Raw genomic sequence first — 57,671 nt, 5'->3', positions numbered from 1 at the left:
GCCCGAATAAAAAGCGGTATTATTATCACCCCAAAGTTTCATTTCATATACTTGTTCCATAGCATCTTTTGTAGGCCAAGGTTTTTTTGCTTTTTTAGTTTGATTATTCATTTAGCTATTACACGATTAATTAAGCATCAAAGGTAATAACGTTTTATGAAAGGTTTAAATAATTTACTTTTCTTTATTAAAATAATCACTTATTTCTTTTCCTGTTGATAATTCTAAAGATTCTTTATCTTTTTGAAATAAACGAGCTGATAAAGTTCCTTCTAAAACTATTGAATTTCCTGTTACTGCTAACCAACTTCCTTCTCTTAATCCTAAGACAGAAGTTTCGTTAAATACATGATATTCTTTTATTCTAGTTTCACGAGTTTCTCCCATATGTGTAGAACCTTCAATCGGATCTAAATAATGTGCATTGATATTAAAAGGAATAAACTCTAAGGTTTTAAAACTTGATGGATACACAATCGGCATATCATTTGTGTTCATCATAGTAACCCCACAAATATTACTTCCTGCACTAGTTCCTAAATACGGAATTCCATTTTCTACAACATTTTTTAAAGTGTCTATTATATTATTCTGATATAATTGATTGACTAATTCAAAAGTATTTCCGCCACCTGTAAAAATACCTTTAGCTTCTTGTAAAGCTTTTATAGGATTTTCAAACTCATGAATTCCTTTTACTTTTTTATCGAGCTTTGCAAAATATTTCCTAGCAATATCAGTGTATTCATCATAACTAATTCCGCCTGGTCTTGCATACGGAATAAATAAAATAGTATCTGAATTTTCAAAAAAATTAATAAGTGTTGATGTTATATATTCTAAATATCCACTTCCATGAATAGTTGATGTACTTGCTATTATAAGTTTTTTCATAACTCAAATTAACAAAATTTTACCATAACGTTAAAACATTTTTAAGACCTTTAGGTAGTTTCTTTGTAATATGAGGAAGTTATTATTATTTTTATTCAGTATTACATCACTTATTAGTATCGCTCAAAACAACCCTAAAATTGTTTCAGGATATATTTATTTAGATAGTTTAAAGGTTCAAGATGTTCATATTATAAATCCAAAATTAGATATCGGTTCGGTTTCCAATGAAAAAGGACGTTTTGAAATTCTTGCTTCAAAAGGAGATATTTTAATTATTTCTCATCTAAATTTTGAATATAAAGAACATTTAATTACTGATGAAAATTTAAAATCAAAAGAGATTATTATTCATTTAGATAGTAAAACATATCTACTAGAAGAAGTTGTTCTTAAAAAAAAGAAAGGTATTTTTGATGTCGATAAAGACATACTATTACATAATTTACCAATTGTAAATGCTAAAACATTAAATTTACCGTATGCAAATAGTCAAAAACCTAAAAGTGAAAAAACAATCGCCTTTAAGTCAGGTGTTGCTGTTAGTTTAACAGGTCTTATCGGAGCTTTGAATGGAACAGCTAAACAGAAAAAAAAATTACATAATTTAAAAATAGCAGATAGTAAGTTGTTAAAAATAAGAAAACACTTTACTGATGGTTTTTTTGTACATCAATTAAAAATTAAAAAAGAACATATTAATCCATTTTTAGAACATTGTATTTCAAAAGGAATTATTAATTTATATCATAAAGAAAAACTACTAGAACTAACCACTGTTTTGTTAAATAATAGTAAAAATTCACCATATCTTTTAGACAAAGAAAAAACTACTGTTGTAGGAATTCAAAAATAACTATATGAAAAAACAACTGCTTTTATTTTTTTTAGTTTTTGGAGTAATTACAATAAGTGTTTCCCAAGAACATCAAAAATTTTTATACGCAAATGTTAAAGATAATATTGGTAGTGTATATAATGCACACGTAATTAACTTAACTACAAAACAAGGAACTTTTACCAATGAAAACGGTGAATTTAGAATTTTAGCTAAAAAAAATGACTCCTTAAAAATATCTTTTGTTGGCTATAAATCAACAATTATTATTGTAGCATCAAATCACTTCGGAATGCAAAAAAACACGTTTAAGTTAATTAAAACAACCTATGAGTTATCCGAAGTAAATATTAAAAAACATAATTTATCAGGCTTTTTATCTACTGATAGTAAAAATATAAAAACCACAAATCAAATTAATGCGACAACATTAAATTTACCATACGCAGGCTCTAAACAACTAACACCTGCCGAAAGAACACTGCAAACGGCTATGGGAGGAAGTAATGCTTTTACATTTGGTCTTCTAAATAAAATCTCCTTAGATTATATTGTAAATAAAGCTTCTGGCAGAATAAAAAAGCTTAAAAAACTAAAAGCAATTGAAACATTAGAAGTAAAAGTTACTAAAATAAAAAACAATTATTCATCGGCTATTGTACAAGAATATCACATAAAAAAATCAGATATTTATAAGTTTATTTATTATTGTACTTCGGATGAAAAATTTGAAGAAACTTATAATTCAGGAGAAATAAATATCATTTTGTTTTTAAAAAAGAAAGCAGAAGTATTTAAAAAGTTAAACTTAAACGATTATAAATAGTAATTTGGCTTAATAATTCACCTTATAAAAAATCAACATGAAAAAAATAAGCGTCCTTTTATTTATACTTCCTCTACTCGCTTTTAGCGTTCATAAATATTATATTTCATTAACAGAAATAAATTATAAAGAAGAAACAAAATCTGTACAAATGATTACAAATGTTTTTATGGATGATATAGAAACTGCAATCAATAAAGATTATAATGTCGATTTACAATTAACTTCAGATAAAGAATTAAAAACAGTTGATTCTCTTTTTTTTAAGTATTTAGAAAAAAATTTTAAGGTTAAAATTAACGATAAATCAGTTGCATATAATTTTATAGGTAAAGAATACGATGGTGATATTGTATATTTCTATTTAGAGATAGAAAATATTTTAAATATAAAAACAATTGAAATAGAAAATAATATTTTAATCAAACATTTTCCTGAACAACAAAACTTAGTAAAAGCATCAATAAAAAAAGAGCGTAAAAGTTTATTTTTAGATATAAAAAACAATAAAGGATTACTTAAATTTTAACATTATTTTTATTATATTCCTCGATTATTATTACTCTTGAATTTTATCCAAAAATAACCTTAATATAATGACGAAAAATATTTTATTTATTTTCTCTCTTTTTTTCGCAGTAACCACTGCTTTTTCTCAAAAAACTAAAAAAGGACATACTAATCAAAATAAATTTAGACAGTTAAAAGAACTTTTAGCAACACCAAATGACAAACATACTGCATCGGGTGCTCCTGGAAAAAAATATACACAGCAAAAAGTTGACTATAATATGGATATTATTTTAAATGATGATAAACAAATAATTACAGGAAACGAAACAATTACTTATCATAATAATTCAGAAGACGAATTAACGTATTTATGGGTGCAATTAGACCAAAATGTACGTGCTTCAGATTCTAAATCTCCAGATATTACTTCAGGAAAAATTGAAGAAACATTAAGTAAGAAAAAATTTAATAAAAATTTTCCTGAAAAAATTTTTGATGGTGGTTTTAAAATAACAGCAGTTACCAATACCGATGGTTCTAAATTATCACACACCATTAACAGAACAATGATGCGTATTAATTTATCAAAACCTTTGGCTACTGGTGATACTTTTAAATTTAACATCAATTGGTGGTATAAAATTAATAATCACAGAACACTTGGCGGAAGATCTGGTTTTGAACATTTTGAAAAAGACGGAAATAATAATTACGTAATTGCACAATTTTATCCAAGAATGTGTGTGTACGATAATGTAGAAGGCTGGCAAAATATGCAATTTTGGGGAAGAAGTGAATTTGCTTTAGAATTTGGAGATTTCAATGTAAATATTACAGTTCCTGAAGACCATATGTTAGGGGCAACAGGTGTTTTACTAAACGAAAAAGAAGTTTTATCTAAAAAAGAATTAAAAAGATTAGCCAAAGCAAGAAAAACTTATGATAACCCTGTTATTATCAGAAATCAAAAAGAGGCTATCAAAAATGAAAAAAATCGTGCTAGAAAAACAAAAACTTGGAAATTTAAAGCTACAAATGTAAGAGATTACGCTTTTGCTACTTCAAGAAAATTTATTTGGGATGCCATGGCTGTTGATATCAACGGAAAAAATGTAATGGCATATTCTTTATATTCTAAAGAAGCAAATCCTTTATATGGCGAACATTCTACCAGAGCTGTTGCTCAAACATTAAAAACATATTCAAGATATACATTTGATTATCCTTATCATAAAGCAATTTCTGTGGATGGACAAATGGGAATGGAATATCCACAAATTTGCTTCAATCCTGGAAGACCAAATGCTGATGGAACTTATTCTGATAGAGTAAAATACAGAATGATTAAAGTAACAATTCATGAAGTTGGACATAATTTTTTTCCAATGATTGTTAATTCTGATGAACGCCAATGGACTTGGATGGATGAAGGTTTAAATTCATACATGGAAATGTTAGCAGAATTTGACTATGATAAAAATTTTCCTGTTACTAGAGGTTTTCCGAAGAATATTGTTAAATACATGAGTGGAGACCAATCTAAAATTGCGCCAATTATGTCTAGAGGAGATCACGTATATGAATTTGGAAACAATGCTTACGGAAAACCTGCAACTGCTTTATGGATTTTAAGAGAAACCATTATGGGACATGAATTATTTGATCATGCTTTTAAAACCTATGCAAAAAGATGGAAATTTAAACACCCTACTCCTGCTGATTTTTTTAGAACAATGGAAGATGCTTCTGCCGTTGATTTAGATTGGTTTTGGAGAGGTTGGTTTTATACTACCGATGTTACTGATATTGGTGTGAAAGCTGTTAAAAAGTTTTATACATCAAAAAACAATGATGGTTCTGTTAATTTTATTCAAGATACAAGTAAAGGTTTAAATTTTTCTAATCAACAAAATAAGTATCATTATGAAATTACTTATAATAAACCAGGTGGTTTAGTAATGCCTATAATTGTTGAATTTACTTATAAAGATGGAACTAAGGAAAAGAAAACATATCCTGCACAAATTTGGAGATATAATGACAAAGAAGTGACAAAAGTATTTTCTTCGGATAAAGAAATAAAAAGTCTTATAATAGACCCTGATTTAGAAACTGCTGATGTTGACACCTCTAATAATACTTGGCCTAAAACAACAAAAACTAAATTCGATAACTTTAAAGATAAAGTTAAAAATTAATATATAAAATAAAATATTACTAATAAATAAAGCAATATCAGTAATGATATTGCTTTTTTGATAAAAAAATCAATATTAAGAATTAAAGGTTTGTTAAAGTTTTAGTAAACTAGTTTTTCTAATACTCAAATTTCAGTAACTTACGAAATATTTTAAAAAACCAATTAATCAAGAAAATGAGAAAGTATTCTACACTACTATTTTCGGCACTTTTTATTTCTGCATCAATATTTGCACAAGAAACAATTAAAAAGGAGCCTCAAAAAGGTCACATTGATCAAAACAGATTTCGTCAATTAAAAAATGTACTTGCTACACCAAACGATCAACATACGGCATCGGGCGCACCTGGTCATCAATATACGCAACAAAAAGTTGATTATGTGATGGATTTACGTTTAGATGAAGCTTCTAACAAATTATATGGTAATGAAGTAATTACGTATCATAATAATTCTAAAGATAAATTAGAGTATTTATGGGTACAATTAGATCAGAATATGCGTGCACCTGATTCTAAAAGTCCACTTATAGAATCTAAAGGAGCTAGCGGTTTTCAAACTCCTCAAAAATTTATTTCAGAGAATTTAGACAAACCAAAAAATTTTGGTTTTAAAATAGAAGAAGTAAAAAATTCAAATGGTAATGATTTATCATACACAATTAATAGCACAATGATGCGTATTAATTTACCTAAGGCATTAGCTTCTGGAGATGTTTTCAAATTTAAAATAAAATGGAATTATTTAATTAATAATTCTGTAGAAGATGGTGGTCGTTCTGGTTTTGAATTATTTCCTGATGGAAACAAAAACTATACTATTGCTCAATTTTTCCCTCGTTTAGCTGTTTATGATAACGTAGAGGGTTGGCAAAATATGCAATTTTTTGGAAGAAGTGAATGGGCTTTAGAATTTGGTGATTACGATGTTAAATTAACTGTTCCTGCCGATCATATTTTAGATGCTACTGGTGAACTACAAAACGAAAAAGATGTTTTAACAAAAGAACAACGTAAGCGTTTCGAAAAAGCAAAAACATCTTACAAAAATCCTGTTTTTATTGTTACTCAAGAAGAAGCTGAAGCTAACGAAAAACAAAGTACTACAAAAACTAAAACATGGCACTTTAAAGCAAATAACGTTCGTGATTATGCATTTGCTTCTTCTAGAAAATATATCTGGGATGCCATGGCTGTAAATGTAAACGGAAAAAATATTATGGCTATTTCTTTATATCCTAAAGAAGGAAATCCATTATGGGAAGAGCACTCTACAAGAGTTGTTGCCAATACTTTAGAAGAATATTCTAAAATGACTTTTGATTATCCTTATTCTAAAGCAATTTCTGTTCATGCAAAAGATCAAGGAATGGAATATCCTATGATTTGTTTTAACTACGGACGTCCTAATGCTGATGGTACTTATTCTGATAGAGTTAAAAACGGAATGATTGGTGTAATTACTCATGAAGTTGGGCATAATTTCTTTCCTATGATTGTAAATTCTGATGAGCGTCAATGGACTTGGATGGATGAAGGTTTAAATTCTTTTGTTGAAATTTTAGCAGAATTAGATTACGATCCTAGTTTTAATACAGGTAATTTACCAAAAGATATTGTACGTTATATGAGTTTAGATCAAGAAAAACTAAGCCCTATCATGTCACATGGTGATTACGTGAAAAACTTTGGACCAAATGCTTATACAAAGCCAGCTGCTGGTTTATATATGTTGCGTCAAACTATTATGGGTCCTGAATTATTCGATTATGCTTTTAGAACTTACGCTAAAAGATGGATGTTTAAACACCCTACTCCTGCTGACTTCTTTAGAACAATGGAAGATGCTTCTGGTATGGATTTAGATTGGTTCTGGAGAGGTTGGTTCTACTCTACTGATTATTCTGATATTGGAGTTAAAGAAGTGAAAACACTTTACATAACAGACAAACAAAATGATAGAGTAAAAGGATTAATAAAAACAAATCCACGTGCAAAGGCTTATTTTGAATCGTTAGGTGAATTAATCTTTTTAACTGATAAAAAAGAAGATGCTAATACTAGTAAAATTAATAATTATATTAATTCTTTACCTGTAAATAAAAAAGCAAACTTAAAAGCATTACCTAAATATATGTATCAAGTTGAATTTGAAAAAATAGGAGGCTTACCAATGCCAATTATTGTTGAATTAACATATGCGGATGGTACTAAAAAACGTGAAACATTCCCTGCTCAAATTTGGATGAAAAATGATCAAAAAGTTTACAGAGTTTTTTCTTCAGATAAAGAAATAAAAAGCTTCGTAGTTGATCCTGATTTAGAAACTGCAGATATTGACACAACAAATAACAGCTGGCCTAAGAAAACAGCTAACAAATTTGATAACTTTAAAAATAAAAATTAATTTTTTATTTTTTTAAACAAAACGAAACCCGCTTTTAAAGCGGGTTTTATTTTTTATTGATAATAAATAATGTCTAATTTTATTTAAGCAGAAGTATCTGCAATTATTTTCCACGATCCTTTTATCTTTCTAAAAATAATCATGAATATACCATTTGCATCTCCTACTTTTCTTGTTAAATGGTACTCTCCCATTACAAAATAAGAACCACTATTTATTTTTGAAATATCGTTAATCTTAAACTTTAATGTTCCTGAATAATCTTTAGTTGGATATCCTCTTTTATAATTTGATAATGTTTTATTCCATCCATAAGTAAGCCCACTACTTCCGTAAAATTTTAAAGAATCATTTTTCCAATAACCTTGCATATATCCTTCAATATCATGATTTGACCAAGCTATTTCTTGAGCTTTCATTACGGCTAAAATTTCTTTTTTTTCCGTTTTTTCTGATACAACTTCTTCTAAAGGTTTTTGTTTACAAGAAACACTTATAAACAACAATAATATTATAAATACGAATACTTTTTTCATTTTAAAATAATGATTTAATAATTTCATTAATACTTATACCTTCTGCTTCTGCTTTGTAATTTTTAACAATTCTGTGTGATAATATCGGTACAGAAACTGCTTGAACATCTTCAATATCTGGAGAAAATTTTCCATTTACAGCAGCGTATGCTTTTGCAGCTAATATTAAATTCTGAGACGCTCTTGGTCCTGCTCCCCAATCAATATACTTTTTAATTAAAGTAGTTGCTTTTTCTGATTTCGGACGTGTTTTAGCTACCAAACCAACAGCATATTCAATTACATTATCAGCTACAGGAATTTTTCGAATCAATTGTTGCATTTCGATAATTTCTTGTGAAGACAGAATTGAGTTTACAGTCTGATTAATTGTTGAAGTTGTATTTTTTACTACCTGTACTTCTTCTTCAAATGTTGGATATTCTAAATGAATAGAAAACATAAACCTATCTAACTGCGCTTCTGGTAATGGATACGTACCTTCTTGTTCTATCGGATTTTGTGTTGCTAGCACAAAGAATGGTAAATCTAATTTATAATGATGACCAGAAATAGTTACCGATTTTTCTTGCATTGCTTCAAGTAAAGCTGCTTGAGTTTTAGGTGGTGTACGATTAATTTCATCGGCTAAAATAATATTAGAAAAAATAGGTCCTTTTATAAATTTAAACTGACGATTTTCATCTAAAATTTCGCTTCCTAAAATATCCGAAGGCATTAAATCTGGTGTAAATTGAATACGACTAAACTGTAATCCTAATACATCTGAAATAGTATTAACTAACAATGTTTTTGCCAAACCTGGTACACCTATTAAAAGAGAGTGACCTCCACAAAGAACGGATAATAATGTATAATCAACAGCTTCTTGCTGTCCTATAATTACTTTACCTATTTCTTGTTGTAATTGACTAAATTTCTTTACTAAATTGTTTACAGTGGCTACGTCTGACATATAATGAATTTTAAATTTACTTACTTCAAAAATAGTAATTTACAAACTATTATAAAATAAGATTCCCGCTAAACGCGGGAATCACAATATACTAAAATTATTAATGCTTATTTATTTTCTTTCTTCCAATCTTTTTTAAATACACAGTCTTTGTAATCGTTACCTAATTTAATATAGGTTTCTTCTATTTTTTCATTAGACCACTTAACGATTACTTCTTCTTTTTTCTTAGCTAAAGCAAACTCTTGTAATCTTACATAATCATCTACAAGATTTGCTTTATGTGTATCTGTTTTCTTTTTTAATAAGATTACTTTATACATTTTTTCACCTTCACGAGTTTCATCATAAAAAATATCAGATAAATCTCCTTGTTTAAGTTCACTAATTCTACCAAATAAATCTGGAGGCATTCTTGTTAATTCAAAAGTAGTTTCTTGTGTGTATGGATTTATAATTAAACCACCATTATTTTTAGTTTCATCTTCTTCTGAGAATTTTTTCACAGCCTCTTCAAAAGTTATTTTTCCATTTTTAATATCTTTTACAATATTTTCAATAACATCTTTTGTTTCTTTTAATTTATCATCTGCAATTTCTGGTTGCATTAATATGTGAGAAACATCACGTCCATTACCTCTAATTTTATTTAGTAAAATAATATGATATCCGAAAGGTGATTTAAAAGGTGCTGATATTTGACCTTCTTCCAATGAAAAAGCTACTTCTTTAAATTCTTTTACAAAATTTGTTTCTTTTGTAATAACCCCCATATTCCCACTATTTTGAGCTACACTTGGGTCATCTGAATTTATAATTGCTTTTAATTTAAAACTAGCACCTGCTTCAACTTGCTTTTTAATTTGATTAAGTTTATTGATAATACGGTCATTTTCTTCCTTTGTTGGCTCAGCATTTAATACTAATTGTGCTATTTCTACTTGAGCAGGAATTTCAGGTAATTCATTTTTATCTTTTAATCCTTTAAAATACACACGTATTTCTTCTGGAGTTACATCAACTTTTTCGGTAATTTTTAGTTGTTCTTTTTCGATAAGAATATTTTCTGTCTGTACTCTTGCTAACTCTTTCTTTAAATCTTCAATATCATTAAAACCATAAGCTTTAATTACTTTTTCTTCACTACCGTATTCTTTTGTAAAATACGTAATACTTCTTTGTACTTTGCTATCAATGTCTGGTTGAGATACAACAACACTATCAATAATACCATGATGTGCTAATAATTTTTGTTGCATTAACTCTTCTAACATTTCACAATTAGAAATTTGTATTTTTCCTTCACTCCTAACCTCAACTTCTTGTTTAAATTTATCGATATCAGAATCTAAAACAATGTTTTTACCGACTACTACAGCAACACCATCAATTTTAGTTTGTTGTGCATTTACAGCTACTAAACCTGATAAAAAAAAGGTTAATAATATACTAGTATTCTTTAAAGTTTTTATTTTGAATTGCATCATTTATCAACGTTTTTTCTATCTCTCTAATTAATTCTAATTTTCTTTTGTGTAAAATTATTTGTTTAATTCTACTACTTACAAATGTTAAAGGTGCCGTAGCATTTTTTGGCAACCTCTTTTTTACAGCCACCAAATATACTCCTAAACTATCTTCTTTTTGTATGTATTTGGAAATTTTTAACAAATCTTGCTTCGTTTCGAACTGAAAAGGCGGAATTATTTTTGGTAATGAAGAAAATGGAATCCAAGTTGTATCTTGTAATCTATATGACTTAAAATTTAATAAGTATCTTTCTAAATCTTCTCTATCTTCTTCTTTTGAAGATTTAAAATTTTTAATAGTTTCTTCTTTATCTAAGAAATCTTTACCAAAATAAATATATTCAAATTGTAAAATCTCTTCATTTAGCTTAAAGTTTTCTTTATTTTTTTGATAATATAAATCAACCTCTTCTTGTTCCACAATAGTATCTAATTGTTGTTTTATCAAACGCTCTTTATATCCATTTATATATAAACTTTTCTTATAATTATTTACTAAATTTTCTATTTCATCGCTGTTAACCTCTGAAATATTTTCTTCTGCCTTAGCTAATAACAGCTGTTTTTTTGCCCAAGAATAAATAAGTCCTCTTACAATAACGATACTATCTTTTGAACTAATACCTTTTGGCAATAACTCTTCAATATCTTTTTTATATAGATTTTTATTTAAAACAGTTGCAATAGGTCTGTGTTGTGTTATTTTTTCAGTTTTTAAACTGATAAAATCACAAGAAACAATAAGTATTGCTATTAATAAAAGGGCGGTTTTATTTATCATATGTTTCTTTAAACTTTTTTAATACACTCTTTTTTATTTTTATCTTATTCTTCTTTCTTAACTCAGAAATCCATTCTCTTTCTATTTCTTTTTGATAATCATTAATAACAAATCCTTTTACATCTTTAAATGGTTTATTCTGATATTTTAATTTGTTATCCTGATAAAAAGCAGTTAAACCTAAAGTATCTTTAGATGCTTTGTTCCATATTTTTTGTTGTAATAACTCGAATAATAGTAAACCTTCTTTATATTCTAATAAAGTATTTCTGTATACAGGTTCAGTATTTATTAAATCATCTTTAAAATATTTGATTATCTGACTATTTTTAAAGTTTTCATATAAACCAGTAATAGACTGATTAGATTTATATTTTATCGATTTAAAAAATACTTGTTGTGTTATTTTTTTATTATTGATAGAAAGTAAGACTTTATTTAATTTCTCTTCTTTTAATTGATGAATATCTGATGTTAAAAAAACAGCCAAAGCTTTTTTATGTTCTTTAATTCGATATTCTTTTTTCAATTTATTTAAAATAGCTGTCTTTGACAAACTAGCTCTATTTGTCTTTTTCACTTTATCGGTTAATTCATCTTTTAAATCATCAAAAGAACCGATTGGATAATTTTTTAATAACTTAACAATATGCCATCCATATTTCGTTTTAAAAGGTTTACTATAAGCACCTATTTCTGGTAATTCTCTTACTTTATTTTCAAAAATGGCAACCATTTTTCCAGTACCAAACCTTAGTAATTTACCCCCAGAAAAGGCTGTTCCTTTATCTTCAGAATATTTTTTAGCCACTGTTTCAAAAGAAATCCCCGATGCTATTTTTTGATATAACTCATTTATTTTCAGCTCACCTTTTGGATTATCTTTTACTAAAATATGAGCAACTTCAAAATCTCCTTTAGCGACTCTTTTTCCTGTAACTTGTAAAATATGATATCCAAATTTTGTTTTAAAAGGCTTTGAAACTTTACTTAAATCAGTAGCATAAGCGGCATCTTCAAACGGATATACCATTGAAAAAGCTGAAAAATAGCCTAAATTACCACCATTAACCTTTACTGAAGGATCTTCAGAAACTTCCTTTGCTATTTTTTCAAAAGAAGCTCCGTTTAAAATAGTCTTTCGAATAGCATTTATCTTATTATATAAAGGCAAGGTATCAAATTGAATTCCTTTTTTAGGGAATTTAATTAAAATATGACTTGCCTTTACTTCTGTTTTTTTACGAAGATAAGCTTGTTCTACTAATTCATTTAAATACACTGTATTCTGTAAATAAGGCGCTATTAATTTATTTTTATAACCCGCTAATTCATTTTTATAATTTTTTAATGTATCTAATTTTAAATCGTATGCTTCTTTTACTTTTAACTTATAATCAATAAATAATTCTAAATAGTTATCTATATCTTTAGATTTATCATCAATTAAAACGCCTAAGTTTTTCTCGTAAACTTGCTTAAATTCAGACACCATTACAGGTGAATTATTAATACGAAATAACTCCGTATCTTTTTGAGCAAAAGAATTAATACTCGTTATCACTAAAACAATAAATACTAAAAATATTTTTTTCATCTATAGAGAAATTATTCCTTTAATTACATCTGCTTTTTTGTAATAGGCAATTACTTCGTCAGCGCTTTTAACGTTTAAAAAAATAGAAAGACTATTATATTTTCCTGTTTTTGATTTTTTAGTTTCAATAACAGCACCTGCATTATTAAACAATTCTTTTACTTCTTCTACTTGATTCCCATCTGTTGGTACAATAAATTTATATAAATATTTACTCGGAAACGTTGTTGTATCTTCTAGTTGTCCTTTCAATTTAATATAAAATGCTTCTCTCTCTGACATAATACGTACTATTATTTTTTCTAAAATTAATTTTAATCATCATTTAAAAATGATGAAACACAAAATTACACTATTTATTACATTTATAAATTGAAACTTATATTTTTGCACTATGCAACAAAAAATAGTTTTAATAGGAGGTCCTGGTACTGGTAAGTCTTCAATTTTAAATGAGTTTATAAACCTCGGTTATAATTGTATGCCTGAAATTTCGAGAGAAGTAATACTAAAGGCTCAAAGAGAAGGTATAGATCAATTGTTTTTAGAACAACCTTTGCTCTTTAGCGAAATGTTATTAGAAGGAAGAGAACAACAATATTTAACTGCTCAAAAAAACAATAATGATATTGTTTTTTTTGATAGAGGAATCCCTGATATACATGCATACATGAATTATTTAGGCAATGAATATCCACCTATTTATATAGAAAAGAGTAAGCAATATATATATACCAAAGTATTTATGTGCTCACCGTGGGAAAGTATTTACGAATCGGATAATGAGCGTTATGAAACATTTGAGCAATCAGTAAAAATAGATAAATTTTTAAAAGAAACTTATATGGAAATTGGTTACGAAATTATAGAAATTCCTTTTGGAAGCGTAAAAGAACGCTGTGATTTTATTTTACAATCATTATAAAAAATGTCTGATAAATCGATAGAAATATTAGCTCACTATTGGAAACACCGTTCTTTTAGATCACCTCAACAAGAAATTATAACGGCTGTTTTAGACGGAAAAGACACCATCGCTTTATTACCAACAGGTGGTGGAAAATCTATCTGTTTTCAAATTCCTGCACTAATTAACGAAGGAGTTTGTATTGTTATTTCGCCATTAATTGCGTTAATGCAAGACCAAGTTGATAGCCTTATCAATAAAGGAATAAAAGCAACTGTAATTTCTTCAGGAAGTTCTCAGGACGAAATAATTACGCTTTTTGATAATATCCGATTCGGAAAAACAAAATTTTTATACATTTCTCCAGAACGTTTACAGTCTCGTTTTATTCAAGAAAAAATAAAACAACTAAAAGTTAATTTAATTGCTATTGATGAAGCGCATTGTATTTCTGAATGGGGGCATGATTTCCGTCCTTCTTATCAAAATATTTCAATTTTAAAAGAGTTACAACCCAAAGTTCCTTTTATCGCTTTAACAGCAACGGCAACTAAAAAGGTAATTAACGATATTATTGTTTCCCTAAAACTTGATACTCCTAAGATATTCAAAAAATCTTTTTATCGAAAAAATTTAGCTTATCAAATTTTTGAAACAGATGATAAACTAAATAAATTAAATCAGATTTTCACAAAAACAAAAGCTCCTGCAATTGTTTATGTCAATTCTAGAGCGAAAACAAAAGATATTACTAGTTATTTAAGTGCCAATGGATTTAAAAGTTGTTTTTATCATGGAGGATTAACATTTCAAGAGAAAGAACTTGCTTTTGATAGTTGGATGAGCGAAAAAACACCCATCATAGTCGCAACCAATGCCTTTGGTATGGGGATAGACAAGCCTAATGTAAGGGTAGTTATTCATTTAAACCTTCCTAGTTCGATTGAAAATTATATTCAAGAAGCTGGACGTGGCGGACGAGATGGAAATAAAGCTTTTTCTGTTGTTTTAGTCAATAAAAATGATATCAAAAAAAGCGAAGACTCTTTAGAAACCTCTCTTCCTATTATTTCTGATATAAAATTAGTACATCGAAAATTATATCAGCATTTTCAAATTACAATAGGTGAATTTATTGAAACAGCTTTCGATTTTAATTTTTTAGAGTTCTGTACAAAGTATAAACTCCCTTCTACTAAAACATATAATGTATTACAGATATTAAATAGTAATGGTATTATAGAATTAAATGCTAATTTTCAGCAAAAATCAACCATTCATTTTATTGTTTTAAGTAAACAGGTTGTACTTTATTCTCAACAAAATCCATCAGTAAAAAACTTTATACAAACAGTTTTACGCTTATATGGAGGTGTTTTTGAAAACCCTGTTAAAATTGATGAGTTTTATATTGCCAAAAAAACAGGCATTACTTCATGGCAAGTTGTTGAGGAATTAGAACGAATGCAAGAAAAAAATATACTCGAATATCATAAAGCAACCAATAATTCTGAATTGTTTTTACTGCATCCACGAGAAGATGATAAAACTATCAATAGAGTTTCAAAAAACATTAACCTCTATTTAACTCAGAAAAAGCAAAAACATAAAGATTTAATTCATTTTATAGAAAATAATGACGTTTGTAGAAGTGTTCAGTTACTAGCTTATTTTAATGAAGATGCTACTAAAAAATGTGGAATTTGTGATGTTTGCTTACAATACAAAAAAACTTTTTATATAAATCCAGAACATATAATTAAGCTATTAGATAAGGAAAAAAGACTAAGTGTTTCTGAAATCTGTACACGACTACATGAAAAAGAAGCAAACATTTTAATACTTTTGCGAACGCTATTATCAGAAGAAAAAATAAGCGTTACTAACAACAAATACTTTTTACTATAAATGAGAGATTTACGCATCGTTTTTATGGGAACACCCGATTTTGCGGTTACCATTTTAAAGCACCTTATCGAAAATGATTATAATGTAGTTGGCGTAATTACTGCCGTAGATAAACCTGCCGGTAGAGGTCGTAAATTAAACCAATCGGCGGTAAAAAAATACGCGCTTTCTCAAGAACTACCAATTCTTCAACCGACAAACTTAAAAAATGAAGATTTTCAAGCTGATTTAAAAAAGTGGAATGCCAATTTACAAATTGTAGTTGCTTTTAGAATGTTGCCAAAAATAGTTTGGGCAATGCCTGAATATGGTACTTTTAATTTACACGCATCTTTATTACCTGATTACCGTGGAGCTGCTCCAATAAACTGGGCGCTTATCAATGGTGAAAAAACAACAGGGGTTACTACTTTTTTTATTGATGATAAAATAGATACAGGTGAAGTTATTTTACAAAAAACAGTACCTATTAAAGAAGATGAAATTGTTGGTGAGTTACACGATAGATTAATGAACTTAGGAGCTGTCTTAGTCGCTGAAACGTTAGATTTAATTGCTACTGGGAATGTACCCACAACAAAACAACCTGAACTAGAAGAAAAATCTGCACCTAAATTATATCCTGATAATTGCAAAATAGATTGGTCTAGGTCTTTAAATCATATTTATAATCATATTCGTGGTTTAAACCCATATCCTGCCGCTTGGACGACTATAAATAATGGTGAAACTGAAATTTCAGCAAAAATATACGGTACAACAAAAGAATTTGCTGAGCATGATTTAGCTAACGGAACGATTGTTACTTCTAAAAAAGAATTAAAAATCGCCGTAAAAGATGGGTACCTTATTATTGAGCAAATTAAAATTTCAGGTAAAAAATTAATGGATGCTAAAAGTTTATTAAATGGTTTTCAATTTGATACAGAAGCTAAAGCCCTGTAACCCTTTATTCATCAGCTTTAACCAAATTCGATAAAAAACAAGGTAGGTTATTAACAATTTCAAGAATGTTATTAACAATTTGTTGTTTTTTTAGACTGAAAACTTGCACGGAACCGCATTCCTACTATATTTGTTGAGCTATTAAGCGAAAAAACAAAAATTAATTTTTAAAATATTAAAATTATGAACAAATCAGATTTAATCGATGCAATGGCTGCTGATGCAGGAATTTCTAAAGCTTCTGCTAAACTTGCATTAGACTCTTTAACTTCTAACGTTACTACTTCTTTAAAAGAAGGAAACAAAGTAGCATTAGTTGGATGGGGAACTTGGTCTGTTTCTGAAAGAGCTGCTAGAACTGGTAGAAACCCTCAAACAGGAAAAGAAATTCAAATTGCTGCTAAAAATGTAGTAAAGTTTAAAGCAGGTGCTGGTTTAAGCGATTCTGTAAACAACTAAGATTTATAAAATATACTTTATATTTCAAACAGCATTTAGGCAACTAAATGCTGTTTTTGTTTTATATAATAATATGTATTAAATGAAAAATATAATATTACTATTACTAATCGGTATAAATTTAATTAGCTGTAAAAAACCAATTAATGGAAATCAATTAGAAAATAGAGATGGAATACATTTTGAAATAAACAAAAAAACTCCTTATACAGGTGAAGCTATTGTTAAATATTATGAAAGTGGAGAAAATGAACTTAAAGAAATATTTAAAAATGGAAAAAGACATGGAGAAAGTATAAGGTACTATAAAAATGGAGAAATTTACAGAAAATTAAGTTGGTTAAATGGACAACAAACTGGAAAAGATATTTGGTATTATGAAAATGGTCAAATATCAACTCAATCTAATTTAATCAATGGTATATCTAATGGAGATTTAACCAATTACTATAAAAGCGGTGAACTTGAATTTAAAGGAAACCTAATAGCTGGAAAGCCTAATGGAGATGGTATTCGACTTTATAAAAATGGAAATACTAAATATAAAATAAAGTGGAAAAATGGAAAAGAAGATGGTGAAGCGATTTGGTATTATGAAAATGGAAAGATAAAATTAAAAAAAAACTATAAAGAAGGAAAACTAAACGGAGAGATAATTAACTATTACGATAATGGAGAAATAAAATCTAAAGAAAACTATAGTAATGGAAAAGTACTCAAAACTAATAAATATTAGTTATTTATTACAACTTACTAATATCATATTTTTATACACTACTTATTACACACAAAAATAATTAGAATAAAAAAATGCAAATAACTACTTATTTGTTTATTTTTTTTAAATTGAAAAATTAAAACTAAAAAAATGCTAAAAACATCAAAATCATTCATTATCGCCTCTTGGGTGGCACTAATTTCTGGTATATCAGGTTATTTAATTGGATTATCAAAATCTGAAATGGCTTTTAATGAGAAAGGATATTATTTTACTGTATTAATGTTCAGTCTTTTTGCAGTTATTTCACTTCAAAAAAGTGTTAGAGATAAAATAGAAGGACATCCTATAACAGAGATATATTATGGAGTTTGTTGGTTTGGAACTATTTTATCGATTACTTTACTAATAATAGGACTTTACAATGCTAGTTTATTACCTAGCGAAAAAGGGTTTTATGCATTTGCCTTTTTACTTAGTATTTTTGGAGCAATTACTGTTCAAAAAAACACTAGAGATAATTTAATTTTGGATAAAGAAGATAAATAAAAAAATCCGCTGAAGTTTTCAGCGGATTTTTTTTATTTAATTTTGATATTACTCTTCATCTCTTATTTCATCATCAAAATCATTTTTAATTCTTTTACTTCCTTCATATAATTCATACTTTACAAAACGACAATCTAAATCGGCATTTTTAAGTGGTATTCTTTTTGAAGTTCGTAAACCAACGTGTTTTAAAGCTTGTGTATCAGAAGTAATTAACCACGCCATCGAACCTGGATAATTATGCTTTAAGGTATCCCCTATTTTTTTATAAAACTCTTCAACATCAATATTTAAACGTTCACCATAAGGCGGGTTAAATAAAATAGTTGTGTTACCAAATACCTCTTTCTTTGAATTAAAAAAGTTTACATGGTGTATCCCTATAAATTCTTCTAAATTGGCATTAACAACATTCTGTTTAGCCTTGGTAACTGCCGAAGGAGCTTTATCAAATCCCATTATTTTAAAATGAGAACTTGTAATTTTTTTCAACAAAGCATCTTGAATTACAAAATATAAATCTTCATCGTAATCTTTCCAGTTTTCAAAAGCAAAATGCTTACGATTAATGTTTGCTGGTATATTATTAGCAATCATTGCTGCTTCAATTAATATAGTACCAGAACCACACATAGGGTCAATAAAATTCTCTTCTCCTTTATAACCAGATAATAATACTAATCCTGCTGCTAAAACCTCATTAATTGGGGCAATATTGGTAGCACTTCTGTATCCTCTTTTGTGTAATGAATCACCAGAAGAATCTAAAGAAATAGTTAGCCATTCATTATGAATATGTATATGAACTTTAACATCAGGATGTTTTAAATCTACATTCGGACGTTTTTTATACTTACTCATAAAGTAATCAGCAATTGCATCTTTAGATTTTAAGCTAATATAATGCGAATTTGTTGTGAAATTTTTAGAATTCACAACAGCTCCAATAGCAAAAGTACCATCTACATCTAAATAGCGATCCCATTTTATACGCTGTATAGCTTCGTATAAATCTTCTTCATCAAAAACTTTACTTTTTTTAATTGGTTTTAAAATACGAATAGCTGTACGTAAAGCAATATTTGCTTTGTACATAAAACCAGTGTCTCCTTTAAAGGAAACATTACGTATTCCTTCCTTAACGTCCTGAGCACCAAGTTTTCTTAGTTCATCTCCTAGTACGCCTTCTAAACCTGCCATCGTAATGGCAGTCATTTTAAAATCTTTCTCCATATAACTGTAAAATTTCGATACAAAAGTACAGCTAATTTTGGGTTGATAGGAATCTTTTCTTGTTTCAATCTAAAAAACGTAAGATTTATGTATTTTTGCAGACCTTATACATATGAAAACAACAGACTGGTTTACTTCTTGGTTCGATACATCTTACTATCACACATTATATAAGCACAGAAACGATGCAGATGCACAGTTTTTTATGCGTAATATAACGTCTTTTTTACAACTCCCTAAAACAAGCCACATAGCTGACTTACCCTGCGGAAAAGGACGGCATTCGGTTTATTTAAACTCCTTAAACTACAAAGTTACAGGAGGTGATTTAAGTAAGAATAGTATTACACACGCAAAACAATTTGAAAATGAAAATCTTCATTTTGAAGTTTGGGATATGCGAGATCCTATAAAAGAAAAATATGACGCTATTTTTAACTTATTTACAAGTTTTGGTTATTTTGATGATGATAACGAAGATATTGCCATTTTAAAAAGCATTAAAAATGGCTTAAAAGAAGATGGTGTATTCGTTTTAGACTTTTTAAATGTTGAAAAAGTAAAAAATTCGTTAGTTACATCAGAAATTAAAACTGTAGATAATATTGAATTCAATATTAAAAGAGAAATTAAAGATGGTTTTATATTAAAACATATCTCTTTTATTGCTGATCAAAAACAACACAATTACACCGAACAAGTAAAGTTTTTAACTTTAGATAAAATGCAAATCTACTTTAAAAAAGCTGGCTTAAATTTAAAACATGTTTTTGGTGATTACGGTTTAAATGAGTTTGATAAAAATACTTCTGATAGATTAATTTTAATTGGAGAATGAGTTATATATTATTAATAATAGCAGTTTTAATAGGTTCTTTACTAGTTTTAATATGGAAACCGAATAACAAGCACGTACGTTTATTACTAGCCTTTAGTGGTGCTTATTTACTTTCGGTAACTATTTTACATTTACTTCCTGAAGTTTATACACATACGCATAACGCTAAAAAAATAGGAATTTTAATTTTAGTCGGAATTATTATTCAATCGGTATTAGAATCGTTTTCTAAAGGAGCTGAACACGGACATATTCATGTACATTCTGATAAATCAGATTTTCCTTGGTTGTTATTTATTAGTTTATGTATTCATGCTTTTTCGGAAGGATTACCAATACATCATGCTGGTGATAACTTACTTGGAGCGATTATTGTTCATAAAATTCCAATTGCGATTGTTTTAACAACCTTTTTATTGCAAACAAATTATAATAAAAAAACAATTATTTTATTTTTAAGTGTTTTTGCTATTATGAGTCCGTTAGGAGTTTTAGTTTCTGATAAAATACCTTTTTTTAACGAGTATCATACAGAAATTACAGCTTTAATTATTGGTGTTTTTCTTCATATATCAACAATAATACTTTTTGAAAGCTCTGAAAATCATAAATTTAATTTAAAAAAATTTACTGCCATTCTTTTAGGAATTATTCTGACTATTTTTTCGCTTTAATATTTTTTGAAAAAAAAAGACCTCACAGGTTTTAAAAACATGTGAGGTCTGGTTATAATTAATATTTTCTAATGAAACCAGATCGTTAATGATTTTATCTTAGCTAAATCAGGAATTTGCTCAATAGTTACTTTTTGAGTACTAAAATCTTTTAAACCTAAATCTTCTTTATCAAGTGAAACTGTTGCATTTAAATCATCAATAAATAAAGTTACTGATAAAAATGAAGATTCTACTTTAGAAATAGTATTGTTTGCATTAATTTCTTGAAATAAAGAATTTATATTTAAACCAGAAGCTGTTTTAAAACGCTCATCAAAAATTTCGATACTTTTTATTGTTGATAAAGAATCTAATTGTTCTTTAGGTACAATTGTTAATAAATGCTTTCCTCCTTTTTCATAAATTAAATATTTATCATCTTCTTGAAAATAGTTACTTCCTTTAGCTCCTTCGCTTAATACTTTTACAATCGAATCATTTTTAAAAACTCTATCAACCTCTTGCATGGTTGTAGCTGTAGATAATTTACCTATTTTCCCTTTAGAAATATCGTATTTATTGTTTCCACACTGTATAAATACCACTGAAATTAAAGCGATTATTAAAGGTTTAATTATATTTTTCATTGATTTACTGGTTTGGTTACTAGTTTTTGTTGGTTATTTATATTAAAAACGACTTTGCAGTCTATTTGTTTTATTTTAATTCCTTTTTTAAAAGCCCTAACATTTATAATACATATTATTTGGTAATATACTATTTTTGAAATCGGGTTTTACATCGTTTAAAATTTTTTTTTTGATAAATCACGTAAAAGTAACAAAAATCATCCATAAAATTTTAATGTTGACTATCTTTGCATCCTTATGTTGAAAAAAGAAGTACAAGAGTTAATTGATAAAGGACAAATGCTTCCATTAATGGAGGAATTTTATACTATTCAAGGAGAAGGATCGCACACAGGTACTGCGGCTTATTTTATTAGAATTGGAGGTTGTGATGTCGGATGTCATTGGTGTGACGTTAAAGAAAGTTGGGATGCAAATTTACATCCACCAACCAAAACAGACATTATTGTTTCCAATGCTAAACAATATGCTAAAACAGTAGTAATTACAGGTGGTGAACCTTTAATGTGGAGTTTAGATTATATTACATCTGAACTGCAAGATAAAGGAATGAAAACACACATCGAAACATCAGGAGCATATGCTTTTTCTGGAGTTTGGGATTGGTTTTGCTTATCTCCTAAAAAAACAAAACTACCTACAAAGGAGTGTTATAAAGAGGCAGATGAATTAAAAATGATTATTCATAACAAGAATGATTTTAAGTTTGCAGAAGAGCAAGCTGAAAAAGTTGGCAAGAAATGTCAATTATTTTTACAACCTGAATGGAGTAAAAAAGAAGAAATGACTCCGTTAATTATTGATTATGTAATGAAAAACCCAAAATGGCGAATTTCTTTACAAACTCATAAATTTTTGAATATACCTTAAAATAAAAATATCATAAAAAAGCAACCTAAATTTAGGTTGCTTTTTTTATTATTAAGAGCCTGCTGTTTAAATTTTACCCAAAAAGAGTTTTATAGCTGAAAAATAGAATCCGTCAAACTGAATTTATTTCAGTTTCGCATTCTTATTTGCCGTAGTTCTTCATTTTATGTGATTCTGAAATAAATTCAGAATGACGGTTAATGTTAAAAAAAACACTTTAGTTAAAATTTAAACAGGCTCTAAAAATTTAATACTTTACAGTTCCATTTTTATTATCAAAAATAATAATGATATTTTTAAATTAATTAAAAAACAAAAACTCGCCTTTTCAGCGAGTTTTTATAATAAAAAGTAATTTATTATTATTCTTTATACACCCCCATATTTGCGTATTTATCCATACGCTGGGCAATTAATTCGGCTTCTGTTAAATCTTTTAATTCATCAAAAGCACTTACTATTTGTGCTTGTACTGCTTTATAAGCTCCTTCTTTATCAGCATGTGCACCTCCAACTGGCTCTTCAATAATTCCGTCGATTAATTCTAATCGCTTCATATCTTCACCTGTTAATTTCAATACTTCGGCTGCTTTTTCTTTATATTCCCAGCTACGCCATAAAATAGAAGAACATGATTCTGGTGAAATTACCGTATACCAAGTGTTTTCCATCATATATACTTTATTTCCTACACCAATACCTACAGCACCTCCTGAAGCACCTTCACCGATAACGATTGTTATAATAGGTGTTTTAAGGCGGGTCATTTCAAGAATATTACGAGCAATCGCTTCTCCTTGTCCTCTTTCTTCAGCTTCTAAACCTGGATAAGCACCTGGAGTATCTACTAAAGTTACGACAGGAATGCCAAATTTCTCTGCCATTTTCATCAAACGCAATGCCTTACGATATCCTTCAGGGTTTGCCATTCCGAAATTACGGTACTGACGTGTTTTAGTATTATATCCTTTTTGTTGACCGATAAACATAAACGATTGATCGCCTATTTTACCTAAACCACCAATCATAGCTTTGTCATCTTTTACGCTACGATCACCATGTAACTCCATAAAAGTGTCTCCACAAATAGCCTTGATATAATCTAAGGTATATGGACGGTTTGGATGACGTGATAATTGTACACGTTGCCAAGGTGTTATATTTTTGTATATCTCTTTTTTAGCCTTTTCTAATTTTATTTCAATATTCCTAGAGGTCTCTGTAACATCTACATCACTTTCTTCTCCTATAGCAAAACATTTCGCCAACTGATCTTCTAGTTCTTTTATTGGCAATTCAAAATCTAAATATTCCATTATATATAGTTTGATTATATTTTTTTAATTCTTTGTAAAAGCAAACATACTAAAAAATTACAATCTTTAGCTTTCTACCTTTTCTTAAAATATTAATTTTTCTTAAATTTATCTTTGATAGACCTCATATTTTTGATAACTCCGTTTAATAAAACAACTCCTAAAATAATAAATGCACCATAATAAAACTCTGTACTCATTTGTTCTTTTTCGCCAAATATGATTAACGCAAAAACAATAGCATAAATAGGCTCTAAATTAATAGTTAGCATTACTGTATAAGGCGTTAAGTACTTCATTATATCTACCGAAGCAATAAAAGCGTACCCAGTACAAACACTACTTAATAAAATTAAATACAACCAATCATTCGTTGGTAGTTGAAAAAAAGCTACTGAAAATTTTTGTGTAAATAATAAATATAATGTTACCGCTAATGCACCAAATAATAATTGATAAAAAGAAATAGTATTTGCATCGTATTTTTTAATATAAAGACCATTTAAAACAGCAAATAATGCTGATAAAAATGCAGATATTAATGCGTAAATTATCCCTAAAGTATATTCACTTTGAAAATTAAAAATAATATACAAGCCTCCAATAACTAATAGTCCTAATAAAATTTCAATAATTTGAATTTTTCTTCTAAAAAACAGCGGTTCAATCAGCGATGTAAAAAAAGCACCTGTACTCATAGTTACTAAAGCCACGGAAATATTTGATACTTTTATTGCCATAAAAAAAGTAACCCAATGTGCGGCAATTATTACTCCTGAAAAAGCAAATTTTAAAAGCCCTTTACGATCGACCTTAAAAGATATTTTACGAATTATAAAATAAACAGCAATAAATACCACTGCTATTGTCATACGATACCAAGTTAAAGGAATTGCATCAAGAGAGATTAAAGCACCTAATATTGCTGAAAACCCCCATATAAAAACAATAAAGTGTAATTGTAGGTAATGTTTTAGTTTACTTTCTTGCATTAAAATATAAATAAAGTGAATATGTACCAAACACAACATTTGGTATCCACACATTTAATAAGGCATTTGCGCCAGCTACTGCACCTAATACTTCTGCTACTTTTAAAAAGAATACATATATAAACATTAAAGAGATACCTAAGGCTAAATTAACACCTATTCCTCCTCTTGTTTTTTTGTATGCTAAAGCAACTGCTATTAATGTCAAAATATAACATGCTATTGGTAAACTGGTACGTTTATATAGTTCTACCAAATAAATATTTAAATTTTTAATACCTCTTTTTTTTGAAATGGAAATAAATTCAATTAATTCAGGAGATTTCATCTCTTGAGCCATGATATTTTTATAATTAAAGTCTTTGGGAGTAAAAGCAAAAGTTGTATCTAATTTATTTCCATAAAAAATACTATCATTTCCTTTAAATACTTTCCTTCTCTTCCAATTAACTAATTCAAATATACTGTCTTTTTCTTTCCACGAAATATTATCAGCAGTTAATTGATCTTTTAATTGAATTCCATCATAAATTTCTGTCGAAAAATTATATCCTCTGTTTCTCTTTAAATCAAAATTTTGAAGATAGATATATGTACTATCATTTAGTTGTAAACTAAATTCCCTTACAGAAGTATCTGAATATTTTTTCTTCTTTAAATATTCTCTTTCAAAAGCTTTTCTTGTTTTACTACTAGATGGCACGAAAAAGTGATTCATTAGCAATGCAACAATGCAAACGATTGTTGAACCTATAAAATAAGGGTATAGAAAACGTGTAAACGATACTTGAGAACCATTAATAGCTACAATTTCTGTATTATTTGCTAATTTTGATGTAAATAATATTACAGCAATAAATAATGCCAATGGCATAAATGTATTAGCGTAATATATTATAAAATTAATATAATAATCATTTACGATTTCTACAAAAGTTAACGTTTCGTGTCGTAAAAATTTATCTATTTTCTCCGCAATATCAATAGCTACCGCAATAGGTATTAATATTAATAAGGTAAACAGAAATGTTGCCAAAAAACGCTTTAATATGTACCAATCAAGTATTTTCAAAAAAAATATTTTTATAAACGATTATCCATTTGCTTAACCATCTTATCTTTCCACTGTACAAAATCTCCAGCTAAAATATGTTTTCTAGCTTCTCTTGTTAACCATAAATAGAAGCCTAAATTATGGATAGATGCTATTTGCTTTCCTAACATTTCTTTTGCAGCAAAAAGGTGTCTTAAATAAGCTTTAGAATACATGGTATCTACATAAGTAATTCCCATATCATCTATTGGAGAAAAATCATTTTCCCATTTCTTATTTTTAATATTGATAGATCCGTAAGCTGTAAACAACATACCATTACGTGCATTACGAGTTGGCATTACACAGTCAAACATATCAATACCTAATGCTATGTTTTCTAAAATATTAATTGGCGTACCAACTCCCATTAAATAACGAGGTTTATCTTCTGGTAAAATAGCTGTAACAACTTCTGTCATAGCATATAATTCATCAGCTGGTTCACCCACTGAAAGCCCTCCAATAGCATTTCCTTGTGCACCAACTGATGCAATATATTCTGCTGATTGTTTTCTTAAATCTTTATAAGTACTTCCTTGTACAATAGGGAAAAACGTTTGTTCATATCCGTATTTAAAAGGTAATTTTTCTAGATGATTTACGCAACGTGTTAACCAACGGTGGGTCATATGCATCGAGCGTTTTGCGTAATTATAATCACACGGATACGGTGTACATTCATCAAAAGCCATAATAATATCGGCTCCAATGGTACGTTGAGTTTCCATTACGTTTTCAGGAGTAAAAAAGTGCATTGAACCATCAATATGACTTTTAAACTTTACTCCTTGTTCGTTTATTTTTCTTCTTCCTGAAAGTGAATATACTTGATATCCTCCACTATCAGTTAAAATATTACGATCCCAATTCATAAACTTATGTAAACCACCTGCGGCTTCTAAAGTTTTTAATTTTGGTCGTAGATATAAATGATAGGTATTTCCTAAAATTATATCAGGGTTTATTTCATCTTTAAGTTCAGATTGATGCACACCTTTTACTGTACCAACAGTACCTACTGGCATAAAAATTGGTGTTTCAATAGTTCCGTGATCTGTAGTAATAACTCCTGCTCGGGCTTTACTTTTTGGGTCTGTTATTTTTAAGTCGAATTGCATAAGGCACAAAGATACGTTTATTTAATAATTGGAAAAGTAAAAAAAATAATTATTTACTTTTGTTCAGTTGACAAGATTATTCTCAATTTCAAACAGAATTTATTTCAATAAATTTGCTCTAAAAAATGAATCAAAACAAAGAATTATTTTGTCTTGATTCATCACTAAGAACATCGCGAATTAGTATGCAAATCTGAAATAAATTCAAATTGACGTGTTCTACTCTTTTTTATTATGAAAAAATATTTTTATTTACGTCTTCTTGCCACTTTACCTTTTGCACTTGCTTTTGCATTTCGTAGAGTTTTAGGAGAATTCTTTCTAAAAGCAGCACTTTTTTTGTTAACTGCCTCTTTTTTCTTTGTTTGCTTTACTTTCTTCGTTTGTTTAGCTTGACCTGTTTCTTTTACTTGTCTTGCTTGTTTTGGCTTATTTTTTTGAACTTGAGATGCTTCTTCTGTTTTAGAAGAACTTGAAATCATTTCATTGATTTCTTTCATTTCATCTTCTGTTAATTCTCGCCAATCACCAGGTTTTAAATTTCCTAAAGAAACATTCATTATACGATAACGCTTTAACTTAGTTACTTCATAATCTAAATATTCACACATTCTACGTATTTGACGATTTAAACCTTGAGTTAAGGTAATTTTAAATATAAAATCTGTTATTTTTTCAACCTTACATTTTTGAGTTACCGTTCCTAACATCGGAATTCCGTTACCCATTTTATCGATGAATTCTTCGTCTATTTTTTTATCAACAGTAACAATATATTCCTTTTCATGGTTGTTTCCTGCACGTAAAATTTTATTTACGATATCACCATCATCTGTTAAAAATATTAATCCTTCCGATGGTTTATCTAAACGACCGATAGGAAATAATCTTTCAGGATGTCCTACAAATTTTACAATATTATCTTTTTCTCTACTATCCGTAGTACAAACAATACCTACTGGTTTATTTAAAGCGATATAAAGTGTACTTTTTTTTGGTTCTAATAAACGTCCATCTACTCGTACTACGTCTCCTTTTGAAACTCGATTACCTAATTTAGCTACATTTTTATTAATTGTAACTCTACCTGAATTAATAAATTTCTCAGCATCTCTACGAGAACAAATACCTGTACTGCTGATAAATTTATTAAGATTTACTGAAACTCTATTGTTATCTTCCATTATTGCAAAGAAAAAGAAAATCCCCAAGTTTTAGCTTGAGGATAGTTATTAATTATTTTATTTTTTTAAAACATAATCATTTTCTGAGTACATCTAGCTAAACTTGGGCGTCTACTATAGTCAAAACCAAGTGTTATCATATGACTTCCATAATTAAAATCTTGTGTTTTGTTTAAATCAACACTAAAACCATAAGAGAGATATAAGTTATTCTTTTTTAAACCGACTAACGGAGCAATTGCATGAGGCTTAAAGGATTGATCATTTAAAGAAGTATAACTTAAACCAGCCCAAATATATCCTTCATCAATACCTTTTCTAACTTTTACGTTTAAATCTGTTCTAGATCTTTTATCTTGTTCATAATATTCTACAAAAATAGATGGTTCAATTTCAATTCTATCGCTAATTCTAGCAAATACAAATGATGAATAAACCGTATATCTACCTAAACCTTCTGGTTCATTTGTTGAAAAATTTTCTATTTTTTTATCTAAAATATTATTTGCATTCACACTAATACTAAAATGCTCATAACGATAAAGCATACCTATATCAAAGTTAGAACTCGCTTCTGATCTATTTGGAACATTACTATTTGAATTATCATTTGAAGTATCAATACCAAATTGAACAAAATTATAAGTTAAACCGAATGACAAAAAACTATCATGAAAATTACTTAATGTTAAATGGCTTGCTAAAGATAATTTAACTCCTTTTTGGGTTGTTTCTCCATTTTTATCATTAAAAAGAGTAATACCACCTCCAAAACGTTCTGCTAAACGAGCTTCAGCAACTAATGATTGTGTATCTGGAGAGTCTTTAACTCCAATCCATTGACTTACACCATTTAGTCTAACTTTTAATTCTGACCCTATACCCGCATAACTTGGCGATATTAAAAATGGATTGTCAGCCATATGACTAATATACTGAGGTAAATTAATTTCTTGAGCGACTAATTTTAGACTAAAAATTAGGATGCTTATTGTTATAAATATTTTTCTCATTTTTATCTGTATAAAGTAAAGTGCCCCATTAATTTTTTCTCTTCTCCTGATAGTTCATTATAATAAATAGTGTACCAGTAATCTCCGGCAGGTAATGGATTACCATCGTAATTACCATCCCATCCTTGTACAAAACCATTATAGTTTGCAATTTTACGAGCATACCTATCATAAATATGTACTCTTATATTATGATAATTTTCAACATCTAAAGGATACCAGTAATCATTAATTCCATCACCATCTGGTGTAAATAAGTTTAACACTTTTATAGATACATAAGTTCCTCTAATATTTAAGGTTACTTCACAACCTCTAGCATCTCTTGCAGTAATTTTATAATCTTTTGTTTGTAAGATAGTAAATTCTTTCTCTGATCCAAAATCACTACCATCAATACTATACTCATAAGGTTCTAAACCAAAATCAGCATTAATTGTAATTTTATTTTTCTCAGAATCATCAATGGTCATTGATAATTCTTTAATATCTAAAATCTCAGGAATATAATTTTCTGGATTATCATTTGAATCTTCAGAACACAATGTTGCAATATGAGTAGCTCTCACTACATAACCATCTCCTGCTGCTACATTGATAAATTCACCTGAAGTATTTGTTATTACTGCAACATTATTATCGTCATATAAAGTATAACTTACTTCATTTGTAAACTTCTCATCAACAATTGCTTTAATAAAATTACCTGTTTCACATGTATACTCAAAATCTACAGTTAACTGTAAATCAATAGGAGTACTTGTTGTTAATTGGCTTAATAATTCTGAAGGACAATCACTACCAGTACCTCTAACACCTATAACATATGTAGTACCTCCGTTTATAAATTCAGAACTACCTAATGTTATTTGATTTTGATTATATGGTATTGGTAATTCTAAATTATTAATACTAATATAATAAGGTGCTGTTCCCCCTTGAACATTAACTGTAATTGTTGGTGTTGGATCATTTAAACAAACCTGTTCTACTACATTAACTAAACTTATTTCCAATGGGTCTGGCTCTACTATTTCAACTTCAAAAGGAGTTAAAATCGTACACCCTTTAACATCTCTAATAGTTACTTGATATATACCTGCATAAAGGTTTTCGAATACACCATTATCTGTAAATTTATTTTCTGGATATAATGGATTTGCTGGTACTGAAACCAAATTATATTCATAATCTCCATTACCACCTATACCTAATGCTGTAATAATACCTGTGTTAGTTCCAAAACAACTTACTTGTTGAGTAACAACAGTAGTACCATCTAATAAATCTGGTTCTTTTATATCATAAGGATCTGTTATAACATAACATATAACACCAAATCTATTAGTACTTCTTACATTAATTTGATAACTACCTACATTTAAATTAGAAAATGTATTTGAAGCTTGCCATGGAATTGTTATTGGTGTACCAGTTTCATTTGTTCCTTCTAATTGATATTCATAATTATTAAAACCGCCAACTACATCGGCTGATAAAACTCCGTTACTATCATCTTTACAAGTAATAAACCCTGAAATTACATTTAATGTTGCTTCTAATGTTTCATAAGTAGCTACTGTAACTGTTGTTTTATCTGAAATACAACCTTTATCATCTTTTACATAAAAAGAATGTGGTCCTGCTGTTATATTATTAAATATGTTTACTGGACTAAAATTAATACCATCGGCACTAAACTCATAAGGTCCTGTTCCTCCTGCTCCTGAAACAGCAACTGTTGCAGTAGGTACACTACAAGTAATATCTGTAGTAATATTTGCTGATGCTATTACTTCAATAGGGTCTACAATAGTAATTGGATATACAGGACTTACACAACTGTATCTATTATCTACAACTCTTATTGTATAATTTCCTGCTGATAAGTTATCAAAAACATTTGATAATTGTGATACTTCTAACCCGTTACTAACGTATGTTAAAATATAGCTGTAATTATTTGCTGCTGTATCTTGTAATTGACCACCTGTTACATTTGTTACAGTAATACTTGCACCAAAATCACCTTCACACTGGTTTAAAACAGGAGGTGCAATAGTCGCAACTAATGGTGTTCCTCCATCTAATGTAAAGCTTTCTGTATGTGTACAATTATTAACATCTTTAACAGTAACATCATATATTCCTGCATCTAATCCTTTTATTATTGAATTGGCGCTATATGCTTGTTTTACATCACCTGTTGTTGTATTTATTAATTGATATGTATAACTACCCCAACCACTTGTTCCTTGTAAAACTACCTCACCTGAATTAGGGTCAACACAAGATATATAAGAAAGTGCTGTTGTTACACCTAAAACTCCTGGTGATTCCAACACCTTAAATGGTGCTGATGATACATCACAAAATGGACTATCTGTCATCTTTACGGTTACGTAATAATCACCAGATTCTAATCCTGTTAATGGCTCAATTACGTTACCCGTACCACTGCCAGTAATAGTTGTTGTTAAACCACCTACATTAAATATTTCATAAGTATAATTTCCGTTATATTCTTCTATTGAACTAAATATTAATTCAGCACTTCCAGAAGGTGTTCCGAAACAAGATACATTATTAATATTGTTAACATTTAATACAAATGTTGGTACTTCGTTTACAATATATTCTGTTGAGAATACACAACCTGTTGCTGGATTTGCTATTGTAATTACATATTTATCAACTGGTAAATTTGTAAATGTTGCTAAATCTGTACCTAAAATAACTGTTTCCGTTTGTATAACTGTTGTAGCAGTACCTGTTATTGTATAAATTAGGTTTGCTATATTTTCAGTTGTTTTTACAGTTATATTTTCTCCTGTATCACAATCTATTTCTTTTGATACTAAAATATCAGCAGCGGTTACTTTTTCAAATGGTAGAATTGTTCTTGTTGTTGTATCAGAACATCCTGCGTCATCAAATACTGTTATTGTTACTGTACCTCCTGCTTCATTAAGTACTGTATAATTAAATGATGAACCTTCTTGTTTTATATCATCTGAAAGATCTGTTGGTGTTCCGTTATCATATACAAATATTGCTTTTTCAAAACTTGGTACATCAGTTGGAGTAACAATTCCACCTTCAATTTTTGATTTATCAATAGTTATTGTAGCTAAATTTGTATCATTACCAACAGTACAATCAAATTCTGTTACAATTATTGCTGGTTCAATATTTATTATTGATTTTTCTGATATAGTTACAGTTTCAGATGTTGAACAACTATTATTTCCTGTTGCTGTTATTGTATAAGTTGCTGCTGGTAAATCAATAAATAAATCAGAAGTAATACTGCCTACAGTATTTGGGTCAGGACTTATAGTGTAACTTAATGGATTAATACCATTATTAGTTTGCGACATTTGTATAACACCTGTAGCATCACCATTACAAATATTATTTATTGTAGCTACTGCAGTAAATTCAGGTTCTATTTTTGATGAAATAGTTACTGGTATCATTATAGAACATTCAGGTGTTGCTCCTGTATCAAAAACAGTAACCTCATAACTACCAATTGTTGTTGGATTAAAAGTTAAAGTTTTAGTTGTCAATAGAGTTCTTGTTACTACTGCACTAGGTCCTGTTATTTGATAATCATAAGTTCCTGAACCTGATAATAAATCTAATACAACACTTGCATCTGGATTTATTGAACAATCTAATTTTTTAGTTTCATTAACTGTAAAAATTAAATCTGGTGAAATAATTACATTCGAAGTTACATCTGGAATCCCAATACACAAATTAGCATCTACCACACTTACAGTATATGTTTCTGTTGGTAAATTTGTAAATGTATGAGAAGTAGCGATAAACACTCCTGTATTTTCTACTTCAACTCCTGCACTATTTGTTAATATGTATTTATAAGTTCCTGAACCTCCTGATGCAGTAACCGTTATAGTTCCTCCTGTTGATAAATCACAAGCTGTGTCATTTTTAGCAACACTAAAAGTTACCTGTGTAGGATTATTAATAAGTATTACTGTTGAAACAGCTTCACATCCACTAATATCACGTACACGTACCGTATAACTTCCCGAAGATAAATTGTTAAATACATCATTATTTCCGTTGGTTGCAAAATCGTAACCAGTAACTATTCCTGATGTATTTTCTAATTGATACTTATTATCACCCCAACCTCCTATTGCTGTAGCGGTAATTGTTGCATTTGCTTCATTAATACAACTAACTTGTGTACTAACTATTCCTGTTACACTTAAAGCAATTGCTGATTCACTAATTGTGAAGTTAGCTGTTTGAGCTGTACAAGATGGTGTATTAAGTCCCATATCAATTGTTACATAATAATCTGCTGCAACTAAGTTTGATATTAGTGTTGGTATTCCTCCTGTACCTATTCCATTAGCTACTGCTACTGGATTGCCAACCATAAATACTTCATAAGTATAACCTAATGTATATATTAGGCTATTAGAACTAAAGTCTAAAACAGCACTTCCATCATTTCCTCCTTTACAACTTATATCTACAATATTTGTAACACCTATACTATAAACTGGCTCTGGATTTACTGTATGATAAGTAATTAATTCACATCCTGTTGTTGGGTGAACTATTGTTATTTGATAATCACCTGTTGGTAAATTATCAAAATCTCCTGATGTTCCGTTTTGTGTTACTACTGCGTAACTGTTACCGTTAATTCCTTCAATTTTAATATCCGCAGATATTCCTGAAACAGTATCAAATGTTACCGTTATATCTTCACCTGTAGTACAAGTTATGGCTTTATCTAAACTTATATTAGGGTTTGTTAAGCCATCAAGTGCAGCTATTGTTGCAGTTGTTGTTCCTGAACATCCTTTATCATCAGAAACGGTAATAGTAACTATTCCTCCTGATATGTTATCAGTATTAAATACAAAACTATTTGAAACGATTGGAGTTTCTGCTGTTCCGCCTGTTGGCGTAAATACAAATTCTACACTTGTATAAGTTCCACTTCCACCTAGTATTGATGATTTATCAATTATTACTATGGCATTATTTGTTTTATTCGTTCCTGTGCTACATGCAAATTCTGTTACAGAAATAGCTGCTGATGGATCTACTATATTGTTTTCTTTAATTGTTACAGGAATATCTGCTGTACATATATTAATTCCTGTTGCTGTTACAATATAATCATCCGCAGGTAAATTTATAAAATCTGTCCCTACTGGTGTAGCTGTAAATGTACCAGCTACGTTATTTATAACATAAGTTAATGGTGTAATTCCGTTAGCTACTGCTGTTACCTGAACTACTCCTGTTAAACTATTCTTACAGATATCATCAACAATAGCTATTGCTGTAAAATCTGGTTCTATTCTTGGTTGAATTTCAATTGTATTTGAAATTCCACATGTTGATGTTGGTAATGCATCAGTATCTGTAACTGTTACTGTATAAGTTTGTGGTGTTGTATTTCCACTTGGAATTGAAATCGTAAATGGATTTGATGTAACAACAACTCCTGTTGATAATAATCCATCAACTGAACCTACAACATTATAGGTATAGTTCGATGTTCCATTTGTCCATGAAGACAATGTTACTCTTACAAGCCCATCCGGTGCTACTGAACAATCTACTTTCTTTGTTTCATTTAAAGAAAAATTAACATCTGGATTTATAGTTACTGTATTTGTACTTGGTACTAATGGAATTCCAACACATAAATTAGCATCAAGAACACTTATTGTATATGTTTCTGCTGGTAAATCTGTAAATGTATGAGCAGTTGCTACAAACACTCCTGTATTTTCAACTTCAACTCCTGTACTATTTGTTAATATGTATTTATAAGTTCCTGAACCTCCTGATGCAGTAACCGTTATAGTTCCTCCTGTTGATAAATCACAAGCTGTATCATCTTCTGTGATACTAAAAGTTACTTGTGTAGGATTATCAACAACAATTACTGTTGAAGGAGCTTCACACCCACTACCATCACGTACACGTACAGTATAATTTCCTGCAGGTAAATTATTAAATACATCATTATTTCCGTTGGTTACAAAATCGTAACCAGTAACGATTCCTGATGTGTTTTCTAATTGATATATCGTATTACCCCAACCACCTATTACTGTTGCAGTAATTGTTGCATTTGCTTCGTTTATACAATTAACTTCTGTAGTAACTAATCCTGTTACACTTAAAGGTATTAAAGCTTCATTAATTGTGAAGTTAGCTGTTTTAGTAGTACAAGCTGTACCCGTTGCACTTGTAGCTGTCAATATAACTTCAACATAATAGCTTCCTGCGGATAAATTATTAATTGTTTGTTCACCAGTTACACCAGTTACTAATCCACCTATTGCAGTATCTGAACTATCATATAATTGATAATCATAAGTACTTGCGTAAATAGCACTTGTTGTCGAAAAATTAAATGTTATTTGTCCATTATTATCAGAATTACAAGTTTCATTTACTGGATTATATGCTATTAAGTCGTATACTGGTGCATCTCCAACAGTGTGTGTTTTTGTTATAGAACAGTTCGTTACTGTATTCAAAACTTTAACTGTATAAATACCTGGTACAAGAAAGCTAGTAAAATTACCATCATTATTATTTTCTAACTCTGTACCCATGCTATCAAGTAAACTATATATTACTACAGGTGTTGTTGTAAGAGGTATAAAAGTCACATTTGCTGTAATTCGTTCTCCTCTATTACAAGTTATTGCATCGGCTATATTTATCTGAATATCATCTAATTGAATATATTCATTAATAGTTGCGTTTACTACATTTGAAGAACAACCTTCATCATCAAAAACTTGTATTTCTACCGTTCCTCCTGATGTATTTGTTGTTGTAAAAGTTAAACTATTACTGTCTTGTATTTCTTGTGTTCCTGTTACAGGTGTATATGTAAAAATAACTTGTGAATAATTACCTGTTCCACCTGTTATTAAATCAACACCACTATTTGGTAAAGTTACTGTTGCTATATTTTCGACATTTGTACCTAAATCACATTCAAATTGTGTTACCGTTGGTGTTGTTGCAACAATTGGTTCTAAATCAATTATAGTAAGTGAAGGATATGTAAATGTACAGCCATTAGCAATTCCTGTTGCTACAATTTCATATTCTCCTGCGGCTAGTGTACTAATTACTAATCCTGGAAGAGCTACGGCTGGTGTTCCTGCTGTAATATTTCTTATTGTAAAACTTAATGGATCTGCTCCGTTAACAATAGGTGATATTGTTATTTCTCCATTTGTAGCACTATCACAAATATTATTTTTAGTGATATTCGCTGTAAAAATTGGTGTAATTGTGTTTGATACTGTAAATGTTTTTTCTAATGAACAACTATTTAGTGTATCAAAAATTTCAATAGTATGATTTCCTGTATTTAAATTGGCAGGTAAAGTAAGAGTAGTTCCTGCAAAAGCTATTGCAGGTAAATTACTATCTAAACTATATTCATAATTTCCTGTACCAGAACCTGTATTCACAGTTATTGTTGCTGTTGCATTATTTGCAGGCATACAGTCTGGTATTGTTATATTAGTAATATCAAAAGTAATATCAGGATATACTGTAAAATTATATGTATTCTCACAACCATTAGCATCTCTTACTGTTAATGTTTGATTTACTCCATCAGGAATACCATTCATAGTATATATTGCTGTAGTTATTGGAGCTGTAAAATTAGTTCCATCTAATGAATACTTGTAAGGAGCTAAACCTCCTGTTGTATTTATATCAATAATATTTACAGCATCACAACTATTTACAGTAACTGAATTAATAGTTGGATTATCACTTACATTTATTGTTTCATTTAAAACAAAAGAACATCCGTTACTATCTGTAACTGTTACAGCAACATCTACAGTAGCTGTAACTGGTGATGGATATGCAACACTTACAATTCCACTATTATTATCAACTGTTGCAGTTGCACCTACTGCAGTAACAGTGTAAGTATATTTAGGAACTGTGTTATTAGGGAACCCACCATTTATATTTTCTATACGTATTTGACCTCCTGTATTACAAGTAATATCTCTCAATATATTTAAATTTCCTGTAAAAGGAGTTCCTTTTAATATTTCTACATCCTTACTACCCCATTTACAAATATTAGGAAATGTACCATTTAAAGCATCTTCAATAACAATAAAATATAATCCTGAAGACAATCCTTGCAATAAAGGTTCTGGAGTAGCTACTGTATTTAATGTAAAAGGATATACTGCTGTACTTGGTATTGTACCGTTAATTCCTGCTAATGGAACATCAGTAAAACCATCATATAATTGCCAGTTTAACTCTTTTCCATCTAAAATAGTATCTGTATCTTCTATTAAAAATGATAACTCACCATTATCAATAGCACCAGGACATGATTGATTTGTGGCTGTTGGTGTTATAGTAACATCAAAACCTGTATTTGTAGGTTCAGTTGCTTGATCTTGTGCTTCTGCAATACAAGTTGTACTTGTATCTCTTACATAAAAATCATATTCGATTCCTGGAATTATATTTGTAAATATTTTTCTTCTATAATCAGAACCTACAGCATTTGTATTCGTTCCTGATAAAACAGGATCTTCAGATGCATACCATGTTAAGAAACCAGGAACTGTTGATGGATTTAGAGGATCTGGTGTTAAAGAAAACTCAAAAGGACCAACTCCATCAATTGCTTCAACTGTTACTGTATATCCTGTTGAACAATTACCAGGAACAATCTGAATTACTACCTTTAATCCGTTTACACTATAAGGCATTACAAAAATACCATTGTTTAACTGACATCGTACAGTACCATCTGTGTTTAAAATTCTAATTGCTGGTCTATATAATGTACCAGGAGTTAAACCCCTTACATTGTATAAATTATCTCCAGGAGTTGGATGTGGCGCTACACTTACTGAAGTAGAAAGTGTATTCATATTTGTCCAACCTGTATTAGTATTACTATCTAATGTATATTCTACAGTATAAGGTGCATAACTTGCTAAATTTAACGAACCAAAATTAAAATCTAAACCAGTATTAGTTGCTGTTATATCTTCACAATTTTCAGGTAAAATAGGTTCAATATTTAACACTATTGGAGGTAATTCAATTAAATCAAATATTTTAGTATCTGTACAACCAAGACTATCAGTTATTTCAACTTCATAATCTGTTCCTGCAGGGATACTATTAAAACTAAAATTAGGTAATGTATAATTATTTAACGTTGTTATTATTGTTCCTAAATTATCTTTTAATGTTATGGTATGCTCAATTTCTCCAGTACCTGCTGTTATAACACCATCTACACTTCCTAAATCACCATTACACTGAGGGTTGTTAGGTGTTAATATTATTTTAACATCTGGTACATCATTTATAACAATGTTTGGTAAACTAATTGAACAAGCATTTGCACCTCCATTTTTATCTTGAACAGTAACCGTATAAGTTGCAGCTGTTGTTATGGCTATTTCATTACCAGTAATAGTTGTACCTGCTGATGGGTTTATCGTATATTGATAATTACCATCTCCACCATTTGGTGTAATTACTATTTTTCCTGGATCACAACTAATATTTGTTGGTGTTACAAAAGCGGTTAATTCTGGGTTTATAGTTATAGTATCTGTTACAACACACATTGATTTGTCACGCACACTAATACTGTGTGGTGAAGGTGTATCTGATAAACCAGTAATAGTATATTCTAAAGGCGTAATTGATGTTGGCGTTAATGATTGCCATCCACCATTATTTGTATTAATTTGATAATCTCCATTTCCATTTGTTACGGTTACAACGATAGTTCCATTAGTACCATCATAACAATATTCTGGTGTTAAATTAAAAGTAATATTTTCCTTCGGATTAACAATAACTTCAACAGCATCTGATGAACAGCCTAATCCGTTTTTATCCGTAGCAATAATAGTATATGTTCCTACTCCAATACCTGTTAATGTACTTCCTAAAGAAGTATTAGTATTATCAAAAAGTTCGTAAGTATAAGGTGCAATTCCTGTTCCGCCAATAGCTTGTATTGTTGCTCCTACTTCAGTACCTGTTGCATTACATGTAATTTCTTGTATTACTGATGCTTTTACAGTTACTTTAACTGGTTGATTTAATGTTTCTGTTGATACAGCTACATCACAAAGTGGTGCTATTGCATTTTGCCTAACCCTTATATCATAACTTCCATCTGCTAAAGCTGGTATTATAAATGTATTTGTTGATGCAGTGTTCCAGTTAGTTCCATTATCTGTAGAATACTGATATGGTAATGTTGCATTTACAGCTTCAATAGTAATAGTACCATCTGATGCTCCAAAACATAAAGGATTCGTTGTATTAGTCACTGTTGCTCCAAAGGCTTTATCTGTATCTAAAGTTACAGTGATATCAGTCGTACAGCTACTTCCATAAGCTACCGTTATTACATGTGGTGTTAATTGTGAAACATTATTAAAAACTCCAGTATTATTATCTGTTGTTGCATTACCATCTAATGTGTAAGTGTAACTAGCATCAAGAGGAGTTATTGTTATATTCCCTGTTCCATCACAATTATATGTAACTGCACTTACTAATACTGGTGTTGTTGGTAAACCTTTTATTTCTACTTGATTTAAAGCGATATCACAATCATTCGCATCTAATACTTTTGTATCATAAATTCCTGCGGCTAATCCTGTTACTGTAGTTCCTGTTATAGGTGTAAAATCAGTAATTGGTGCACTAGCTAATTTGTAATAAAAAGTATAACCTGGTGTTCCATCTGTAGGGTTTGTAAAGTTTATTCCTCCTTGAATAGTACCTCCTGATGCATTACACATAAAATCTACAGGTGTTGCCGTACCTCCTACTAAAGCAGATGGTACTTTTATTATTTCTGTAGCAACTGGTGTTTGTGAACATCCATTAGCATCTTCTATACTGATAGTATATGTATCATCTGCTAATCCTGTAAATTCATAGTTTAATAAACTACCTGTTTGTACTACTGGTGCAGATACTAAACCTGTTACAGTTACTGTATAATCTGCTGTTCCATTTGCGACTACAACTTTTATTGTTCCTGTTTCTCCAGAACATTCTGGTTGTGTAGCTGTTGTTGTTATTGTTGGATCAACTATTCGTGTTACTATTTTTGTTGTTTTAGATTCACAAAAATCAGTTCCTAGAGTTCCTGTTCCTTTATGATCTCTTACATAAATATCCCAAGTTCCTGCAGCAATAGTTGTTGGTTTTGTTACACTAAAACCTGTTGCTGCTGCTCCACTAGTTACTACAGCATATACGTAATCTCCATCTCCACCTGTTGCAGTTATTGTTAAATCTCCAGACTTACAGCTTTCGTTTGTTGTTATTGCTGATACTTCTAATTCTGGTAAAATAGTTGCCGATTTCGTTAATTCACAAGCAAATTTATCAGTTACTGTAATATTATAAGCTGTATCTGATAACCCTGTAAATGTGTACTCATTTGGAGTTACAGGATTTGGCATATAAACAGTTACCCCATTATCTCTACTAAATGTATATTCTCCATTTCCACCTGTTACTATTACTTTAATAGTTCCGTCATTAGCACCACTATAACAAAGTTCTGGTGTTAATTCAAAAGCTATATCTTCTTTAACAGCTACTGTTATAGGAAATGGAACTGATGTACATAATTTAGAATCTGTTGCAATTATAGTATAATCTCCTGCAGATAAATCTGTAAATACATCACCTTGAGATACTCCTGCATCATTAAATAATTCAAAAGTATAAACTGCCCCATTTCCACCACTTGCTAATGGTGTTATCGTTGCCCCTGTTGCTGGAGTACACGTAATTTCTTTGGTTACTTTTGTTAACGGATCTACAATTACTGCTGATGGATTTGTTAATGTTTTATTTAATATTACATCACAACTTGCTGTTGTAGCTCCTAAAGGACGGACTTTAATTTCATGATTTACACCTCCGTTAAATCCTGATATTGTAAATGGATTACTTGTTGTTGCTACCCAAATTATACCATTAAAGTATTCAAAAGTAGCTGGTGTTATTGATGGAAAAGAAACCGTTACCTCTATCTCTCCATTTGATTCTCCTATACACACAGGATTTGTTTCATCCGTTATTGCTGCTGTAAATTTCTGATCTGCTTTAACCTCTTCATTAATAGTTACAAAACAATTACTTCCATAAGCTACAGATACCGTATGAGTTCCTACTGATACATTTTCAAAAACTCCTGTTGTATTTGTTTCTACACCTAAAGTATAACTATATATTATTGGCAATACTGCTGCTGGCGTTGCTGTTACTGTTATATTTCCTGTTCCATCACAATTATAAGTTACTCCACTTGCTAATGTTGGTTCAGTTGGTAAACCTTTTATTTCTACCTGATTTAAAGCTCTAACACAATCTTCTGCATCAGTCACTTGTGTATCATAAGTACCTGCTGCTATATTAGATACTGATGTTTCTCCAGCTAACAATGGTGTATAAACGGTATCAGATGTTAATTTATAAGAATATATATAATCTGTTGTTCCACCTATTACTTCTGAAAAAGTAATTGTTCCTGATATAGTTCCTGAAGTACTACATGCAAAATCAGTTGCTACTGCTTTACCATTCTCTAAAGCTGCTGGTACACTTATATTTTCTATAATATTTATTGATGGACAATCATTAGCGTCAATAATTACAATAGTATGATTACCATCATTTAAACCACTTATTGATTGCTGATTACCTATTATATCTTGTGGTGTTCCTCCATCTAAAGTATATTTAAAAGGAGCTATTCCATTTGATATGTCTAAATCAATTGTTCCTGTTTCACCAAAACATTTAGGTTGTGTAACTGTAACAGCTACTGTTGGATTATCTATTTTAGTAATTTTAACAGCTATTTCTGATACTTGGCAGAAATCAGTTCCTCCATTTTTATCTCTTACATAAACATCATAAGTACCTGCTGCTACATCTATAGGATTTGTAGTACTAAAATCACCATTTGCAACTGTATTTCCTGTAGGGATTACAGCAAATATATAATTTGTATCTCCTCCTTCAGGAGTTATAGTTATTTGACCTGTTTTACAGGTTTCATTAACAGACGTAGTTGTTAATTTTAATTGAGGATAGATTAAATGTGATGTTTGTGGTGATACACAACCTGAACTATCTTTTACGTCTATTGTATACGTTTTTGATGTTGTTGTTGGTGGATTTAAACCATTTGTTTCATCAAAAGTAAACGTAGTTGCATCAACATCAGTAGGAGTTTCCCAAGTAATTCCTCCATCAATACTAAATTGATATTTTCCGTTTCCATCTGTTACATTTACTACAATTTCTGCATTTGAACCATTGTAACAATTATTTGTAATTGAAGCAGTATGAACTACATCTTCAGCTGCTTTAACTTCTACTTCAACAGGTGTACAAACTACTCTGTTAATTTCTATTTTTACATCATCAATAAAATTACCATAACTATCACCCCCAGTTGAAGAAACTGCTTCAAAAGCAATTACAGTAGTTGTTTGCCCTGCAGGTACAATATATGGCGTTGCGCCTGAAGAATATTGTCCCCAAGCAGTATTATCATCAGACATTGTTGCTTTAATAGTTCCTGTAGCAAGACTTCCTCCTATTTTTACTGTAGCAACATCAACACCTGACCTACCTCTATGTACTACCGACCAAGATATTACATCTCCTGGTTTTGTACAAAATTCTTGATATAAAGCACCTACTTTATTTGCATTTAATTCAGCAAAAGATGTACCTTCATAAGGAGGTACTCCTTGAAAACTATTATACCAAATTTCGATTTCATTGTTTTCAGGTTCTGTTGTATCCCAGCCTGGAATTTGAGATTCATCACGTATTAAATAACCATTTCCTGTTGCTGATTTTTCAGGGTGATCTTCAAATCCTCCATTTTCAAATGGATTTACAGTACAACCACATTGGTCACAACGTCTACTATCAAGTAGTAATATTTTATAATTTGTAGCACTTGGTGCTATATTTGTGTATATATATTGATCACTGACAGAGTTTTGCCAAGTAATACCATTATCTATACTAAACTTGTACGGAGGTACTCCACCATCTGCAACTACTGTTATTGTAGCTTTTTCAGTACAAGTTGCTTCAGTTGTTACAGTTGCCGATGTTAATTCTAATACTGGAGGTTCTCCTATTTTTATAATACCTAAATCAACAGGGCAAGTAACTTGATTTGGAGCAATACCTGTAACTTCTCTAATAAGCACGTGATAATCTCCTTTTGGTAAACCTACAATTCTATATGGATTATCTCCTGTTTCTTCCCATGTAGTTCCATTATCTGTAGAATATTCATAACGTCCATCATAAAAATTCTTTGCATCAATAGTTATTGCACCATTATCTGAACCATAACAATCACTATCTTCTTTACTTATAAAAGTCGCTTCAAATTGAGTTCCGTTAACTGTTACATTAATATCTGTTGTACATGAACTTCCATAATCTACTATGAAATTATGAGCGCCATCAGGTACATTATAAAATATATTATTACCTGTTTGTTCTAATGCTCCTAACTTATAAATATAATTTGCGTTAAATGGTGTTATAGTTACAGTTGCTGTAGTATCACAATTTAAAGCTATTGAACTTCCTAAAGTTGGTGCTGTTGGTAAATTAGGTATAGTAATACCTGGTAAAGTAAACTCACAATTATTCTTATCTTTAATTACTAAAGTATAAGCTATATTTGTTAAGCCTATTTTTATTGGATCTGTTGTAAAATCACCATTAATACCATATGTGTACGGAGGTGTTCCTCCTCTTGTTTTTGTTATATCAAAAGTTATAGTTCCATCTTGAGCACATGTATAATCTTGTGTTTGTGATGCTTCTGCGTATAATGCTTCTGTTTCGGTAATTTCAATATCTGGAATTTCATATAAACATTGAGCACTTCCTTTAGTAGCACGTATGTAAACAGTATATAAAGTACTTGGTGTTGTTGCATCTAAATTATTAAAAACTCCTGAAGCAAACCAGTCTGTATTATTAATACTATATTCTATTGCATAGCCAAAATCATCAACTACTTGAGCATTTGTGATTCCTTTATCATTACAATTTACAGGTGTTTCTGTATGTGTAAATGTTAATGGAGCTTCTATAATAATTTCAACTTCATTTGAAAAACTAGGGCAATCGTTTGAATCTATTATTACAAAGACATATTTACCTTCACTTCCGTTAGGAACAGAATAAGTATTATTTGTTGTAAAAAGAGGATTTGTTGAAGAATAAGCAGCTATCGGTATACTTGCTACATCGGCATATAATGGCGTACCATCTTTTGACCAAACAGCATATGTATATGTTTCACCAGCAGCGGTATCAATAGTTCCTCCAGCTCCTGTTAACGTAATAACTCCTGCAGAACTACCATTTAAACAAGTAATATTTTTAGTTATTGATGCAGTTACAAAAAGAGGATCTGGCTCAACAACATTAGTTATTGATTCTTCAGAACAATCTGCAGTAGTTGCTTTAACAACATATAAACCATCATCTGTTACATCAAAAGAAAAATCTTTATCCGTTGTTGAAGGCAATGTAGCTACAGTTAATCCTGTAGCACTATTAATTAATGTATATGTAAAAGGACCTGGTGCATCACCATTTAATTGTCCTATTATTTTTGCAACACCACCTTCACACTCCATATTTATTATTGGAGCGACTGTTAAACCTAAAGCTTGTTTTTGAATATTTATGTTAGAAAAAGGAAAACTACATGCTGCAGATGTTGAACCTTTTAACCTGATAATTAAATCATAATCTCCTGGTTCGGTTAAGTTTGTAAAACTATTTAAATCTTGAAAAGGAGCATTATACCCTGCAGGACCTGTTAAACTATATTCATAACCTGCTGGCACACTATTTACAGTAATACTACCATTAATATTACAAACAATATTTTCCTTATCAATAATAGGTGTTAAGCTCCCTGTAAACACATTAAAATAATAGGTAGAAGGGCATTGACCATCATATAAAACCTCAATTTTATATTGACCAGCTGTTGCAAAACTCATAGAAAAAGGAGTAGTAGGTACTATTTCATCCCAAGAACAATCAGTAGCTATATTAGGACAATTATTTTTTAACGGTAAATCTGTTGGCTTGGTTAAATCACAGGGCTTCGTTTCATCTAATTGGAACCATCTTACAGTAGTTGCAGTTGCTCCTGTAAATGGTAAATTTATATCTCTAGAATCTCCTGCTCCACATAAATATATTTCAACTAAATCAGATACCGGATTAAGACAGTTTACAACTTGATCTGCAAAATCAATTAAAGGGTTTGGTACTGTATTATAATCTACAACATTTATAGTTTCTGTAGAGTTATCACAACCTGAAGTAGATACTTTTTTTACTATATAAGTTCCTATTTGGGTTGCTGTATATGTTTGTGTGTTTGCTATTTCAGTACCTGGATTATTTGTATTTTCCCATGAATAAGTATCAAAACCATCACCTGCTGTAAGAACAACATTACCTCCACAAAGAACTTCTGTACGTTCAAATGCACAGCTACTTATATTTATTAAAAAATTTGAAGTACCTGGTATACCTAAACCACAAGGTTCAATACCAGAAAGACTTGGGTTATCATTTATTTGATTATAACCAGGCGTATAACCAATATCTGTTGGATCTAATCTAGATAAATCTCTTTCATAACTCGAAAATGCTTGATTTTCTACATTATTAGCACAAGAAGCTAATAAATCACTACAATCATTAGTTACTTCAACTTTCATTCTTATAGAATATTCAGCACCACCCATTTTCATTAAATCATCTGGTACAGAAAACTCTAATTTACCTCTAAAACCATTACCTGCTGCAGGTGGATCATAAGTATAAGTTATACTAGCGTCTGAGACAATAATATCTGCTGGTGATAATGTTACATTTTTAGGTAATTCATCTATAATTTTTGTCTGCTTTGCATTATCAGTACCTACACTTTTAAAAGTTAACTTATAAAATAATTCACTTCCTAAAGGTATTAAGTCAGTACTAAGTATAGGGACACCTGCAGCAGTTTCTACCGTTTTCACTAACTTAACTTCTGGTTCAATAACCTCAATAGACATAGCATTTAAAAAAGGATAATAAATATCCCCTGTAGAAGTAAATCTAACATCAGCTGAAGTTTGATTATTATCAATAATACTATTACCTGTATTATCTAATTTAATTTGATCTACATCAAAACCAAATGTATTTTCACTTGCAGGTTCTCTTGATAATAAACTACCTGCATAATAAGAATCATAAACAGTTATACTTCCATCAAAAAAATCACCTTGAATATTTAGATTATTATAAACCTCTATATAAGAACCTGTTTTATCCTTAAATTCATAAATATCACCAGGTATATTTCTATCTCCCTCTAAAGCTCCCAAAATTAATTCTGCTTTAACATTACCTGTTGGAATTGTTTGAAAACCTGAATAAGTTAATTCTACTTCATTGTAAGCAACTTCAGCATATCCATCAAAAATTGAAATATTTTTCTTTGTTTCAGTATCATTTTTATAAACAATAACCATTGTCCAACCTGCTGAACCACCACTAGCTGGCTGCCCTTCACTTGCTGTTATGTTTGCTGCAGTATAAGTACCATTTGGATTTGCTTCTGCTTGTACCAAGGCGGTTACATCTTTAAAACAAGTATATAAGCTATTCGTATTACTTATAACTTCTCTATTATTATTAGTGGCACTAATATCAATATAATTAGTAGAAGAAGGTAATTTAAACTTCATATCACGATAAACCTCTCTACCTCCAGTATATACAGCTGACCAATATAAACCGGCATATACAACACGTGAACAATTAGGTAAGTTTAAGGTTGCAGTACTTGACGAAAAAGTATCATCAACTCCATTATTATCAACATCAACATAACCATCTACGTCAATATAGTACATATTATTTCCGTTATTACCTTTATCTCCATTATAAGGATCTTCTGGCTCTGATAAAACCCAATTTGGTCCATTTACCCACTCACGTATATTTAAAATATTATTAGCAATAAAAGTCATGTTACCACGTACATTTATAGACTCACGCTGTTCAAAACTATTTGGTTTTCTTTCAGAATTTGATTTATCAATCCATTTATCTTTTTGTTCTGCTAAATTTGGAGTAACTGTATCTAAAGTTTGTGAAAACGAAATTGTTATCACAAATAAACTGGCTAATAAAAGTATTTTTTTCATCATGTTATGAAAATTAATTATTTTATATGGACTATTGTTTTACGATCGTAAAACGCACCTTTTAAATTACTATTATATAAACTAATAACCTCTTCTCGGTTGTTAGTTTTGGCTATATACACATGCATATAACCTGTATTAGGATTTATAAAATATCCTGCTTCAATATCATCATTTCTTAATTCATCAACATTTCTATCTGCTAATGATTTTTTAGAATTCACATAAACTTGTAAATAATACCCTGGCTCAACACCTTGCATATTAGACATAGTTCTTACCCTTGCTGCAGGCTGTCTTTTAGGCTCTTTATAAGAGTCACCTGGTTTACCTATCGTTAATTTAACAACATATACAGGATCTTTACCTCCTTTTTTCATTTTTATTGATGATTGATCATTTTTATCATCATTTTCAAATAAACGTGTTTTATCATTAAAATCATCTACTTTATCTTCAGCATCTGATTTCTTAGCATATCTATCAATATATACATAATACCATTTATCGGTAGGATCATAAATATATTTAGCTTTTATATCTAATTTTTTCCATTTATCTATCAATACCTCTACATTTTCTTTATTGGTATATCTATCTGAAACCACATAATACATAGTACCACCACCGCCACCACTAGGTTTTTCAATTGTGCTTTCACGCCAAGGAGCTGTTGACCTCCTTTTTAAAGAAGTATCTTTTTCATCACCTTTAATTTCTATAGGTGTAAATACTTTTACAGGTGTTGTCTTTCTTATTTTTAATACAGGTTTGTTATTTAACAAACGTAATATATTGTCTACTTTTTTATTTAATATATCTATTGAATCTTGAGCTCTTTGCACTTCATCAGATAAATCATTATGTTCTTCATCTTTATATACTGGTTTCTTTTTAGTAGCTCTTTTTGGAAGTGTAATTTTTACTTTACCTGTTCTTCTTTTTGGTCTTTCTCTTTTATAAGATTTTTTATCAATGATATAAATCAAACCAACTTCATTTGTTGCTGAAAATTTACTTTTCTCATAACTAAATCCAATAGCTAGTTTATCAGAAATATTCACACCTAAACCTGCTGAAATCCCATATACATTATCATAACCAGCTTTTACCCAACCAGCTTTAGGTAAATCTAATATAACACTACCTGCCCCTCCAAAACCTTCTTCACCAGCTTTTCGACCAATAACTAATGTTCTTAAATCAGCGGCTTCAAAAATACCTGAAGCATAGGTAAACTCATGAGAATACATCGCATGAGCTGAAAAAGTTTTATCACCAAAAGAAGTAGCCATTTCGCTACTTTTTAAATTAAAATCTACTAGATTCTCAAAAAACACTCCAACATCAAACTTACCAAATGACAAAGTAACTGCCGGTTGTAACATTACAATAGGTATATCTTGAAAATTTGCAACCTGCGGGTCTGGAATAAGAGTGTTTTCTTTTAATCCATTAGCGCTTCTTCTACTGTACAAGAAATTAAATCCAAAAGTTAAATCCATATTTTGATTTAACTGTAATCGCTGAGCATAATTAGCAATAGCACCAAAATCTTTAAAAACTCCAACCTCTTGTTGATAAAGAGCAAAACCTGCACCAACACTTTCACGCATTTTCCCTGAGTATGTTGCTACATGTAATCTTGGATTATCTTCAAAATCAACATTACTATTACGAACAATAGCTGTTATTGCTGTTTTATTTTCTCTCAAAGCAGAAAAAGTCGGTATCGTTAAAAAACGATTAAACTTCATGAAGTTTCGAGAAGTAAAACTATTATATTGTTGTGCATCACTAGATACTTGTGCTTCTAAAGACAACACTGTAACTAATAAAAATATGATATATGTAATTCTTTTAATCATCTTTAATCTTTAATCTAACACAGATATTGTTCCTGCTTTAATCAAAACTTCTTCTTTTATTATTTTATAATAAAATACTCTTTGACTTCCTAAACTTTCAAGTGGCCAATCATTTTGATAATTACTTGTTTTTAATATTTCTTTTCCGTTAGAATTATATAATTCTATAACCACTGTTGGTTGAAACGCATATTTATTTGAAATCTTCCAAGTATCATTAATCGCATCTCCATTAGGAGTTACAACATTTGGCACAACAACTTGATCGTCTTGCTCTATTACTTCAATAACTTTTTCTACACCACAAGAGCCTACAGTAGCTACGACCGTATAAAAACCTATTTCACTTACATCTAAGGTTTCACTTGTTGCTAATGGCATTCCACTAGCACTTTCACCTTCATACCACAAATATGATTCAGCTCCTGATGCTGTTATCGTTTCTATTTCTCCTTCAACTAGCACCACTTTTTCTGAAGGAGTTACTACTATAGCTGATGCATCAAATAAAACCACATCTATAGTTTCAATTATTTTTTCACAACCAAAACCAGTCATCTTTAAAAGATAAGTACCAACTTCTAAAACTTCAAAATCAGTAACATTAGTGGCTACAGGTACGGTATCCGCATCCTTAAACCATTCATATGTATAACCAGCTACTAAATCACTTATTGTATAAATAATACTACCTCCTGGACACAGTGAATTTGATAAAGGAAGTGAGGTTATTAAAGGTTCTTCCTCAGTCAACTTAATATCTAATTCGTTGGAATATACATCTTTAAAAGTTCCTATACTAATTTCCATCTTATAAAAACCATTTTCTGTATACGAACTAAGAGTTAACTCATTATTTGTAGCATCAGAAATAGGTAGATCATTAAAAGTCCATTGATAAGATAACATGTTTAACTGCTCTGTTGTTAAAACATATACATTATCATCTTCAGTAATAACATTAACCTTTTGCACTCTTAAATCAACACTTGTAGCATTACATGATTCATAAGTATCACTAGTAACAATAATTGGTTCGAATGACTTAATAGCTAATAAACTCATTGTTTTTGAAGGCTGTATTACAGCACATCCATCAACAGCAGACTCTATAATATCTATAACGTAATCACCTGATTGATTTACATTTAATGTAGTTTCATTAATACCAAAGAGTTTATTCCCATCCTTGTACCATTGAACAGTGTAAGCAGTGGAACCTGTCACAGTAACAGATAAATCGACAGCTTCACCAGGTAGCAAAGGATAGAGCAAAGGTGTTTCATCTGTTATAGTAAGAGTTGGTGTACTTTCTTGTGTTAATTCCACCTCGTTTGAGTTTGTTAAACAAGTACCTGTATCAATTTCTAAATAATACATTCCTAATTGCCCTGTTGTTGGTGTTGTGTATGTTGATGCATTTGAAGAATGGACTAACACAGTATTAAGATACCAATTATAAGTATAAGAAGGATCGGTAACACTAGCCTCAAAAGTATGTGACTGTTCTCCACATATTTGAATAACAGAATCTCCTTTTATTTGCTTATCTGCTTCGCTTAAAACACTAACATATAGCACTGTGGAATTCACGTAATCACAAGCACTGTAATCTATTTTAACTTGATATTGACCTCCCTGTGATACACTTAGAACAGGATCTGTTGTGGTTGCAAATATCACACCATCTCTAAACCATAGATACTCTGCTTTTTCTGTTGTATTTAAACTTAATTCTGTAGTCCCTCCATCACATAAAAAAACAGGATCAATATTACCTAGATGATTATTCAATGTTAAAAACCCAGTAAACATTTTATATGCTTTAAAAGACTCAGAATCCGGACTAGTTTTTACAGGAGAACTAGCTACTAATCTTATTTTATAATTTGCACCAAAAGTATCATCTGGCAATATAAAAGTGCTACTAAAATTCAATAAAGAATTAGCAGTTGTTATTGTACCTACATTAATTGGTGTATCCCAATTACCATTACCATCAGATAATTCTATTGTAAATTTATTATCTGAAGCAAATACTCCTGTTGTAGCAAAAGAAACTTTAAAAGTTTTAGTTGGACTATCACCACAAGCAATAGGAAAGTCTAATACAGGCTGTAATATCTCTTGTGACAACACAATTGTGGTTGCAAAAAAGAAGAACATCCCTAAAAGTATTTTTATGCTTTTATTTATTGTTTTCATTTTAAAATCCCGTACCTAAAGAAGAACAAATATATACTATTTATATAACAAACATAGCAATATACTAAATCAATATTTAACATACAAATAACATTGATAAAAATAAATAATATCATAGGCATGAACTAATTAAGAACATTAATACTACTTAATTCTTTAAATAAAAATAGCTATATTATTGTGGTGAACCATTAAGAAAATATCAAAATCTATTGTATATTCGTAGAACTAATTATTACTACTTTATGAAACAGAAAATCACAATAGCCATTGATGGCTTTTCATCTACAGGAAAAAGTACTATTGCAAAACAATTAGCAAAAAAACTAACATATATTTATGTTGATACTGGCGCAATGTATAGAGCTGTAACTCTATATGCTATACAACAAAATCATATTTCAGATACTCATTTTAATACTGAAAATTTAATTACAGATTTACCAAAAATATCACTTGCTTTTATTTTTAATAAAAAATCTGATTGCACCGAAATACATTTAAATAACATAAATGTTGAATCTGAAATTAGAACTATTGAAGTTTCTCGATTAGTAAGTAAAATTGCAACAATTTCAGAGGTTCGTAAAAAATTAGTGAGCGAGCAAAAAGAAATGGGAAAAAATAAAGGTATTGTTATGGATGGTAGAGATATTGGTTCGGTTGTTTTTCCTGATGCTGAGCTAAAATTATTTATGACTGCAGCAGCAGATAAACGTGCTACTCGTCGTTACAAGGAATTATTAGACCGTGGTGATAATGTTACTTTTGAGGAAATACTTCAAAATGTAGAAGAAAGAGACCATATTGATGCTACACGAAAAGATTCTCCATTAATTATGACTGAAGACGCCATAGAATTTGATAACTCTAATATGGGATTAGATGATCAATTTGATCGTATTATGACATTAGTTAAAATGAGATTAAACTAAGTAATATAACTTTAAATAAAAAAAACCAGCTTTTATAAAAGCTGGTTTTTTTCTATACTATACTTTTCAAACGTTAGTACCTAAAAAATTATTCTTCATCCTCTTCCTCTAAATCTACTAACTTAGAGTTTTCTGAATAAGTACGCCATTTTACTAAACACGCTTCGATATCCGAAGGTATTTCTGTATTAAACTGCATAAATTCATTTGTTATAGGATGTGTAAAACCTAATGTTTTAGCATGTAACGCTTGTCTTGGTAAGGTTTTAAAACAGTTTTTCACAAATTGTTTATACTTTGTAAAAGTTGTTCCTTTTAAAATATCATCACCTCCATAACGCTCATCATTAAATAATGTATGACCAATATGTTTAAAGTGTGCTCTAATTTGATGAGTTCTTCCTGTTTCTAATTTACATTGTACTAATGTAACATAGGTTAAACGCTCTAAAACTTTATAATGTGTTACGGCGTGTTTTCCCTGATCACCTTCTGGAAAAACATCCATCTGTAAACGATTTTTAAAACTACGTCCGATATTTCCTTCAATAGTTCCTGTATCTTCTTTTACATCACCCCAAACGATGGCATAATATAAACGTTCGGTAGTTCTATCAAAAAACTGTTTTGATAAATGAGTCATTGCAAATTCATTTTTTGCAACAACTAATAAACCACTAGTATCTTTATCAATACGATGTACTAAACCAGGGCGCTCGTTTGAGTTTGTTGGTAAGTTTTCAACATGATGAATTAATCCATTTACTAAAGTTCCTGAATAATTCCCATGACCAGGATGCACAACCATTCCTGCAGCTTTATTAACTACAATTACGTCATCATCTTCATAAACAATATCAATTGGTAAATCTTCTGCAACTAATAAATTCTCCGCTGGAGGATACGCTAAAACAACACGAACAACATCTCTTGGTTTAACTTTATGATTCGGTTTTACAGCCAAATCATTTACCAAAACGTTTCCTGCTTTTGCTGCTTGTTGAATTTTACTTCTTGTTGAGTTTTCAATGAAATTCATTAAAAATCTATCAACTCTTAATGGTTCTTGACCTTCTGTTGCTACAAACCTATGATGTTCGTGCAATTCGTTATTTTCTATTTCTAAATTCGTGTCTTCCTGCATTAATCAATTATATAAATTAGTTACCATTACCATCACCTAAAATCAGGCTAATAGTTGTTTTTTTTGGCAATTTTGTTCCTGGTGTAATTTTCTCACCGTTATATTTTAACCCTCTAACAACATCTTTTCCAATATCATTTACCAGTGTTATTTCTTTACTTACAATAAACCCTTGCGACTTTAAGTGTGTAGTTGCTTGTCTTTTAGTACGACCATTTAAATTTGGCACTTCAATATCTCTATATCTAGACGGATTTAAAGTCAAATAAATTTTACGTTTTTCTTTTACAAAATCGTTTACTGCCGGATTTTGCTCTATAACTGACCTCTTCGGATACTCAGGATTATAACTAGCGCTATCAATAATGATAAAATCCAAATTAAGTTCGTCTAATTTTTTTTCAACTTCAGCTAATGACATTTTATGCAAATTCGGTACTTGTATTTTTTGATCATGATTGGTTGTAATACCTAACCACCACTGCAATACAAAAACGATAACAAACAACGAAACTATCGCTATTCCTATTTGTATAAAAAATGTTTTACTTTTTATAAATTGAAATAAATTTTTTAGTTTATCAGAAAAATTACTCATATTATTTTTTTATTCGATAGTGCAAATTTACAGTAAAAATATTAGTATTTTTAATTCATCAACTCTTAAACGAGTTTTTTTGCTAAGTTTGTATAAACTTAGACAAAAAAATTACAATATAAAACAACTCAAAAGCAGTAAAGTGAAAAAAAATATAGCTATTATTATGGGTGGATATTCTTCTGAAGTAGCAATATCCTTAAAAAGCGGAACAGTAGTTTACACGCATCTTGACAAAGAAAAATATACTCCATATAAAATTCATATCTTAAAAAATAAATGGGTTTTAGTTGATGAAAAAAATGAAGAACACCTTATAAATAAACATGATTTTTCTGCGGATGTAAATGGAAAAAAAATAATGTTCGATTGTATTTTTAATGCAATTCATGGCGCACCAGGTGAAAACGGAACTATTTTAGCTTATTTCGATTTAATAGGATTAAAACATACCTCAGCTCCTTTTTATCAAATGGCATTAACATTTAATAAACGTGATACTTTAAGTGTTGTAAAACAATATGGAATTGCTGCGGCAACTTCAGTATATTTAAACAAAGGCGATACTATTAATGTTGATAAAATTATTGACAAAGTTGGCTTACCATGTTTTGTAAAGCCAAATAATGCGGGTTCTAGCTTCGGAATTTCAAAAGTACACACTAAAGAAGCATTACTTCCTGCTTTAGATGTTGCATATAAAGAGGATTCTGAAATATTAATTGAAAGTTTTTTAGATGGAACAGAAGTTTCTGTTGGAGTAATTCAATATAAAGGAGAAATAAAAGTTTTACCAATTACAGAAATTGTTTCAGAAAATGATTTTTTTGATTATGAAGCTAAATACGAAGGAAAATCACAAGAAATTACACCTGCTCGTCTTTCTGAATCACAAGAAAAAAAGGTTACAGAAATAGCTAAACGAATATATCAAATTTTAAATATGCGTGGTTTTTCTCGTTCAGAATATATTTTTGTAAACGACGAGCCTCATTTTTTAGAAATGAACACCGTTCCAGGATTAACTGAAGAAAGTATTTTACCACAACAAGCAAGTTGTGCAGGTATTAGTTTATCTAAATTATTTGGAAACGCCATTGAAACAGCATTAAATAATTAATATTATGAAAAAAGCAATTTTCCCAGGATCTTTTGATCCTATCACCTTAGGGCATGTAGATATTATTGATCGTGGCGTTACTTTATTTGATGAATTAGTTATCGCAATTGGAGTTAATGCTGATAAAAAATATATGTTTTCTTTAGAAGATCGCAAACGTTTTATAGAAGAAACTTTTAAAAATCAGCCCAAAATAAAAGTTGTTATATATAGTGGATTAACTGTGAAATTTTGTCAAGAAGAAAATGCTGAATTTATTTTAAGAGGTTTACGAAATCCTGCCGATTTTGAATTTGAAAAAGCTATTGCACATACCAATAGAAAACTTTCAGAAATAGAAACTGTATTTTTACTAACATCCTCTGGAAAAAGTTATATTTCATCATCTATTGTTCGTGATGTTATTAGAAATGATGGTGATTATACAGGTTTAGTTCCTGATGCTGTAAGAATTTAATAACGAATCAATCATCAATAGCCTGTTTAAATTTTATCCACTAAAACTGTCTGTTCGAGTGATTTTTTTCCTTCAAAAAATTATATCGAGAACTTTTTTAAATGAAATTTAAACAGGCTCTAAATAGTAAAAAACAAATGTTTTAAGACTTTATTAATATTTCGTTTGCTAAAATTTTAGTAACTTTGTAATCTGTATGAAAAAAATATCTCATAAAATAATGTCTATATTAATGGCTTTAGTAGTGTTATTCGCTACTATGTCGTTTACTATTGATATGCACTTTTGTGGCGATACTTTAATAGATACAGCAGTATTTCACAAAGTAAAATCATGTGGAATGAAAATGCAAAAACCGGCAACTAAAGGATGTACTATAACAAAGAAAAATTGTTGTAACGATACACAGATTGCTGTTGATGCACAAAATGAATTACAAATTTCAATTGATTCTATTTCTTTTGAGCAACAAGTATTTATTACTTCATTTGTTTATACATATAGTATTCTTTTTAAAACGGTAAGCAATAACATACCTTTTTACACGGCATACAAACCGCTACTCGTCATAAAGGAACTCTACAAAATTGACGAAACTTACTTAATTTAATTTTTAAACAATAGACTGTATTGTCCTATGGATTTTTTCCATTAGGATATTTTCTTGTATTCGGTATTCTCGTAATACCAATGTCTAACTGTTTAAAAAAAATAAAAAATGCTAAATAAAAGCATCAAATTTCTAATAGAAAATAAACTCGTAGCCGTTTTAATACTCTTAATTTTTATCGGCTGGGGAATTGTACACGCACCTTTTAATTGGAATACTGGCTTTTTACCAAGTAACCCTGTTGCCGTAGATGCAATTCCTGATATTGGTGAAAATCAACAAATTGTATTTACAAAATGGGATGGTCGATCGCCACAAGATATTGAAGATCAAATTACGTATCCTTTAACAACATCATTACTTGGTATTTCTGGAGTAAAAACAATTCGTAGTTCTTCTATGTTTGGTTTTTCAAGTATTTATATCATTTTTGAAGAAGACGTCGATTTTTACTGGAGTCGAAGTCGAATACTCGAAAAGCTAAATTCGTTACCTAATAATTTACTTCCTAATGAGGTAAATCCATCTTTAGGACCTGATGCAACAGGACTTGGACAAATATTCTGGTATACTATTGAAGGAAGAAATCAACAAGGTGATGTAACTAGTGGTTGGGATTTACACGAAATAAGAAGCGTACAAGATTACTATGTAAAATATGCACTTTCATCTGCTAGCGGAGTATCCGAAGTAGCTTCGATTGGTGGATATGTTCAGGAATATCAAATAGATGTAAATCCTGAATTAATGCGTCAATATAAAATTGGATTAAACCAAGTTGTTAAAGCAGTAAAACAAAGTAATAAAGATATTGGTGCGCAAACTCTAGAAATTAACAAAGTAGAATATTTAGT

40 protein-coding genes (2 of these 40 cut by a window edge) are annotated in these 57,671 nt (G+C 29.7%); 19 read left to right on the top strand and 21 right to left on the bottom strand.

The features are described from left to right. Positions 1–111 carry the beginning of a class I SAM-dependent methyltransferase gene (locus tag AB0T67_RS01410; RefSeq protein WP_369218824.1) on the bottom strand. 558 nt of this gene lie to the left of the window's left edge, so 111 of the gene's 669 nt are visible here — the first part of the coding sequence; its start codon is at positions 109–111; its stop codon lies beyond the left edge, outside the window. A gap of 63 nt (positions 112–174) precedes the next feature. Continuing rightward, on the bottom strand, positions 175–894 hold the full coding sequence (gene pepE / locus AB0T67_RS01405) for a dipeptidase PepE (RefSeq protein ID WP_369218823.1): 720 nt from the start codon (positions 892–894) through the stop codon (positions 175–177). Between the two features lie 70 nt (positions 895–964). Between pepE and AB0T67_RS01400 the strand changes: the two genes are divergently transcribed. The 5 genes from AB0T67_RS01400 (at position 965) to AB0T67_RS01380 (ending at position 7,677) form a co-directional block, all read left to right on the top strand. Then, entirely contained in the window at positions 965–1,750 is a 786-nt protein-coding gene (locus AB0T67_RS01400) for a carboxypeptidase-like regulatory domain-containing protein (RefSeq protein WP_369218822.1), read from the top strand. 4 nt (positions 1,751–1,754) lie between these two features. Further along, on the top strand, positions 1,755–2,558 hold the full coding sequence (locus AB0T67_RS01395; RefSeq protein WP_369218821.1) for a carboxypeptidase-like regulatory domain-containing protein: 804 nt from the start codon (positions 1,755–1,757) through the stop codon (positions 2,556–2,558). A gap of 37 nt (positions 2,559–2,595) precedes the next feature. After that, complete coding sequence (locus AB0T67_RS01390; protein ID WP_369218820.1) at positions 2,596–3,087, top strand: DUF6702 family protein; 492 nt, start codon at positions 2,596–2,598, stop codon at positions 3,085–3,087. 67 nt (positions 3,088–3,154) lie between these two features. Then, on the top strand, positions 3,155–5,269 hold the full coding sequence (locus tag AB0T67_RS01385; protein ID WP_369218819.1) for a M1 family metallopeptidase: 2,115 nt from the start codon (positions 3,155–3,157) through the stop codon (positions 5,267–5,269). A gap of 176 nt (positions 5,270–5,445) precedes the next feature. Then, positions 5,446–7,677 (top strand): M1 family metallopeptidase, encoded by a 2,232-nt coding sequence (locus AB0T67_RS01380; RefSeq protein WP_369218818.1) that lies wholly within the window; start codon positions 5,446–5,448, stop codon positions 7,675–7,677. 83 nt (positions 7,678–7,760) lie between these two features. Here the strand turns inward: AB0T67_RS01380 and AB0T67_RS01375 are convergent, their stop codons facing one another. The 6 genes from AB0T67_RS01375 to AB0T67_RS01350 all read right to left on the bottom strand — a co-directional run bounded on the left by AB0T67_RS01375 (position 7,761) and on the right by AB0T67_RS01350 (position 13,357). Then, positions 7,761–8,213: a YybH family protein gene (locus AB0T67_RS01375; protein WP_369218817.1), complete on the bottom strand. Its 453-nt coding sequence runs from the start codon at positions 8,211–8,213 to the stop codon at positions 7,761–7,763. Position 8,214: 1 nt separating this feature from the next. After that, positions 8,215–9,168, bottom strand: coding sequence for an AAA family ATPase (locus AB0T67_RS01370; RefSeq protein WP_369218816.1), 954 nt, complete (start codon positions 9,166–9,168; stop codon positions 8,215–8,217). 107 nt (positions 9,169–9,275) lie between these two features. Next, positions 9,276–10,655 carry a peptidylprolyl isomerase gene (locus AB0T67_RS01365; protein WP_369218815.1) on the bottom strand — a complete coding sequence of 460 codons (1,380 nt, stop codon included), beginning with the start codon at positions 10,653–10,655 and terminating at the stop codon, positions 9,276–9,278. Beyond that, positions 10,618–11,478, bottom strand: a complete 861-nt coding sequence (locus AB0T67_RS01360) for a hypothetical protein (RefSeq protein ID WP_369218814.1) — start codon at positions 11,476–11,478, stop codon at positions 10,618–10,620. Before AB0T67_RS01360 ends, AB0T67_RS01365 begins: the two co-directional genes overlap by 38 nt. After that, positions 11,468–13,075 carry a peptidylprolyl isomerase gene (locus AB0T67_RS01355; RefSeq protein WP_369218813.1) on the bottom strand — a complete coding sequence of 536 codons (1,608 nt, stop codon included), beginning with the start codon at positions 13,073–13,075 and terminating at the stop codon, positions 11,468–11,470. The genes AB0T67_RS01360 and AB0T67_RS01355 overlap by 11 nt, the downstream gene beginning before the upstream one ends. Beyond that, entirely contained in the window at positions 13,076–13,357 is a 282-nt protein-coding gene (locus AB0T67_RS01350; protein ID WP_271230029.1) for a DUF493 family protein, read from the bottom strand. Between the two features lie 112 nt (positions 13,358–13,469). On the opposite strand from AB0T67_RS01350, the gene AB0T67_RS01345 reads away from it, so the two are divergent. From AB0T67_RS01345 to yiaA, 6 genes are all read left to right on the top strand, one after another. Continuing rightward, entirely contained in the window at positions 13,470–14,000 is a 531-nt protein-coding gene (locus AB0T67_RS01345) for an ATP-binding protein (protein WP_271230030.1), read from the top strand. Positions 14,001–14,003: 3 nt separating this feature from the next. After that, positions 14,004–15,890: a RecQ family ATP-dependent DNA helicase gene (locus AB0T67_RS01340; RefSeq protein ID WP_369218812.1), complete on the top strand. Its 1,887-nt coding sequence runs from the start codon at positions 14,004–14,006 to the stop codon at positions 15,888–15,890. Beyond that, complete coding sequence (gene fmt, locus AB0T67_RS01335) at positions 15,891–16,835, top strand: methionyl-tRNA formyltransferase (protein WP_369218811.1); 945 nt, start codon at positions 15,891–15,893, stop codon at positions 16,833–16,835. Between the two features lie 183 nt (positions 16,836–17,018). After that, positions 17,019–17,294, top strand: a complete 276-nt coding sequence (locus AB0T67_RS01330) for an HU family DNA-binding protein (protein WP_271230033.1) — start codon at positions 17,019–17,021, stop codon at positions 17,292–17,294. 82 nt (positions 17,295–17,376) lie between these two features. After that, entirely contained in the window at positions 17,377–18,030 is a 654-nt protein-coding gene (locus tag AB0T67_RS01325) for a toxin-antitoxin system YwqK family antitoxin (RefSeq protein WP_369218810.1), read from the top strand. A gap of 132 nt (positions 18,031–18,162) precedes the next feature. Then, complete coding sequence (gene yiaA / locus AB0T67_RS01320) at positions 18,163–18,561, top strand: inner membrane protein YiaA (protein ID WP_369218809.1); 399 nt, start codon at positions 18,163–18,165, stop codon at positions 18,559–18,561. Between the two features lie 48 nt (positions 18,562–18,609). Here the strand turns inward: yiaA and AB0T67_RS01315 are convergent, their stop codons facing one another. Continuing rightward, complete coding sequence (locus AB0T67_RS01315) at positions 18,610–19,794, bottom strand: THUMP domain-containing class I SAM-dependent RNA methyltransferase (RefSeq protein WP_369218808.1); 1,185 nt, start codon at positions 19,792–19,794, stop codon at positions 18,610–18,612. Positions 19,795–19,906: 112 nt separating this feature from the next. On the opposite strand from AB0T67_RS01315, the gene AB0T67_RS01310 reads away from it, so the two are divergent. Both AB0T67_RS01310 and AB0T67_RS01305 read left to right on the top strand, forming a co-directional pair. Then, positions 19,907–20,632 carry an SAM-dependent methyltransferase gene (locus AB0T67_RS01310; protein ID WP_369218807.1) on the top strand — a complete coding sequence of 242 codons (726 nt, stop codon included), beginning with the start codon at positions 19,907–19,909 and terminating at the stop codon, positions 20,630–20,632. After that, positions 20,629–21,306: a ZIP family metal transporter gene (locus AB0T67_RS01305; RefSeq protein WP_271230037.1), complete on the top strand. Its 678-nt coding sequence runs from the start codon at positions 20,629–20,631 to the stop codon at positions 21,304–21,306. Before AB0T67_RS01310 ends, AB0T67_RS01305 begins: the two co-directional genes overlap by 4 nt. Positions 21,307–21,374: 68 nt before the next feature. Here AB0T67_RS01305 and AB0T67_RS01300 read toward each other — a convergent pair whose 3' ends face one another. Then, the gene (locus AB0T67_RS01300) at positions 21,375–21,935 is read right to left on the bottom strand and encodes a hypothetical protein (RefSeq protein ID WP_271230038.1); all 561 of its coding nucleotides are present in this window, start codon (positions 21,933–21,935) and stop codon (positions 21,375–21,377) included. A gap of 240 nt (positions 21,936–22,175) precedes the next feature. Between AB0T67_RS01300 and AB0T67_RS01295 the strand changes: the two genes are divergently transcribed. Then, entirely contained in the window at positions 22,176–22,808 is a 633-nt protein-coding gene (locus AB0T67_RS01295; RefSeq protein ID WP_271230039.1) for a 7-carboxy-7-deazaguanine synthase QueE, read from the top strand. 362 nt (positions 22,809–23,170) lie between these two features. On the opposite strand, the gene AB0T67_RS01290 is transcribed toward AB0T67_RS01295, so the two are convergent. The 9 genes from AB0T67_RS01290 to AB0T67_RS01250 form a co-directional block, all read right to left on the bottom strand. Further along, the gene (locus AB0T67_RS01290) at positions 23,171–24,124 is read right to left on the bottom strand and encodes an acetyl-CoA carboxylase carboxyltransferase subunit alpha (RefSeq protein ID WP_271230040.1); all 954 of its coding nucleotides are present in this window, start codon (positions 24,122–24,124) and stop codon (positions 23,171–23,173) included. A 92-nt stretch (positions 24,125–24,216) separates the two neighbouring features. Continuing rightward, positions 24,217–25,116 carry a DMT family transporter gene (locus AB0T67_RS01285; RefSeq protein ID WP_369218806.1) on the bottom strand — a complete coding sequence of 300 codons (900 nt, stop codon included), beginning with the start codon at positions 25,114–25,116 and terminating at the stop codon, positions 24,217–24,219. Continuing rightward, complete coding sequence (locus tag AB0T67_RS01280; RefSeq protein ID WP_369218805.1) at positions 25,103–26,188, bottom strand: LptF/LptG family permease; 1,086 nt, start codon at positions 26,186–26,188, stop codon at positions 25,103–25,105. The genes AB0T67_RS01285 and AB0T67_RS01280 overlap by 14 nt, the downstream gene beginning before the upstream one ends. Before the next feature lie 11 nt (positions 26,189–26,199). Beyond that, on the bottom strand, positions 26,200–27,330 hold the full coding sequence (tgt, locus tag AB0T67_RS01275; protein WP_271230044.1) for a tRNA guanosine(34) transglycosylase Tgt: 1,131 nt from the start codon (positions 27,328–27,330) through the stop codon (positions 26,200–26,202). A gap of 248 nt (positions 27,331–27,578) precedes the next feature. After that, on the bottom strand, positions 27,579–28,514 hold the full coding sequence (gene rluF, locus AB0T67_RS01270; RefSeq protein WP_369218804.1) for a 23S rRNA pseudouridine(2604) synthase RluF: 936 nt from the start codon (positions 28,512–28,514) through the stop codon (positions 27,579–27,581). A gap of 65 nt (positions 28,515–28,579) precedes the next feature. Then, complete coding sequence (locus AB0T67_RS01265; RefSeq protein WP_369218803.1) at positions 28,580–29,527, bottom strand: PorP/SprF family type IX secretion system membrane protein; 948 nt, start codon at positions 29,525–29,527, stop codon at positions 28,580–28,582. A 2-nt stretch (positions 29,528–29,529) separates the two neighbouring features. Continuing rightward, a complete protein-coding gene (locus tag AB0T67_RS01260; protein ID WP_369218802.1) occupies positions 29,530–47,883 on the bottom strand; it encodes a T9SS type B sorting domain-containing protein in 18,354 nt (6,117 codons plus the stop codon). A gap of 14 nt (positions 47,884–47,897) precedes the next feature. After that, on the bottom strand, positions 47,898–49,748 hold the full coding sequence (locus tag AB0T67_RS01255) for a PorP/SprF family type IX secretion system membrane protein (RefSeq protein ID WP_369218801.1): 1,851 nt from the start codon (positions 49,746–49,748) through the stop codon (positions 47,898–47,900). 9 nt (positions 49,749–49,757) lie between these two features. Continuing rightward, positions 49,758–51,953, bottom strand: a complete 2,196-nt coding sequence (locus AB0T67_RS01250) for a T9SS type B sorting domain-containing protein (protein ID WP_369218800.1) — start codon at positions 51,951–51,953, stop codon at positions 49,758–49,760. A gap of 245 nt (positions 51,954–52,198) precedes the next feature. Between AB0T67_RS01250 and cmk the strand changes: the two genes are divergently transcribed. Beyond that, positions 52,199–52,888, top strand: coding sequence for a (d)CMP kinase (gene cmk, locus AB0T67_RS01245; protein ID WP_369218799.1), 690 nt, complete (start codon positions 52,199–52,201; stop codon positions 52,886–52,888). Positions 52,889–52,976: 88 nt separating this feature from the next. On the opposite strand, the gene AB0T67_RS01240 is transcribed toward cmk, so the two are convergent. Both AB0T67_RS01240 and AB0T67_RS01235 read right to left on the bottom strand, forming a co-directional pair. Further along, positions 52,977–54,032, bottom strand: a complete 1,056-nt coding sequence (locus AB0T67_RS01240) for an RluA family pseudouridine synthase (RefSeq protein ID WP_271230054.1) — start codon at positions 54,030–54,032, stop codon at positions 52,977–52,979. 16 nt (positions 54,033–54,048) lie between these two features. Beyond that, positions 54,049–54,630 (bottom strand): PASTA domain-containing protein, encoded by a 582-nt coding sequence (locus AB0T67_RS01235; RefSeq protein ID WP_369218798.1) that lies wholly within the window; start codon positions 54,628–54,630, stop codon positions 54,049–54,051. A 142-nt stretch (positions 54,631–54,772) separates the two neighbouring features. On the opposite strand from AB0T67_RS01235, the gene AB0T67_RS01230 reads away from it, so the two are divergent. From AB0T67_RS01230 to AB0T67_RS01215, 4 genes are all read left to right on the top strand, one after another. After that, positions 54,773–55,750 (top strand): D-alanine--D-alanine ligase, encoded by a 978-nt coding sequence (locus AB0T67_RS01230; protein ID WP_369218797.1) that lies wholly within the window; start codon positions 54,773–54,775, stop codon positions 55,748–55,750. A gap of 4 nt (positions 55,751–55,754) precedes the next feature. Next, the gene (gene coaD / locus AB0T67_RS01225; RefSeq protein WP_369218796.1) at positions 55,755–56,207 is read left to right on the top strand and encodes a pantetheine-phosphate adenylyltransferase; all 453 of its coding nucleotides are present in this window, start codon (positions 55,755–55,757) and stop codon (positions 56,205–56,207) included. 196 nt (positions 56,208–56,403) lie between these two features. Further along, positions 56,404–56,817 carry an HYC_CC_PP family protein gene (locus tag AB0T67_RS01220; RefSeq protein ID WP_369218795.1) on the top strand — a complete coding sequence of 138 codons (414 nt, stop codon included), beginning with the start codon at positions 56,404–56,406 and terminating at the stop codon, positions 56,815–56,817. A 108-nt stretch (positions 56,818–56,925) separates the two neighbouring features. After that, positions 56,926–57,671, top strand: the 5' portion of a protein-coding gene (locus tag AB0T67_RS01215) for an efflux RND transporter permease subunit (RefSeq protein ID WP_369218794.1). The gene runs 2,959 nt beyond the window's last position; only the first 746 of its 3,705 coding nucleotides appear in the window; it begins with the start codon at positions 56,926–56,928; the stop codon falls past the right edge of the window.

The sequence above is a fragment of the Tenacibaculum salmonis genome (genome assembly GCF_041053065.1).
In the GTDB taxonomy this organism is placed as follows: domain Bacteria; phylum Bacteroidota; class Bacteroidia; order Flavobacteriales; family Flavobacteriaceae; genus Polaribacter; species Polaribacter pacificus_A.
This window is presented reverse-complemented; position numbering and strand designations above follow the sequence as displayed.

Excerpts from the sequence above, each read along its gene's own strand:
- pepE (WP_369218823.1), bottom strand. The coding sequence starts at position 894 with ATGAAAAAACTTATAATAGCAAGTACATCAACTATTCATGGAAGTGGA.
- AB0T67_RS01400 (WP_369218822.1), top strand. The coding sequence starts at position 965 with ATGAGGAAGTTATTATTATTTTTATTCAGTATTACATCACTTATTAGT.
- AB0T67_RS01395 (WP_369218821.1), top strand. The coding sequence starts at position 1,755 with ATGAAAAAACAACTGCTTTTATTTTTTTTAGTTTTTGGAGTAATTACA.
- AB0T67_RS01390 (WP_369218820.1), top strand. The coding sequence starts at position 2,596 with ATGAAAAAAATAAGCGTCCTTTTATTTATACTTCCTCTACTCGCTTTT.
- AB0T67_RS01385 (WP_369218819.1), top strand. The coding sequence starts at position 3,155 with ATGACGAAAAATATTTTATTTATTTTCTCTCTTTTTTTCGCAGTAACC.
- AB0T67_RS01380 (WP_369218818.1), top strand. The coding sequence starts at position 5,446 with ATGAGAAAGTATTCTACACTACTATTTTCGGCACTTTTTATTTCTGCA.
- AB0T67_RS01375 (WP_369218817.1), bottom strand. The coding sequence starts at position 8,213 with ATGAAAAAAGTATTCGTATTTATAATATTATTGTTGTTTATAAGTGTT.
- AB0T67_RS01370 (WP_369218816.1), bottom strand. The coding sequence starts at position 9,168 with ATGTCAGACGTAGCCACTGTAAACAATTTAGTAAAGAAATTTAGTCAA.
- AB0T67_RS01365 (WP_369218815.1), bottom strand. The coding sequence starts at position 10,655 with ATGATGCAATTCAAAATAAAAACTTTAAAGAATACTAGTATATTATTA.
- AB0T67_RS01360 (WP_369218814.1), bottom strand. The coding sequence starts at position 11,478 with ATGATAAATAAAACCGCCCTTTTATTAATAGCAATACTTATTGTTTCT.
- AB0T67_RS01355 (WP_369218813.1), bottom strand. The coding sequence starts at position 13,075 with ATGAAAAAAATATTTTTAGTATTTATTGTTTTAGTGATAACGAGTATT.
- AB0T67_RS01350 (WP_271230029.1), bottom strand. The coding sequence starts at position 13,357 with ATGTCAGAGAGAGAAGCATTTTATATTAAATTGAAAGGACAACTAGAA.
- AB0T67_RS01345 (WP_271230030.1), top strand. The coding sequence starts at position 13,470 with ATGCAACAAAAAATAGTTTTAATAGGAGGTCCTGGTACTGGTAAGTCT.
- AB0T67_RS01340 (WP_369218812.1), top strand. The coding sequence starts at position 14,004 with ATGTCTGATAAATCGATAGAAATATTAGCTCACTATTGGAAACACCGT.
- fmt (WP_369218811.1), top strand. The coding sequence starts at position 15,891 with ATGAGAGATTTACGCATCGTTTTTATGGGAACACCCGATTTTGCGGTT.
- AB0T67_RS01330 (WP_271230033.1), top strand. The coding sequence starts at position 17,019 with ATGAACAAATCAGATTTAATCGATGCAATGGCTGCTGATGCAGGAATT.
- AB0T67_RS01325 (WP_369218810.1), top strand. The coding sequence starts at position 17,377 with ATGAAAAATATAATATTACTATTACTAATCGGTATAAATTTAATTAGC.
- yiaA (WP_369218809.1), top strand. The coding sequence starts at position 18,163 with ATGCTAAAAACATCAAAATCATTCATTATCGCCTCTTGGGTGGCACTA.
- AB0T67_RS01315 (WP_369218808.1), bottom strand. The coding sequence starts at position 19,794 with ATGGAGAAAGATTTTAAAATGACTGCCATTACGATGGCAGGTTTAGAA.
- AB0T67_RS01310 (WP_369218807.1), top strand. The coding sequence starts at position 19,907 with ATGAAAACAACAGACTGGTTTACTTCTTGGTTCGATACATCTTACTAT.
- AB0T67_RS01305 (WP_271230037.1), top strand. The coding sequence starts at position 20,629 with ATGAGTTATATATTATTAATAATAGCAGTTTTAATAGGTTCTTTACTA.
- AB0T67_RS01300 (WP_271230038.1), bottom strand. The coding sequence starts at position 21,935 with ATGAAAAATATAATTAAACCTTTAATAATCGCTTTAATTTCAGTGGTA.
- AB0T67_RS01295 (WP_271230039.1), top strand. The coding sequence starts at position 22,176 with ATGTTGAAAAAAGAAGTACAAGAGTTAATTGATAAAGGACAAATGCTT.
- AB0T67_RS01290 (WP_271230040.1), bottom strand. The coding sequence starts at position 24,124 with ATGGAATATTTAGATTTTGAATTGCCAATAAAAGAACTAGAAGATCAG.
- AB0T67_RS01285 (WP_369218806.1), bottom strand. The coding sequence starts at position 25,116 with ATGCAAGAAAGTAAACTAAAACATTACCTACAATTACACTTTATTGTT.
- tgt (WP_271230044.1), bottom strand. The coding sequence starts at position 27,330 with ATGCAATTCGACTTAAAAATAACAGACCCAAAAAGTAAAGCCCGAGCA.
- rluF (WP_369218804.1), bottom strand. The coding sequence starts at position 28,514 with ATGGAAGATAACAATAGAGTTTCAGTAAATCTTAATAAATTTATCAGC.
- AB0T67_RS01265 (WP_369218803.1), bottom strand. The coding sequence starts at position 29,527 with ATGAGAAAAATATTTATAACAATAAGCATCCTAATTTTTAGTCTAAAA.
- AB0T67_RS01260 (WP_369218802.1), bottom strand. The coding sequence starts at position 47,883 with ATGATGAAAAAAATACTTTTATTAGCCAGTTTATTTGTGATAACAATT.
- AB0T67_RS01255 (WP_369218801.1), bottom strand. The coding sequence starts at position 49,748 with ATGATTAAAAGAATTACATATATCATATTTTTATTAGTTACAGTGTTG.
- AB0T67_RS01250 (WP_369218800.1), bottom strand. The coding sequence starts at position 51,953 with ATGAAAACAATAAATAAAAGCATAAAAATACTTTTAGGGATGTTCTTC.
- cmk (WP_369218799.1), top strand. The coding sequence starts at position 52,199 with ATGAAACAGAAAATCACAATAGCCATTGATGGCTTTTCATCTACAGGA.
- AB0T67_RS01240 (WP_271230054.1), bottom strand. The coding sequence starts at position 54,032 with ATGCAGGAAGACACGAATTTAGAAATAGAAAATAACGAATTGCACGAA.
- AB0T67_RS01235 (WP_369218798.1), bottom strand. The coding sequence starts at position 54,630 with ATGAGTAATTTTTCTGATAAACTAAAAAATTTATTTCAATTTATAAAA.
- coaD (WP_369218796.1), top strand. The coding sequence starts at position 55,755 with ATGAAAAAAGCAATTTTCCCAGGATCTTTTGATCCTATCACCTTAGGG.
- AB0T67_RS01220 (WP_369218795.1), top strand. The coding sequence starts at position 56,404 with ATGAAAAAAATATCTCATAAAATAATGTCTATATTAATGGCTTTAGTA.